We start from the raw sequence: 56578 nt of genomic DNA, 5'->3' as shown, positions 1-56578 counted from the left end.
GACTACTCGGCCGAAGTGGGCGCGCTGGCCTCGGCCGGTGGCGACATTCTGGTTGTCGCGGGTTATCTCGACCAAGGTGGTCTGGGTATCATCCAGTCGGCACTGGACAGCGGTGCGTTTGACACGTTCGGTCTGCCCGGCGGCATGATCGGTGACTCGCTTCCCAACAATGTTGGCCCCGACCTGAACGGCTCGTTCGGTCAGATCGCCGGTTCGGGTGGCGAGGGCGCCGAGAAGTACTTTGCCATGGCTGAAGCCGCCGGTTTCGACGGTTCGTCGCCTTATTCGCCGGAAGCCTATGACGCAGCTGCGCTGTTCATGCTGGCCATGCAGGCCGCAGGCTCGACCAGCCCCGCCGATTACGGCAGCAAGATCATGGACGTCGCCAACGCACCGGGTGAAAAGATCTACCCAGGTGAGCTGGCCAAGGGTCTGGAACTGCTGGCCGCAGGTCAGGACATCGACTATGTCGGCGCGTCCGGCGTTGAGCTGATCGGCCCCGGCGAAAGCGCGGGTTCGTACCGCGAGATCGAAGTGACCGACGGCGAGAACAAGACCGTCAACTTCCGTTGATCCAAGGTTAACAATCATAAAAACAAGCAGCCCGGGCCTTGTGTCCGGGCTGTTTCAATGACAAAAGCCCGCACCATTCGTACAGGGATGTGGCAATAACGCCGGAAAACGGCGGCTAGGGGAAAAGATGATCGTCGTCGAAGACGTGCACAAGCATTTCGGCGGGTTTCATGCGGTGGACGGGGCATCGCTGGAAATCCAAAAGGGCTCGATCACCGGTCTGATCGGGCCGAACGGGGCCGGAAAAACCACTCTGTTCAATGTGATCGCGGGCGTTCTGCCGCCGACCAGCGGGAAGGTCCATATGGATGGTGAGGATATCACCGGCCTGCCCCCGCATGAGCTGTTTCACAAGGGCCTGCTGCGCACCTTCCAGATTGCGCATGAATTTTCTTCGATGTCCTGCCGCGAGAATCTGATGATGGTGCCGGGTGCGCAATCAGGTGAATCGCTTTGGAACACGTGGTTCGGGCGCAAACGCATTGCCGATGAAGAACGCGCATTGAAGGCCAAGGCCGATGAGGTGCTGGAGTTCCTGACCATCGAACATCTGGCCGATCACAAGGCCGGTCAGGTCTCGGGCGGGCAGAAAAAACTGCTGGAACTGGGTCGCACCATGATGGTCGACGCCAAGATCGTGTTTCTGGACGAAGTTGGTGCAGGGGTGAACCGTACCCTACTGATGACTATCGCCGACACAATCCTGCGCCTAAACAAGGAACGCGGCTATACCTTTGTGGTCATCGAACATGACATGGATTTCATCGGCAAAATCTGCGACCCGGTCATCTGTATGGCCGAAGGCAAGGTGCTGGCCGAAGGTACTCTGGACGAGATCAAGGCCAATGAGCACGTGATCGAGGCCTATCTGGGCACCGGCCTGAAAAACAAGGACAAGCTGGAGGCCCAAACATGACCGCTGGCGTGAGCGACAATCCTTATCACGACGACAAGGGCAACAAGGACGCCTCAATCACCAACACACATGGCGTCGGCACCATGACCCCCGCCCATCGCAAAAGCGGTGAGACGCATAAGGTCGAGGGCGGCCCTTTCCTGATCGGCGACACTATGAGCGGCGGTTACGGCAAAGGGCCCGACATTCTGCATGACTGCACCATCGCGGTCGATAAAGGCGAAATCGCCGTGATCGTCGGCCCCAACGGCGCAGGAAAATCGACCGCGATGAAGGCGGTCTTTGGAATGCTGGACGTCCGCGCCGGAGCTGTTCGACTGGACGGCGAAGACATCACCAAACTGTCGCCGCAAGATCGGGTGATTAAGGGCATGGGCTTTGTGCCACAGACGTCGAACATCTTCACCTCGATGACGGTGGAAGAAAACCTTGAGATGGGTGCCTTCATCCGCCGAGACGATATTTCGGGAACGATGGAGCAGGTCTATGACCTCTTCCCGATCCTGCGCGACAAACGCAACCAAGCCGCCGGAGAGCTGTCGGGCGGCCAACGCCAGCAGGTCGCCGTGGGCCGCGCGCTGATGACCCAACCCAAGGTGCTGATGCTGGACGAACCGACAGCCGGTGTCTCGCCCATCGTGATGGATGAGCTATTCGACCGGATCATCGAGGTTTCCCGCACCGGGCTGCCGATCCTGATGGTCGAACAGAACGCCCGTCAGGCACTGGAGATCGCGGACAAGGGATACGTGCTGGTTCAAGGGCGGAATGCCTATACCGGCACGGGCAAGGAATTACTGGCCGATCCAGAAGTGCGTAAGAGTTTCTTGGGGGGGTGAGGATGTTTCTGAAGTTCAACCAGGTTGCTCCGATAGCAATTCTGTTTACGGCAAACACAGTCGCTTTTGCCGATCAGGCTCAAAACCTATCTTCTCTGTTTTCCTGTAAGTTCGGACCTGAGTGTACCAGAAACAATCAGGACTGCAAAAAATACGATATCTGGATGATCGTCAGACACTACAAATCTGAGGATCAGTATAAATTGTTCGACGCTCTAAATTCTCACGAACAAGAAGCAGAATTTGGCGAAATAGGGGAGCTGCTCGTTTTCGATTCAATGTCTTCAGGAAACGGTGAAAAAGACTTTGGAGCTTTCTCGAAGATGGTTATTGCATCGACAATGGAAGCTTCTCTGCAAGGCGGTGCCATGTGGCGCATGGATGATCTTCCAACGCGTTACACTTCCTATAGCCATGATGGCGCCTGCACGGTGATAAACTAATGGACTTCCTCAACGCCCTTGTGGCGCTCTCCAACTTCGTTCTTGTTCCCGCAATCGCCTATGGCAGCCAGTTGGCGCTGGGGGCTTTGGGGGTGACGCTGATCTATGGCATCCTGCGGTTCTCGAACTTTGCCCATGGCGACACGATGGCCTTTGGCGCGATGATCGCTGTGCTGGTCACGTGGGGCCTACAAGCCGCAGGGGTCAGTTTCGGGCCGCTGCCAACCGCTCTGCTGGCCCTGCCCTTTGCAATTCTGGGCTGTATCGTGCTTGTACTGATCACGGACCGGCTGGTTTACAGGTTCTACCGCGAACAAAAGGCCAAGCCGGTCATTCTGGTGATCGTGTCTATGGGCGTGATGTTCATCATGAACGGGATCGTGCGGTTCATCATCGGCCCGGATGATCAGCGCTTTTCGGACGGAGAGCGGTTCATCGTCTCGGCGCGTGACTTCAAAGCGATGACCGGCCTGCGCGAGGGGCTGGCGATCAAGACCTCTCAGGGCATCACCGTGATCGTCGCTGTTGTCGCCGTTGCATTGCTGTTCTGGTTCCTGAACAAAACGCGCACCGGCAAGTCGATGCGGGCCTACTCTGATAACGAGGATCTGGCCCTACTGTCCGGCATCAACCCGGAACGCGTGGTGATGATCACATGGATCATCGTTGCCGCGCTGGCGACCACGGCGGGTGTTCTCTATGGCCTCGACAAAAGCTTCAAACCCTTCGTCTATTTCCAGCTTCTGCTGCCAATCTTTGCCTCGGCCATCGTGGGCGGACTTGGCAATCCGCTGGGGGCTATTGCGGGAGGCTTCATCATCGCCTTTTCCGAGGTGACCATCACCTACGCGTGGAAAAAGGTACTGACCTATCTGGCCCCTGAAAGCCTTGAGCCCTCGGGCCTGGTCCAATTCCTGTCCACTGATTACAAATTCGCCGTCAGCTTCGTGATCCTGCTGATTGTGCTGCTGTTTAAGCCCACGGGCCTGTTCAAGGGGAAAGCGGTATGACCGAGACTGTCAAGAACACGCTGCTTTTCGTTGCCGTCGGCAGCCTGATCCTGCTGACCGGGTTCACGCAAAGCTGGAACGCGGCGATCCTGATCCTGAACATGGGGCTGATCTCGGCCATCATGTCCATCGGGGTGAACCTGCAATGGGGCTTTGCGGGCCTTTTCAACGTCGGCGTCATGGGCTTTGTCGCGCTGGGCGGGCTGGCGGTTGTGCTGGTCTCGACGCCGCCGACGCCGGGCGCGTGGACCGGCGGGGGCTTTGGCGTCATCCTCGCGCTGCTTCTGGGCGCCGCGACGGTTGTAGCCGCTGTGATCACCGCGCAGAAGATGCCCAAAGGGCGGGTGCAAACCTTGGCGATCATCGGCATTCTGATCGTCGGATTCTTTGTCTACCGAGCCATTTTCGACCCCAACGTCGCCGCGATTGAGGCCATCGACCCCGCCGTCGCGGGTAATATCGGAGGTCTTAACCTGCCCGTTCTGCTGGCCTGGCCCGCCGGAGGTCTGCTGGCTGCAGGTGCCGCCTGGCTGATCGGGAAAACTGCGTTGGGTCTGCGTTCGGATTATCTGGCGATTGCGACGCTGGGTATTGCCGAAATCATCATCGCCATCATGAAAAACGAAGACTGGCTGGCCCGCGGCGTCAAGAATGTCTACGGCATCCCGCGCCCTGCGCCTGTGGTCGGCTATGAGGTCGAGTTGCAAGCAGATCCCGGATTCATCGCCCGCGCCGAATGGCTGGGTCTTGATCCCGTCACGGCCTCGACGCTTTCGGTCAAGCTGGGCTATTCGCTGCTGTTCACCATAGTGCTGCTGGTCCTGCTTTGGATGGCACAGATGGCATTGAAAAGCCCATGGGGACGGATGATGCGCGCCATTCGCGACAATGAAGTTGCGGCCGAGGCGATGGGCAAGGACGTCACCCGCCGCCATTTGCAGATCTTCGTTTTGGGCTCCGCGATCTGCGGTATTGCGGGCGCGATGATGACCACACTGGACGGGCAGCTGACGCCGGGCACCTACAATCCGCTGCGCTTTACCTTCCTCGTCTGGGTGATGGTGATCGTCGGTGGCTCGGGCAACAATTTCGGCGCGGTTCTGGGCGCGTTCCTGATCTGGTTCCTGTGGGTCCAGGTCGAGCCGATGGGCCTTTGGCTGATGAACCTGATTACTTCAACCATGCCCGAAGGCAGCGCATTGAAGGCGCATCTGATCGACAGCGCTGCCCATATGCGCCTGTTCACGATGGGTTTGATACTGTTGATCGTCCTCAGGTTCAGCCCACGCGGATTGATACCAGAAAAGTAACAGTTATCTCAAAAGCGACGAAACCGTGCCTCTTTTCAGGCGCGGTTTCTTGATCTAAGCGCGCTGTCCGTCTAGACGGGGTACAACCAGTTTGGCATTGGCCGAAATCCCACGCGTTTACGGGAATTTAGAAAATCCGTAGAATGATGCGACCACCCTGTTGAGTATAGAAGAGTTCACATGACTTCGACGCTGACCAAATCACTGCTGCTGCTTCCTCTGATCGCCGGATTGGCAGCTTGCGTTCCAAGCCCGGAAGATTTTGAAACCACACCGGTCAAAGTCCAAACTCCGAAGGGTGAAGTTACGTGCCAACTGTACCGCCCTGATCGCGTCATTTGGGACCGCGCGATTGATTTCCCGGCCACCAAAATGACAGTCCCCGAGGCGGACGCCTATTGCAAGCAAGAAGGCCAGCGCCGCCTTAAGGGATAAGCCCGTCGCCGGAGCGGTCCGCGACTGTCCCCGGCCCTACCTGCTTTTGAACAACCCGCCCAGAATGCCGCGCACGATGCGGCGGCCTGTTGTTCCTTTGAGTTCTTTGATGACCGCCTCGCTCATGGCGGAGGCAAAGCTGTCCTTCTTGCGCATCACGCGTGAGGATGACCGCCCAACCCGGCTGCCGGAGTATCTGCGTGCCGTTGCGAATTCCCGCTCGGCCACGGATTGGGTTTCGATTTCTTCCTCGGCCTTTTCTGCCGCCTGAGCGGCCGCATCTGCGCGGGTCTGAAGGATTTCAAAGGCCGATTTTCTGTCCTTCAGCTCTCGGTACTTCGCCTCCATCGACGAAGCGGCAACAATGGCTTGACGCTCAGCCTTCGTGATTGGCCCTAACTGAGACCCCGGCGGACGAATCAAGGTCCGCTCGACCACGCCAGGTACGCCCTTTTTCTCCAGCATCGAAGTGACCGCCTCGCCTACGCCGACCTCGCGGATCGCGGCTTCGGTATCGAAAGCGGGGTTCTCTCGGTAGGTCTCCGCCGCCAGACGCAAGTTCTTGCGGTCGCGCGCGGTGAAGGCCCGCAGCGCATGTTGAACCCGGTTGCCCAATTGGCCCAGAATATCTTCGGGTATGTCGGCGGGGTTCTGGGAAATGAAATACACCCCCACGCCCTTGGACCGGATCAGGCGTGCGACTTGTTCCACCTTGTCCACCAAAACCTTGGGTGCATCTTCGAACAGAAGATGCGCTTCGTCGAAAAAGAATACCAGTTTAGGCTTGTCGGGGTCGCCCACCTCGGGCAGTTCTTCGAACAATTCGCTGAGCAGCCACAGCAGGAACGTCGCATAAAGCCGGGGCGACCCCATCAGCTTGTCCGAGGCGAGGATGTTCACGACCCCCTGCCCTTGCGCGTCGGTGTGCATAAGATCAGCCAGTTCCAGTGCGGGTTCACCAAACAGGTTCGCGCCGCCCTGATTTTCTAGCACCAGCAGCCGCCGTTGGATCGCACCAATCGAAGATGTCGAGACATTGCCAAACCGTAATGAAAGCTGGCCTCGGTTCTCTCCCACCCAAACCAGCAGCGATTGCAGGTCCTTGAGGTCAAGCAGTGGCATCCCTTCGTCATCAGCCACACGGAAGGCAATGTTCAGGATACCTTCCTGCGCCTCGCTGAGGTCCATCAAGCGCGATAACAGCAGCGGACCCATCTCGGTTACAGTGGTGCGGACGGGATGACCCTGCTCTCCGAACAAATCCCAGAACGTGACCGGACAAGCGCCATAGCTATAGTCCGAAAACCCGATTGTCTGGGCGCGATCCTGAAACGCCTGATGAAGTTTGTGCGCTGCGCTGCCCGCCTTGGCCAACCCCGAAAGATCGCCCTTAACATCCGACAAAAATACGGGCACCCCGGCCTGCGAGAAACCCTCTGCCAGAATTTGCAGAGTCACTGTTTTTCCGGTCCCGGTCGCACCCGCGATCAGCCCGTGGCGGTTGGCGTATTTCAGCGTCAGGTTTTCCGGTTCGCTGTAGCCATCCCCGGCTCCGCCCAAAAAGATATTGTTTTGCATATGAAATTTGCCCCAATTTCCACCGGTCTGAGGGCAGCATACAAATTTAACAAATAACTGCGATAGTCTATTCGCCGCCTGTAACCAAACCGGAAGCAGGCGGCAGACTTCCTCCCTGTCGACTGGCCGCGCCTTTGGGCGCGGCTTTTTTCACGAAAACCGCCGAAGTGATCAATTTTTCAGGTTAGCAGTTGACCGTCGCGATTCCCTCTCGTAACGTCTGCGCATAACTAAGTCGGCCAGTCCGACGGGGAGAAAATTATAGAAAAGGGAGCCGCTCCACCGGCTCCCTTTTTTTGTTGCTCCAACGATAGTTTTCATCTGTGGACAGGCAAAAATCCGATCACATCAACGCATTTTCTTGGCATAGTGCCTGACACCCTGCCGGAACAGTGTTAGACCGTGCAAAAAGCGTATCCACAGAACCGAGGCGTTCATGATCAAGAAACTTCTCACTCTCAATGTTGTTGCCGCCATGCTTTGGGCCGGGGCGGTCGCGGCGCAGGAAAATCAAGCCGACACTACAACTGCTCCGCAGACTCAGGCTGGTGCGGATTTGGATCTTGGCGAGGAAGGACCACGCGTAGGTAGCCGCTACATCAAAGAAGAGCACGGTGATTGGATGATCTCGTGTGTGAAGACTGAAGCAGGTGAAGATCCCTGTTTCCTCCGCCAAATTCTGGCCGGTGACCAGGGGCAGCCCATTGCCGACATCACTATTCAGAATCTGCCCGAGGGCTCTCCCGCTGCCGCCCGAGCAACGGTCGTAGTTCCGCTTGAAATCCTGTTGCAGGCACAGCTTGCTCTGTCCATCGACGGCGCACCTGGCAAGCGGTACAACTATCACCATTGCAACCCGGTCGGATGCCTCGCACAGCTTGGGTTCACTCAAGGTGACATTGACGCAATGAAAGCAGGGACAACGGCAACGCTGTCGTTGGTGTCTTTGTTGGCACCGACTCAGTTGTTGGAAATGGAAGTCTCGCTGGCCGGATTCACCGCTGGTTTTGATACGCTTGAGCCTGCGCAAAACTAACCGAACCGCCGGAGCGCGCTGTCAGAAGACAGCGCGTTCCTTTTAGACTTGCCTTAGAGCAAGAACAGCATTCAGGCCACCAAAGGCGAACGCATTGCTCAGCGCAACTTCTACCTTGGCTTTGCGGGCTTCGTTCGGAACCACATCCAAAGCGCATTCCGGGTCAGGTTCCTCATAGCCGATCGTAGGCGCAATCACGCCGTCACGCAGTGCCATAATGCAGGCCAACAGTTCTACCGCGCCGGTACCGCCGATCAGGTGTCCATGCATGGATTTGGTGGACGATATCATCAGATCATCCGCATGCGGACCAAAGACATCCGCCACTGCCGCGCATTCGGTCTTGTCATTGGCCGCCGTGCCGGTTCCGTGCGCGTTGATATAGCCCACCTGATCGGCATTGATCCCACCATCCGCCAAAGCGCCCGAAATTGCCCGAGCCGCGCCTTGTTTGCTGGGCATCACGATATCTGCGGCGTCCGAAGTCATGGCAAACCCCACCACTTCACACAGGATCTCGGCCCCACGCGCGCGGGCGTGTTCGTACTCCTCAAAAACAAAGACACCTGCGCCTTCGCCCTGAACCATACCGTTGCGGTTTGCGCTGAACGGACGGCAGGCGTCTTTGGACATGACCCGCAGCCCTTCCCACGCCTTGACGCCGCCAAAGCACAGCATGGATTCCGCTCCACCCGTCAGCATCGCCGGGGCCGCGCCGCTGCGCACCATCTGGAACGCCAGAGCCATCGCGTGATTTGACGAGGCACAGGCGGTCGAGACCGTAAAGCTGGGCCCTTTGAGGTTATGTTCCATAGATACGTGGCTGGCCGCCGCGTTGTTCATCAGCTTGGGCACGACAAAGGGGTGAACCCGGTTCTTACCGTCCTCATAGACTGAGCGGTAATTGTCATCCCAGGTCGACACGCCGCCACCGGCTGTTCCCAAAACAACGCCTGAGCGCGCCGCTAGATCGCCATGAAATTCGATCCCAGACTGTTCGATTGCTTCTTTTGCCGCCGTCAGGGTGAACTGCGTAAACCGATCATACAGGGTCATCTGTTGGCGGTTGAACCGGCCCTCGGCCTCGAACCCGCGCACCTGACCGCCAATCTTGATGGCAAGGCGCTCGACATCGCGGAACTCAAGTTCGGAAATTCCGCAGCGCCCTTCGCGCATCGCCTCAAGCGTCGCCGGAACGGAGTGGCCCAACGAGTTGATCGTGCCCGCACCGGTAATAACAACGCGTTTCATGATCCTGCGTCAGACCTTTTCCGACACGAGCTTTTCGATACCGGCGACGATCGCAGCGACATTCGAGATGTCAAAATCGCTGGCTGTCGGCTCGTTGGCATTGAACGGGACTGAGATGTCGAACTCTTCCTCAATGGCGAAGATGCTTTCGACCAACCCAAGGCTGTCGATCCCCAGATCTTCGAGCGTACTTTCGGGCGTCACATCCGAAGGGTCCAGCACGGCCTGTTCGGCGATTATGGCGATGACGCGATCGGTGATGCTCATGTCGATCCTCTGATTATCCCGTTGAGGGTGATTTAATCACTCGGCGACTGTTTGAAAACAGCCTTTTTCAACGCCTCTACGTCACGGGCCATGCGCGGCAGGCGGCGTTGCGCTTTGTAAATGTCCGTATGAGATTCCATTTTTATTCCCGGATAACCCATGATGACACGGCCCGCTGGTACGTTGGACAGGATCTTTGTGCCACCGCCTGAGATCACGCCATCGCCAATAAAAATATTGTCGACCACACCGGTCTGACCGCCCAAAACGACGTTGTTTCCAATCTCGACCGAGCCTGACACACCGGTTTGCCCGCACAGCAAGCAATCGCGCCCCACGCGGGTATTGTGGCCCACATGGACCAGGTTATCCAGTTTCGAGCCGTCGCCGATCCGGGTATTGCGGATCGTACCATTGTCGACAGTGCAGTTGGCGCCAACTTCGACATCATCACCGATCTCGACCGCGCCAAGTGAGTGAATGCGCAACCAGCTTTGGGCCCGTGCGTCGCCCTTGTCGCCCATGGTCTTGCGCACGTTTTCAACGTCCGACACCTCGGGCGTGACAAAGCTGAACCCGTCGCCGCCGATACGCGCGCCGGGTTGCGCGGTAAAGCGGTCTCCGATCTGTGCGCGGGCACCGATGCTGACCATTTCGCGCAGCATGGCGTTCTGACCCAGAACTGCATCCATCCCGACCACACAATGCGCCCCGATAACCGACCTCGCGCCGATTTTCGCCCGAGCGCCGATCACCGCCAATGGGCCGATCGAGACGTCTTCGCCGATCTCTGCCGTTGGGTCGACAACGGCTGACGGGTGAATGCCGGGCGCAATCCCCTGCCCCCGGTCCAGCATCGCGGTGATCCCCGCCATTGCCATCCGTGGACGCGGAACAAAGATGGCGGCCTGCAACCCCATGGCCTGCCAATCCGCACCTTCCCACAACACGGCCGCGCGGGCCGCGCCGTTGCCCAAAGCCTCGGCATATTTGGGGGACATTGCCATCGCCAGATCATCAGGACCTGCATCCGCCGGTTCCGCTGCGCGCGCGATGATCAGGCTGACATCGCCCTGACATTCCGCTCCAAGGGCATCGGCAATCTGCTGAATGGTATAGTGCATGTCGGGTTCCCCGGATTAAGGCCTAATCCGGTGATTACCCCTGAACGTCCGGCAGGGCCACCCCCGCTTTCTGCAAAGCATCCCAGATTTTCTGATCTCGGCTGTAGACGTCACGGCGATACTGAACCTCGCCTTTGGGGCCGATATAGGCCGTGCGATAGATCAAATGCACCGGGACGTGCTGTTTCAGAGGCACCGTGGTTTCCTTGCCGGTTGCCAGAACCCGCTGGAAAAACGCCCTTGGGTTTTCCTCCTGCTTGGCCAGCAACGCGTAGGCAAACTCAAAGGGTTGCGCCAGCCGGATACAGCCATGCGAAAACGCCCGCGACTCGCGCGCGAACAGAGATTTCTGGGGCGTATCATGCAGATAGATATTGTACTGGTTGGGGAACATGAACTTCACCAACCCCAACGCATTGCTTTTGCTGGGCGGCTGACGCATCGCAAACGGGAAGTTGCGCGCGGTGAATTGGGTAAAGTCCACTGCGCCCCGGTCAATCTGCCTCCCACTGCGGTCAGTGATATGTATATGGTTCACCGCATTCGGGTTCGATTGCAGCTGCGGCAGGTATTCTTTTGTGATGATCGAGCGTGGTACATACCAACTAGGGTTGATGACCATATGCTCCATCTCATCCGAGAATTCCGGGCTGCGGCGATCGTGAACGTTCTTTCCAATGACCGCACGCGTTTCAAACGTCACCAAGCCATCATCAACGATCTTGGCCGAGAAATCCGCCTGATTGACCAGAATATGCCGCTCGCCCCGCTCGCGCGGCAACCAGCGTTCCCGCTCCAGCGCCACGTAGACCGCCCGCAGCCTGTCTGAGGCTGAGCGGTTCAGTTCAGTAATCGTCCCCTGCCCCGCGACCCCGTCCGAGGCTAATCCGTGCGCAGTTTGGAAGTCCTTCACAGCGGCAAGCATCACGTCATCAAAGCGCGGGCTGGCGGTGGGTTTCAGATAACCCATGGCAACCAACCGGTTGCGCAGCTTGATCACATTGGGACCGGTATCACCAAGTTCCAGCTTGTCCTGAGGCACAGTCGCACCCCATCCGCCCTGATCGATCAAAGCTTTCAAGGCCACTTTCTGCTTCATCAATGCCCGATACTGGGCGGTCTGCGGCGCAAGTTGATCAAAATAGGCCGCGTTCTCGGACACGACCCCTTGCATATGATCCACGGTCGAGCGGCGCTGTACCTTGCGCACCAACCCCTCATCGATATCCGCAGGCCGGAGCGCTCCGGAATAAAGGTCATTTGCATATGCGATAAAGGCCCGGCTCAGCGCCATTTCGACAGCGCCCAGATCCCGGACCGAACGGGCCTCTTGCATCTTGGTCAACAGCGCCTCGACGTTATAGGCATCGGGCAGGCCGTGCATATGGGCAGTGGCCAACGCCTGAATCAGGCTCGCACGACGCGTCGCATGTTCTGGCGTCTCACCCACCCAAATCGGTGTAAACCCGTTCGCGCGGTAAAAATCAGCAATCTCCGACCCGGACGGAGCAGATTCGGCCACGGCCATCTGAAAGGCAGTGGCCGGTTTGTCGGGAGTGTTGGCCACGCCGGTCGTGGCCGCCAAGCAAGCAGCAAGAGCGAGAACACTGGATGCACGAAAAAATGCTCGCATGGGATAACCTTTATTCTTCAACACTCTACGCGCGCCTGTATCCACGCCGAACAAATATGCTGGCCGGTCGACGGGCTTGTCCATTCACAAATACATCACATCGATGCTTCTTTACCCGCCTGATGCGCGTTTGCATCGACCACAGTCCCGCTCACCCTTGGCGCCTGAAAATTATACGCATTTGTGTCATCTGCGCAAAAAACTGCCGAAAATTCCCCCTTGAAAAGATGAATATGAAAGACTTCTTGGCTGGATTTTGCGTCTGTGCCATAAAACCCGTACTTGGGATGGGAAAAAATTAAGAACGCGCACGTAACATCGTGTGCAGGCAGGAACAGTACGGGACGAACATAAAATGACGACGAGCAGTTCCTCGGGCATGACCCGGCGGGCCCTATTGGGCGCATTTGCGGCAACGGCAGTGGTTGCAGCACCAACATATTCCAACGCAGCAGGTTTCCTCCGCGGCGGCGGCGACATTCGCCGTATCCGGATGTATTCCGGGCGCACCGGCGAGCGTATCGATATGATATATTGGGTCGATGGAAAATACATCAAGGACGCTGTCAAAGAAGTGAACCACTTCATGCGTGACTGGCGGACGGACCAAGTCAAGGACATGGACCTGCGCACCATCGACATCATGGCTGCCTCACATAATCTGCTGGACGTTGACGAACCCTACACGCTGCTGTCTGGCTACCGCTCACCTCAGACCAATGCGATGCTTCGGTCCCGGTCGCGCCGCGTGGCCAAGAACTCACTTCATATGAAGGGTCAGGCCGCTGACCTGCGCTTGTCGTCCCGGTCAGTCTCGCAGATGGCCAAGGCCGCCATATCCTGCCGTGCGGGCGGGGTGGGCAAATACTATCGCTCGAATTTCGTGCACATGGATTGCGGCGATATCCGTAGTTGGGGCGGGTAAGCACCAACATACAAAACCAACCCGTATTCTCGACCGCCGGCCCCCAAGACCCGGCGGTTTTTTTGTGCGCGCGTCCCCTGTCCAGATTCAATCGACCCAGAGCGCGAACAGGAAAATTCAAAGGAAAATGGCGCACCTGAGAGGATTCGAACCTCTGGCCTCTGCCTTCGGAGGGCAGCGCTCTATCCAGCTGAGCTACAGGTGCCTTGGCCGTTAGCTAACCTTGTTCCGATCCGGGTGCAACTGCAAATCCACCCGGATCAAACAGGTTTCAAGCAAAGAGATCATGCGCAAGTTCCAGCGCGTCGATCAGTGTGTCGATCTCATCCTTGGTGTTATAGAGCCCAAAGCTCGCCCGGCAGGTGGCAGTGACCCCGTAGAAATCCATCAACGGACCGGCGCAATGGTGGCCTGCGCGCACCGCAACGCCTTTCTTGTCCAGAATGGTCGATACATCATGCGCATGCCCTGCCCCGTCCAGCGTAAAGCTGAAAATGGCAGCCTTGTCAGCACGAGTGCCCTGAACCTGCAACCAGTTGAGGCCCGTCAACCGCTCCATCGCATAGTCGCGCAGACCAGCTTCGTGGGCGGCAATGTTCTCCATCCCCAAGTCCATCATGTAGTCCAGCGCCACGCCCAACCCGATGGTTTGCACGATACCCGGCGTTCCGGCTTCGAACTTCATCGGCGGATCATTGTAGACCACCTGATCCTTGCTGACCTCTTTGATCATGTCACCGCCCCCGATGAAGGGGCGCATTTCAGCCATGCGGTCGGATTTGATGTAGATCGCACCGGACCCGGAGGGACCGTAGAGCTTGTGGCCCGTAATCGCATAAAAGTCGCAACCGATGTCCAGAACATTGACCGGCATATGTACCGAACCCTGGCTGCCATCAATCAGAACCGGAACACCTTTGGCATGGGCCCCTTCTGTAATCGCCTTTACGTCCACAACGGTGCCTAAAACGTTGGAACATTGAGTGACGGCAACCAGTTTGGTCTTGGGGCCAATGGCGTCAATGACAGCCTGTGGGTCCAGCCCACCTTCGGCATCAACGTCAACCCATTTCAGGACAACACCCTGCCGTTCGCGCAGAAAATGCCAGGGGACGATGTTGGCGTGATGCTCCATCACGCTCAGCACGATCTCATCGCCTGCCTGCAGACGCGGCATGGCCCAGCCATAGGCGACGAGGTTGATCCCTTCGGTCGTACCAGAATTCAGAACAATCTCATCCTCATCTGAAGCTCCCAGAAACTTCGCAATCGTGCCGCGTACGGACTCGTATTTTTCGGTCGCCAAATTGGACAGATAGTGCAATCCACGGTGTACGTTTGAGTATTCTTCAGCGTAGGCGCGGGTCACCGCGTCGATCACCACCTGCGGCTTCTGGGCCGAAGCGCCATTATCCAGATAGGTCAGCGGTTTTCCGTTCACTTCACGCGAAAGGATCGGAAAGTCCGCGCGGATTTTCTGTACATCGTACATAGTATTCTTCCTAGACAGGCCCGCTGGGCGCCAGAGCAAGGACCAATGGCATCGCCACAAGAGCGGACAGCACAATGACCCCAAAGGATTTCAAGATCGAGCCGAATTTATGCGCCTCATTGATGAAATGCAGTGTGACGTAAAGGCTTACGATGACCGTTGCCAGAAGGAACAGCGCCATCAGGAACGGCACCACCAGTGACACCAACAAAGTAACGGTCAGGGCAGCCGTTTGCAGAAACTGCAGCCAGACAGACAGGATCATTATGTCTTCGAACTGCGCAACGCCGCCTAAAAACCGACCGATCAGAAAAAAGGCCACGATGCCCATCAGCATTGTCCCCGCAGACAGGAACAGATTCATGACTACCGGATCGGGCGGTGGAACCGGCACACCTTCGGGCACTGGGACCAGTTGATCAATCCCGACCTGAACAAGCCCGTTCAAAACCACGGCCAGAAAAAAAGCAAGCCAAAGGACTTCACGCCCCGGACGCAGGGCCAAAAGATGCCGTGCCGCCTGAGCCGGGTCTGTTAGCGTCATGATCGCAAGATCGGGTAAAGATATTCCGTTCATTGCGTAATCCTCTGCGCTTGTCGCAACCCTGCCAGCCAGAACCACAGGAAGACCACGAACCAGATCAGCCCGACCGCAGTCAGTGTCGGCCCTGGCCCGATGAACCCTGCCACCAGACCGTTCAACAGCACCAGCGGGGTAGAGGACAACAGCGCCCAGAACAAAGCAACCCGCGCGCCGTAAGCTGTCCCCTTCCCTCCAACCAACCGCGCGGCGCCGTGTGAGACGAACGCCAGCAGATAGAAGAACAGGGGCAGGATGATCACCGTGCCCAGCAACGCCCCGCCCATGAGCATATTCAGCTCCAGCCCTTCCAGATGGGCACGGCGAGACAGGCCGGGCAATTGCGCAACGAAAGCTACAATGCAAAACGCCATCACAAAGACCAGCGCGCGATCTTCGCGCTGGCCCAGATCGAGCAGCCGACGCACAACGCGCCCTGGCCCGCGATACGTGGCGGCGATATCCGACGTCACCGGCATCAGCTGTGCCGCGACAACCAGCCTTCAAGGCGATCGACAATGGCCTTCGACAGGGCGTCATCTTCGATCTCGTCCACGGCCTCGGCCAGAAACGCCAGCGTCAGCATGTTGGTCGCCTCTTTGGTCGGAACCCCGCGCGAGCGCAGATAGAACAGGGCCGTTTCATCAATCGCGCCCGAGGTCGAACCGTGCGAACACGCCACGTCATCAGCATAGATCTCAAGCTCGGGCTTGGCGAGGAACTGGCTGTCGTCGTCCAGCAACAGCGATTGGCTGATCTGATAGCCATCCGTCTTCTGCGCGCCCTCCTTGACAAGGATCTTGCCCTGAAACACGCCGGTGGCACCGTTGCGCAGCACCTTCTTGAACACCTGACGGCTTTCGCAATTCACGGCGTCATGCGTGATGAAGACGGTATCGTCGTGATGGAAATCGCCGTCACCAACGCAGGCACCGGCAACATGGGCCACCGCATCGTCTCCGGTCAGCTCGACCACTTGTTCGTTGCGCGTCAGCACGCCATTCACAGTCAGGGTGAAGGATTTGTAGACCGATTCCTGCCCCAGACGCGTGAACATGTGGGTCGCGGCACGACGTTCGTGATCGCGGCCTTGCGCCCGCACGTGATGCAACACCCCACCATCGGCAATGTCGATCTCCATGCATTTGTTGAAACGCGAGGCGGCAGGGCCATTTTCAAGGATCGTCACCTCGGCACCGCTTTCGACGCGGATGATATGGTGCAGCATCGCGTCAGAGGTTTCCGAGGCATGGCGATAAATAAAGCTGATCGGCTTGGACGGCTTGCCTGAGACATGAATCGCAATCCCATCCGCCGCAAAAGCCGTGTTCAGCGCCGCCAGAGGACGTTGCACAGGCGATTGACCCCGCGCTTCCAGCACGCCGTACAGCTCTTTCGCCCAGTGAATATCTTTAAAGCAAATGTCCTCGATCCGGTCGATGGTGACACCTTCCAGAGTCAGATCATCGGATTCCTCAGGGCTGAAAACGCCATCAACGAAAACGATCTTCAAACGGTCCAGATCGGCGAACAACATGGCCTCGTCCGGATCGAACAGTGCGGCCCGAGGGGCCTCGGGCGCGACCAGCGTATCCGGGCGGGTGTATTTCCAATACTCATCCCGGCGACCGGGCAGACCCATTTCCAACACACGGGCCAGCGCGTCTTCGCGCGCGGCACGGGTGCAACCGGCGTCGGGCAAGACCAGATTGGCCAACCGCGCCTCGGTAGCGGTTTGTTTCACTTCGGGCAGAGCCATCAGTTCACCTCGGCCAGAATGTCGGCGTAACCGTTGTTTTCAACTTCCAGTGCCAGATCGGGGCCACCGGTTTTGACGATCTTGCCGTCCGCCATGATGTGCACAACGTCCGGTTTGATGTGATCCAACAAACGCTGATAGTGCGTGATCACCAGGAACCCACGTCCTTCGTCGCGCAGCGCGTTCACACCCTCTGCCACCAGCTTCATCGCGTCCACATCCAGACCCGAGTCGGTTTCGTCCAAGATGCACATCTTCGGTTCGAGCATCGCCATTTGCAGGATCTCGTTGCGCTTTTTCTCACCGCCCGAGAAGCCAACATTGACAGGGCGTTTCAGCATGTCTGCGTCGATCTTCAGCGACTTGGCCTTGGCGCGGACTTCTTTCAGGAAGTCAGCCGCCGACAGCTCATCCTCGCCGCGCGCCTTGCGCTGGGCATTCACGGCGGTGCGCAGGAAGGTCATGTTGCCCACGCCCGGAATTTCGACCGGGTATTGGAACGCCAGAAAGACACCAGCGGCGGCGCGCTCTTCCGGTTCCATCTCCAGCAGATCTTCACCGCCCAGAGTCGCCGACCCATCGGTTACTTCATACCCGTCGCGCCCCGAAAGCACATAGCTGAGCGTCGACTTACCCGAGCCATTCGGCCCCATGATCGCGTGCACCTTACCGGCCTCGACCGTCAGATCGACACCTTTAAGGATTTGCTTTTCTTCTTCCTCAAGTTTCACGTGCAGGTTCTTGATTTCAAGCATGATGGAGTTCCGTTTCCTGACTGTTCGTTGAAAAGCTCTCCAACAGGTTCGACTGACTTCGTTCGATACCATCCTGGTATGTCAGCGTTGCCGGAGGCTCTTGTTTCGCTTTTTGCGCAATGTCGTCCACCCCAAGAGGCATGGGCAAAGCACGTTCTATTCCGGTTGCATAATCGTAGAATTTCAAACCGGGCTTCGTATGTATTTCCTTGTGGGCAAACCAATGGTTGGCCACGCCGTAGCTGTCGGCCACGATCAGCCCGTGTAGGCTGGACGAAAACACCACGCAGCACGCCGCGATCTCATCGCACACGACCTTGGCCGGGCGCCGCGTGTCGATAAGGCGAAAACGCGGGTCTGAGCCGACCAGATTTTGAATTGCAGGATCGTCAACCTCAGTGTGATGCGGAACGATGCCGATGATATCCTGCTGTGGTTCGCTCCGGGCATGCACCTTGGCCGCGAGTATACCGGGATCACCGTAGGTTACGCCCCGCAGGTTCAGCAGGGACGCCGTGATCGGCCCGCGCACGGTTTTCGGCGGCTGCAACGTCTCGACAAAATCGGCCGCAAGCGGTTCAAGACATCCACTTCCCCAGATCATCGGCTTATGTGACGATCCACGCCCCAGCGCCCCTTTGCGGGCCAATGACATGATGGACCCGATCGCAAACAAATCCGCCCGCACAGGTTTGGTCCAGACCACATCACGACCGGCCACGAAAGACACGACATCGCGTGACAGGTCATCGCCAAAATTGGGACGACTGGCCCACCAATACAGCTTGACCGGCTGCTTGTCGGGATGCGCTACAGACTGTTCCATCGCCTATCTCCGCCCCACGCCAGCGCCACGCATAACCCCAGCGGTCCGCCGGGCGCAATACCCGGCAGGCGCAGCGGTTTTCAGCACATATTTCGAGTGCGCAGCCAATGTGAGACGTCCTTTTTGAAACAGGCAGGTGGTTAACCCACCGACCCCTCCAACGAGATGGCGACCAGTTGCTGCGCTTCCATGGCAAACTCCATCGGCAGCGCCTGCAACACGTCCTTGCAGAACCCGTTGACGACAAGCGCCACGGCCTCTTCCTCGTCCATGCCGCGCTGTCGGCAGTAAAACAGCTGATCGTCGTCCACTTTGGATGTGGTCGCCTCATGCTCAACGCGCGATGAGTTATTCTTGACCTCAATGTAAGGCACTGTGTGCGCCCCGCATTTGTCGCCGATCAGCAAGCTGTCACACTGGGTGTAGTTGCGGCTGTTCTTAGCCTTGGGATGCATCGAGACCAGACCACGATAGGTGTTCTGCGCCTTACCCGCGCTGATGCCCTTGGACACGATGCGTGACTTGGTGTTTTTGCCCAGATGGACCATCTTGGTGCCGGTGTCAGCCTGCTGATAGTTGTTGGCGATGGCAATCGAATAGAACTCGCCTTGGCTTTCCTCGCCCCGCAGGATGCAGGACGGGTATTTCCATGTTACAGCGGAACCGGTCTCGACCTGCGTCCACATCACCTTGGACCGATCGCCCCGGCAATCGGCGCGTTTGGTCACAAAGTTATAGATGCCGCCCTTGCCATTCTCATCACCGGGGAACCAGTTCTGGACGGTCGAGTATTTCACCTCGGCATCTTCTTCGATGATGATCTCGACCACAGCCGCGTGCAGCTGTGCGGTATCGCGTTGGGGTGCGGTGCAGCCTTCCAGATAGGACACATACGAGCCCTTATCGGCAATGATCAGCGTGCGTTCAAATTGACCTGTGTTCTCCGCGTTGATACGGAAATACGTGCTCAGTTCCATCGGGCAGCGCACGCCCGGCGGGATGTAGACGAACGAGCCATCCGAGAACACGGCCGAATTCAGCGTGGCGTAAAAGTTGTCCGAGACCGGAACCACCGAACCCAGATACTTCTTGACCAGTTCGGGATGTTCTTTGATCGCCTCAGAGATCGAACAGAAGATCACACCCGCTTTCTTAAGCTCTTCCTGAAACGTGGTTCCAACAGAAACCGAGTCGAACACCGCATCCACGGCAACCTTGCGACCCTCAGCCGGGGCATCCTCGGCACCTTCAACGCCCGCCAGAATCATCTGTTCTTTCAGCGGGATACCGAGCTTTTCGTAAGTCGCCAGCAGCTTGGGATCAACCTCATCCAAGGACTTGGGCTTTTCCTCCATCGACTTGGGACGGGCATAGTAATACTGGTCCTGAAAGTCGATCTTGGGATAGCTGACCATCGCCCAGTTCGGTTCATCCATCTGAGTCCAGCGCTCGAACGCGGCCAAACGCCATTCGGTCATCCACTCGGGCTCTTCGTTCTTTTCCGAGATCAGGCGGACGATATCAGGGTTCACGCCCTTGGGCGCGTATTCCATCTCGATATCGGTTTCCCAGCCGTATTTATAGGTTCCGACCTCGCGTACCGCATCCACGGTTTCCTGATCGACACCCTCTTTTACCTGGGTCTGGTCCAAAGCGGCCATAAGACACCCTCCGTCTGATCACGCGGCCCGCGCGCGATGCTTTTTCTCTTTTTCCAGCCACGTTTCCGCGAAACGCAGTACATCTTCTTCCGTTGTCGTAGGCCCCAGCGAGACGCGAATTGCGCTGGCAGCTGATACCTCGTCAAATCCCATCGCGGTCAGTACCGCACTTGCACGTACCTTGCCGCTGGAGCAGGCCGAACCTGCGCTAATCGCAAATCCAGCCAGATCCATCTGCATGACCTGCGTCTCACCCTTCCAACCGGGGGTGGCGAAGCACAGGGTGTTCGGCAGGCGTTCCTGATCTTTCCCGACAAAAATAGTAGATTTAGAACCGGCCTCAAGGGCCTTTTCTAGAATATTTCTAAATTCTTTGACCCGCTCCCAAACTCCATCGGCCAGATCAAGCGCCGCAGCTTCAGCAGCAGCCCCGAACCCCGCGATTCCAATGACATTTTCGGTACCCGAGCGCCGTCCCATCTCTTGCCCGCCGCCCTTGATCCGGGCGGGCAGATCGGTGCCGCGCTTCATCACAACCGCGCCAACGCCTTTTGGACCGCCAAGCTTATGGGCCGAGATCAACGCCATCTGCGCATCCAGCCAGTTGAACGCCACCGGCAATTTCCCGAACGCCTGAGTCGCGTCCGTCACCGCAAGACCTGCTGGCAACGCCTGAACGATCCCTGTCTCGGAATTGGCAAGTTGCAGCGTGGATTGCGCCGGATCGGCCACTGTAACGGCCCCCTCTGGTGAAACTGGCAAGTCTTCCATAGCCCACGCGCGAACCGCATCATGTTCAATGGCAGCCCCGTGCAGACCTCGACCTTCCAAAGCCAGCGCTGCCCCTTCGGTCGATCCTGATGTGAATACGATATCCGCACCATCCGCCCCGAATGCAGTCGCAATTTGTGCCCGCGCACGCTCAATCACTGCCTTGGCCGCGCGACCTTCGGCATGGACCGAGGACGGGTTGCCGCACATCTCCATCGCGGCAATCATCGCCTCGCGTGCCTCGGGGCGCAGTGGGGTTGTTGCGTTATGGTCCAGGTAAACACGTGTCACGGATTCACCTTTTCGCCGACCAGAACATTTTGTTTGTTCCCTGTCATCTTATTCGTCCACAACGGCAAACAGGCTGGGCACCGCCGGACAAGGCGCAAGATCGTTCTGAATCACATCCGATAGGCGCGTCTGATGCAGGAAAACGTAGACATGGGCGCTCAGCCCTTCCCACAGTCGATTGGTTAGAGATTGCGCCCGGCTGCCAGACAGCGCCCCGGTCGCACCCGCGCCTTTTTGCAACGCGTCGACGGTTTCATCGACTGCGGCCAGAATCTCAACCACGCGGATCTCGGATGCGGGGCGGGCCAGACGATAGCCGCCACCTGGTCCACGCACCGACGATACCAAATCGGCCCGGCGCAGTTTGACGAAGAGCTGCTCAAGATACGGAAGTGAAATATCCTGACGCGCCGAAATTTCGCCAAGCGTCACCAGCCCGTCCGAGGGCTGAAGGGCGATATCGGCCAGCGCCACCATCGCATAACGACCCTTGGTCGACAGCTTCATTTGCATTCCCTCATGGCAGTTTACGCGCGAAATCATTGACGTCGCCGCTGCCAGTGCGTATCTCCGACAGGCGGCGCTTCGGCGCCCAGTATCACAATTAGAACCGTTCTAAGGTGCCCGACGATAACCGTCAAGTATTTCTGGGCACCCAGAAGAAAAAGACAGGACCGACGCACACATGCCCGAGGTGATTTTTCCCGGACCAGAAGGCCGCTTGGAAGGCCGCTACCACCCGCAAAAGGAAAAAGACGCACCGATCGCCATCGTGCTGCACCCGCATCCTCAATTCGGCGGGACCATGAACAACAAGGTGGTCTATAACCTGCACTACGCGTTCTATAACATGGGGTTCACCGTTCTGCGGTTCAACTTCCGTGGCGTGGGCCGCAGCCAGGGCGAATACGATCAGGGCGTGGGCGAGCTGAGCGACGCGGCCTCGGCGCTGGACTATTTGCAGTCGATGAACAACAACTCGAAACATTGCTGGGTCGCAGGGTTTTCCTTTGGCGCATGGATCGGGATGCAGTTGCTGATGCGCCGCCCCGAAATCACCGGCTTTATCAGCGTCTCGCCGCCTGCCAATATGTACGACTTTTCGTTCCTGGCCCCTTGCCCGTCCTCGGGGCTGATCATCAACGGATCGGCAGACCGCGTGGCCCCGCCGGCGGATACCACATCGCTGGTCAATAAGCTGCACGAGCAAAAGGGCATCACCATCACTCATAACGAGGTGGAAGGCGCCGATCACTTCTTCCAGGACCGCCATATGGACACGCTGATCACCGATGTCAGCGACTATGTGAAACGCCGCCTGACCGAGAATACGCGCTGATGTCCGACACGATCACTTCACTGGCGTCCAAGCTGGCCGAAGACACAATGAAAGTGATGGACGAAACTGGCGACGACCGGTTCTTTGTCGAAGTTGGCGAGATGCTGGGCGCCTCGTCCCAGACATTGGAAGAGGCGTTTCTGACGGAAATTCGCGTTCGGTTGGCCGAACGCAAAGCGCGCAAATTTGTGGTGCAAAGACTGGCGGAACATCGCAATCAGGTGAAAGCAATCGAAAAGCAATGACAGAACGGCTGTCCGCTCAGATCTCGTTTCTGAAACAGGCGGACAAGCTGAAATCCGTCAATCGCGCCAACACGCTGCTGGACCAGTCGAGGGCCGAAAACGCCGCCGAACATAGCTGGCATCTGGCCTTGTGGGCGCTAGTCATGTCCCCACTGGCCGAGGCAGAGGTGCAGATCGACCGCGTGATCCAGATGTTGTTGCTGCATGATCTGGTCGAGATCGTGGTCGGCGATCATCCCATCCACCTGCAAACAGACTGGGACGCGGTGGAGAAAGCCGAACACGCAGCGGCGCTTGAGCTTTTTGGCCTGTTGCCGTCGGATCAGGCGCAAGCATTTCTGTCCCTCTGGCAAGAGTTCGAAGCAGACGCGACGCCTGACGCGCAATTCGCCAAGCGACTGGACCGGTGCCAGCCTTTGTTCCAGGTCCTGTGCGCGCCCAACCCCAACCCCGACCACATCGAGATTGCCAGAGATAACCTGAACGCAGGGCGCGCAGCCTACCTTGAGTCGGCGCTGCCAGCAGCATTCGCCCACGCCCATGCGATCTTGCGCAATGAAGCCCCAGTCGAAACCGCGTTTTCAACCCGCCTCCCCTTTTTGGTGGAAGCCGATCAGTTAAAAGCGGTTCTGCGGGCCTCGCGATTATTGTCGAACGACCGCTTTGAAAACTCGGCTGAACATTCCTGGCATATCATGCTGTTTGCGTGGGTTTTGGCGGAATATGGCGGTTCTGAGGTTTCGATCTCACGCGTGCTTCGGATGTTGTTGCTGCATGACATTGTGGAAATTGACGCGGGCGACCACCCTATCCACGGCCAAGTAGACAAAGCCGCTCAGGATGCCGAAGAGCGTGCTGCCGCGGACCGCCTGTTTGGGCTTCTGCCCACCGACCAGCGCGACGCGTTTCATGCAATCTGGTTGGAATTCGAAACGGCCGAAACCCCCGACGCCCAATTCGCCAAGGCAATTGACAGGTTCCAAACCCCAATAGGCAACCTCGTCACCGGTGGCGGTTCATGGGTGGCGTATGATGTGACCCTTGCACAGATCGACAGCCGCGTCGGCGTTCCGATCAACCGAGGCGCACCGCAGCTTTGGTCATGGTTGCGGCCGCAGCTTGAGGCCCATTTCGCCAGTCGCAACCCCGCGTGACCTCTTGCCCCAGTATGAAATCAGACCTGAACGCCCACTTCACGTATGGCTTCCTGATCTGCTTTGTCACGGGTTTACCCCGCGCTGACCAACCAGCCGAAAAGAACAATCAGGGCGGAAAGAGCGACCACGGATTTCGCAAAAATCGTCATTTTTAAAAACTCTAGACTCGAAAAAACTATCGCTTTGATACCATTTTTCTTTTTCAAAAACAGTCCGGTAATCCTGACCAATTGAAGTAAATCCGCACGATCTTCACACGCTCTACTGCGCGCAAGAAAGGCCTTGCCTGCGCCGATAGTTTCGTGGTCAATCCAAGCCGCCACACTCAGATCGAGCCCCCGATGCCCAAAGCCTATTTCATCCTGTTGTTCGCCGTGATCGCCGAGACCATCGGCACCACCGCTTTGCAAGCCAGCCAGCAGTTCACACGGTTCTGGCCCTCGGTTCTCGTGGTGGTCGGATACGGCATTGCGTTTTATCTGATGGCGCTGACTCTTCGCTACATGCCCGTCGGGATCGTCTATGCAATCTGGTCCGGTATGGGCATTGCTCTGATCGCGATCATCGGCTTCGTAGTATTTGGCCAGCGCCTGGATTGGCCCGCCGTGCTTGGACTGGGCATGATCCTGACCGGAATCCTCATCATTCACCTGTTTTCCAAGACTGCAGGGCACTGACCGCCGGTTAGGGCTGGCCTATTTGCTCAAACCGCGCTATGCGCGCGGCAACTTCCCGTTTTAAGGCTGACCTCATGGACCTGCGCAATATCGCAATCATCGCTCACGTGGACCACGGCAAGACGACCCTGGTAGATGAGCTGCTCAAACAATCCGGCGCGTTCCGGGAAAATCAGGCCGTGGCGGAACGCGCCATGGACAGCAACGATCTGGAACGCGAGCGCGGTATCACCATCCTTGCCAAAGCGACTTCGGTCGAGTGGAAAGGCACCCGCATCAACATCGTCGACACCCCTGGCCACGCCGACTTCGGCGGCGAGGTAGAGCGCATCCTCTCGATGGTCGACGGCGTAGTACTGCTGGTCGATGCCGCTGAAGGTCCGATGCCCCAAACCAAATTCGTGACCTCCAAAGCGCTGGCACTGGGCCTGCGTCCGATCGTTGTGCTGAATAAGGTCGACAAGCCCGACGCTGAACCCGACCGCGCGTTGGATGAATGTTTCGACCTGTTCGCCAATCTGGGCGCCGATGATGATCAACTGGACTTCCCGGCCATGTACGCCTCGGGCCGCTCGGGCTGGGCGGATATGGAGCTGGATGGCCCCCGTAAGGACCTGACCGCTCTGTTTGATCTGATCGTGGATCACGTGCCTGCGCCGAAACAGGCCGACAAAAAAAACGAACCCTTCCGCATGCTGGCCACCACGCTGGGCAGCGATCCGTTCATCGGCCGCATTCTGACCGGCCGTGTGGAAAGCGGGACTCTGAAAGCGGGTGACAGCCTCAAGGCCCTGTCGCGCGACGGGACCCTGATCGAAAACTTCCGCGCCTCGAAAATTCTTGCCTTCCGTGGCTTGGCGCAACAGCCCATCGACGTGGCCGAAGCCGGTGACATCGTCACCATCGCAGGCATGAGCAAGGCAACCGTGGCAGATTCGCTGGTTTCCCCGCAGGTGGACGAGGCCCTGCCCGCTCAGCCCATCGACCCGCCGACCATCACAGTGACCTTTGGCATCAACGACTCGCCTCTGGCCGGTCGTGACGGCAAAAAGGTCCAGTCCCGAGTGATCCGTGACCGCCTGATGAAAGAGGCCGAATCGAATGTCGCCATCCGCATCAGCGACACCCCCGGTGGCGAGGCGTTCGAGGTCGCAGGCCGTGGCGAATTGCAGATGGGCGTTCTGATCGAAAACATGCGCCGCGAAGGGTTTGAACTCAGTATCTCACGCCCGCAGGTCCTGTTCCGCGAAGAAGACGGCCAGCGGCTAGAGCCCATCGAAGAAGTCACCATCGACGTGGATGACGAATTCTCGGGCGCTGTGATCGAAAAAATCACAGGTGCGCGCAAGGGCGAGCTGGTCGAGATGCGCCCAGCCGGTGCCGGCAAGACCCGCATCATCGCGCATGTCCCCTCGCGCGGTCTGATCGGCTATCACGGTGAATTCCTGACCGACACCCGCGGAACCGGTGTTCTGAACCGCGTGTTCCACGGCTGGACCGCGCATAAGGGACCGATCCCCGGACGTCGCGCGGGCGTTTTGATCTCGATGGAGAAAGGTCAGGCGGTCGCCTACGCCCTGTGGAACCTTGAAGAGCGTGGCCGCATGTTCGTGGCGCCACAAACAGATGTCTATCAGGGTATGGTAATCGGCGAGCATTCGCGCGACAACGATCTGGAAGTGAACCCGCTGAAGGGCAAAAAGCTGACCAACGTTCGTGCCAGCGGCTCGGACGATGCGGTGCGCCTGACGCCTCATGTCCAGTTCTCGTTGGAGGAAGCTATCGCTTATATCGACGATGACGAATTGGTCGAGGTCACGCCCAACGCGGTCCGCTTGCGCAAACGATTCCTGGATCCGCACGAGCGCAAACGCATGGCAAAGTCAGCGTAAGGAAAAGACTGTAAAACAGTTCACAGTGTGGAAACAATTCCACAATCGTGACATATTTGCGTCCACCACGGAAAAACACACAACATATAGGCCCGCCTTACCGGCGGGCTTTATTGTTGTTTTTAATGCATTTTCCATTTTTGCCCCGAAATTGAGGGCTTTTCTTTTTCCCGCACTTCTTGAAAATGTGACGAGGGATGGCTGTAATTATGTTTAAAGTATGGCACGAGTGTTCGTGCAAATACGGCTTAATGAGTACTAAGGAGTAACGCCATGCGCGTAAAATCTCGTTTACTGTCAATTGTTTTTGTTTCGGCCGCAATTCCGTTTGTAGCACCCGCTCCGGCATTAGCCGCCGACAAATGCACGGTCAAAACCGCACGTCAGTCGGTTTCAACTGAAACTCTGTGCGGTTGCTCTGTGGTTGACGCACGGATGCTGCGTTATATTCAGAGACGCGCAGATTTCGAGGACATCTTGGCGCGTACATCAGAGTTCTGCCCGGCTTTTGCGGCGGTTCTGACGGATATCCCTACGGCGACGATCGCTTCAAATACACAGCGCACCGGTGACGGTGACGCGAATGATGATGGCGACAACGGCAACGGCGGCGGCGGTGACAACGGCGGCGGCGGTGACAACAACGGTGGTGGTGACAACGACGACGGCGGCGACAACGGCGGCGGCGGCGACAACGGCGGCGGTGACAACGGCGGCGGTGACAACGACGACGGCGGCGACAACGACGGTGGCGGTGACAACGACGGTGGCGGTGACAACGACGACGGCGGCGACAACGGTGATAATGGCGGCGACGGCGACGGAAATGGCGGCGACAACGGTGACAATGGCGGCGACGGGGACGGAAACGGCGGCGACAACGGTGACGATGGCGGCGACGGAGACGGAAACGGCGGCGACAACGGTGACGATGGCGGCGACGGCGACGGAAACGGCGGCGACAACGGTGACGATGGCGGCGACGGAGACGGAAACGGCGGCGACAACGGTGACGATGGCGATGACGGAAACGGGAACGGAAACGGGAACGGGAACGGCGGCAGCAACGGAAACGGGAACGGAAACGGAAACGGAAACGGGAACGGTGGCAGCAACGGAAACCAGGGCAACAACGGTGGCGGCAACGGCTCTGAAGGTGCGAGCCCCGGTCAAGGCGACAATGCCAACGACGACGAAAGCTGATCGCAGCCCATTCTAACAAAGACAGAGAGGCGACCAACCGGTCGCCTCTTTTTTTCCTGAGCTCTAATGTAGGGTCACGCTAAGAACGTCCGTAAACGCCCACCCAACTGCTGGGTTTCCGGGGGTCTTGCATCCGCAAGAAGAAATAGCGGGTATCCGACCAGCGTTTGATCCGGTTGGTTAGATTGTCCAAAACCAAATCTCCTGATGCGGACCGATAGACCAGAACGGCATGCGCGTTTCTCTGTCTATCGAGCACTGTGGCGATCAAAAGCTTGCTGGGATCAATACCTGCTCGGATCAGATCACGTTTCTTCAGCAGGGCAAAATCCTCACAATCACCGCCAAGCGAAGTCGGCAACGCCCAGCGTTCGCGCGTACGGTATTGCGACTGATCGGTCACTTCACGCGTCGTCGCATTTACGCGGCGGTTCACACGGCTCACAATCTGCATCTCTTGCTGGCTGGTCAGCACAACCGAGCGCTTGCTGGAACAGGCCCAAGTATATTGTCGACACAATTGTCGCGCACCTGAAGGTGGGGGAGACGAAACAGCTGTCTGGATAAAGCTGTTTTCTCGGGCTTCGGCCGGGGCGGGTGCAAAAAGTGCCCCGGATGCCAATGCAGCTAGGCCAACAGCCCGAGCCGTCGTAGGTACAAGGCGCCCAACAACGGTTCCGAGTTCACTGCCAAACGATTTCATGCCTGTCCCTCGATCCTGGTTCATCCAAGCGATTGCCGACAAACCGGACCGTATCCCCATTTCGGAAACTATCGGTAAACGGGCACGTCGACGCAATCTAAGGGAAAATTGACGGGGAAAAGAGGCGGAAATTCGTCACTCAATATGACCATTTCAGGCAAGAATTGCGGTGCTGCTGTCACAATTGTGGGGCGCGCGCTTTGTTCCGCCTCAACGGATAACAAATCAACTATTTGAAAATAAAAGATTCTCTGAAATCAAATTAATGACCCAATCGATACATAGCAAAACTTGTCCGACTGGGCCAAAATCCGCGCATCAAAGTGCTGTCACCCTTCACAGGTACACGACAGCAGGTGCGATTCTATTCGGTTATCTCAACAACCACCAATTCTCGCTCGCTTGCATCACGTGCGAAATCCAGCGCAGCCTGATATTCATCCGAGTTGTAACACTCGACCGCGGCCTCAAGCGATGGAAAGCGCGCGACCACATTGCGCGGGCGTTCTTTGCCTTCAAGTTGTACAAAGCGTGCCGCGCGCGCGATGAATGTTCCACCATGCTTGGCAATCGCCGGTCCGGCCAATTCTGCATATTTCCCATATGCTTCTGTGTCCGTCACCGTCACATGCGCAATCCAGAGAGCTGCCATATTATCCTCCCAAAACGTCCTCGGCCGCTTTGATCGCAGCCTCGGAATTTGTAGCGTCCTTACCACCACCTTGTGCCATGTCGGGGCGACCACCGCCGCCTTTGCCACCCAGTTCGGCCACCGCCGCGCGCACCAGATCCACGGCCGAGACCTTATCGGTAAGATCCGGGGTCACGCCGGCGGCCACCGCCGCCTTGCCGCCCGCATCCGCGATCAGCAGAACAGCGCCCGTGCCAAGACGGCTTTTGTGTTCGTCGATCAAAGCAGGAAGGTCTTTGCCAGACACGCCTGTAAGGGCCTGTGCCAGGAACGGCACACCGTTCACGTCCTTGGCCTCGGCACTGCCTTGCCCTGAACCGCCTGCCATCGCCAGATCACGCCTCAGTTGCGCCACTTCGTTCTGCAATGCCTTGCGCTCGTCCAGCAGGGATTTCACCCGGCCAACAACATCATCGGGCTGCGCTTTCAGCTCGAGTGCAACTTGCGCCAGACGGTGATCCTGCGCCGACAGATAGCGGAAGGCGGCATCCCCAGTCAGGGCCTCGATCCGACGCACACCGGCACTGCTGGCACTGTCGCCCAGCACAACGAAAGTGCCAATATCTCCGGTCTGACGCACATGCGTACCGCCGCACAGCTCGATGGACCAGGTTTCACCGTCCTGACCTTTGCCAGTTGCCGCTTTGCCCATCGACACGACGCGCACTTCGTCACCATATTTCTCGCCAAACAGCGCCTGAGCGCCCAATGCGCGCGCATCCTCCGGTGTCATGATCCGTGTTTCAACGGCCGAGTTCTGTCGGATGAAATCATTCACCTCCCGCTCGACTTTCTGGATTTCGTCAAGAGCAAGCGCCTTAGAATGACTGAAATCGAACCGCAAACGATCCACTGCGTTCAGAGACCCCCGCTGGGCCACATGATCGCCCAGCGTTTCGCGCAATGCCTCGTGCAGCAGGTGCGTGGCCGAGTGGTTCGCCCGGATTGCGCTGCGGCGGGTATGATCGACTTCAAGCTCGACCGCGTCGCCCTTGGACAGTTTACCCTGGCTGACCGTTACCTTATGCGCATAGACCTTGCCTTCAGCAAATTTGCGCGTGTCTTCGACTTTGGCAACGTCCTGCATGTTCTCTAGACGACGGATTTCACCGGTATCGCCGACCTGACCACCGGCCTCACCATAGAATGGGGTCTGGTTTACGATGACCCAGCCTGTGCCACCCTGTTCAATAGCTTCGACCAGCGCGCCATCCACGACCAGACCCGCAACCTGTCCTTCGGCCTTTTCGGTATCATAGCCCAGGAAATCCGTGGCCCCGGCACTGTCCAGCACATCAAACCAAACAGCCTGATCCGCAGCCTCACCCGAACCTGCCCAAGCAGCGCGTGCTTTGGCCTTTTGTTCGGCCATGGCCGCATCGAACCCGTCGGTATCCACGGTCCGGCCCTTTTCACGCAGCGCATCCTGCGTCAAATCCAGCGGGAAGCCATAGGTGTCATAGAGCTTGAACGCCGCATCACCGGGCAGAGCCTCACCTTCGGGCAGTCCCGCGACCTCATCATCCAGCAGTTTCAGACCGCGATCGAGGGTCTGCTTGAACCGGGTTTCCTCCAGCAGCAGCGTTTCTTCGATCAGCGCCTGCGCCTGCCCCAGTTCTGTATATTGCGCGCCCATCAACTGCACCAGCGAGGGCACAAGGCGATGCATCACCGGGTCTTTTGCACCCAGCAAATGCGCATGGCGCATTGCACGGCGCATGATCCGGCGTAGAACGTAACCGCGGCCGTCATTGCTGGGCATCACGCCATCGGCAATCAGGAACGAGGTCGACCGCAGGTGATCCGCAATCACGCGGTGATGCACGTTCTGATCGCCATAAGGATCCACACCGGTGGCATCGGCAGACGCTTCGATCAGCGTTTTGAACAGGTCCGTGTCATAGTTGTCATGACTGCCCTGTAGCAGAGCGCCGATCCGCTCCAGCCCCATGCCAGTGTCGATGGACTGCATGTCCAGTTCCACCATCGAGCCGTCCTCAAACTGCTCATTCTGCATGAACACGATGTTCCAGATTTCGATGAAGCGGTCGCCGTCTTCCTCGGCCGAACCCGGAGGGCCGCCCCAGATGTGGTCGCCATGGTCATAGAAAATCTCGGTGCATGGACCACAGGGACCTGTCGGGCCCATCTGCCAGAAATTGTCATTGGTGGCGATGCGGATGATCCGGTCTTCGGGCACGCCGACCTTTTTCCAGATCTCGAATGCCTCATCGTCGGTGTGATAGACCGTGGTCAGCAGGCGGTTCTTGTCGATGCCGAATTCCTTGGTGATCAGCTCCCACGCGAAGGGGATCGCCTCATGCTTGAAATAGTCCCCGAACGAGAAATTCCCCAGCATCTCAAAGAATGTGTGGTGGCGCGCGGTGTAGCCCACATTGTCCAGATCGTTGTGTTTGCCACCTGCGCGCACACATTTCTGCGCAGTGGTCGCCCGGCTGTAGTCGCGCGTCTCAAGCCCGGTGAACAGGTTCTTGAACTGCACCATGCCCGAGTTCACGAACATCAGGGTCGGGTCATTGCGCGGCACGAGCGGGCTTGAAGCCACAACCTCATGCCCCTGTTTGGCGAAATAGTTCAGAAAGGTCGATCGGATATCGTTCAGCGTGGGCATAAGGCTCTCTCAGCGCGCAATCATCTTGTTCGAAAACGGGTTTATCGCTGTCCCTGCGGATAGTCCACAGGGGAGGCCACGCAAACGAAACAAGGCGGCCCCAATGGACCGCCCCGCGTTCACAATTCCGGGATGCCGTCAGGCTTCGAGAATATCGTCATCCTCAGTGGCACCGGGCGGCATGTCGAAGTCCAACCCATGCGCGGCGCGGATCTTGTCCTCAATCTCCAACGCCGAGCGACTGTTATCGCGCAGATATTGTTTGGCATTCTCACGCCCCTGCCCGATCCGCTCGTCCCCGTAGCTGAACCAAGAGCCCGACTTCTCAACCACACCGGCCTTAACGCCCAGATCCAGCAGCTCGCCCATCTTGCTGATGCCTTCGCCATACATGATGTCGAATTCCACCTGCTTGAACGGCGGGGCCACCTTGTTTTTTACAACTTTGACGCGGGTCTGGTTGCCGACAACCTCATCGCGGTCCTTAATCGCGCCGATACGCCGAATGTCCAAACGCACCGAGCTGTAGAATTTCAGCGCGTTGCCCCCAGTGGTCGTCTCCGGGCTGCCAAACATGACGCCGATTTTCATCCGAATCTGGTTAATGAAGATCACCATACAATTCGAACGGCTGATCGAGCCGGTCAGCTTGCGCATCGCCTGGCTCATCAGACGGGCCTGCACGCCGACATTGCTGTCGCCCATGTCGCCCTCCAGCTCAGATTTCGGCGTCAGCGCCGCGACCGAGTCGACCACAACCATATTCACCGCACCCGAGCGCACCAGAGTATCAGTGATCTCAAGCGCCTGCTCGCCCGTGTCGGGCTGCGAGATCAGCAACTCATCCAGATCGACACCCAGCTTACGAGCATATTGCGGGTCCAACGCGTGTTCCGCGTCAACGAACGCACAGACACCGCCGCGCTTTTGCTGTTCTGCAATACAATGCAGCGTCAGCGTGGTCTTGCCCGAACTTTCTGGCCCGTAAATCTCAACAATTCGGCCCATCGGCAGACCGCCAATCCCCAGCGCGATATCCAGACCCAGCGATCCGGTCGAGCTGGCCTCGATATCCTGTTTGGAATCCTCGCCCAGCTTCATGATCGAGCCCTTGCCGAACTGCCGTTCAATCTGGGCCAGCGCGCTGTCGAGCGCCTTTTGCTTGTCTGCGTTTTTCTTGTCGCTCATCGTCAGAAGATCCGCCATTGTCCTGTCGCCTTCTCTTGTGTCACACCCTTGAACGGGCGGCAATCACTGCTTTGTTCGCCTCTTGTTCCTTATGAGACCAAAAAGAGAACATTTCAACTAAAACTTACAGAACTTACCTTTCGGCAATTGTGTTAAAGAGTCGTTTACGCCAATTTGCAAAAAAGAATGAACTCTGACAGGGACGATTAAATGCTTGTTTTCTATGAGGAACGTCTTGCATTTCTGTCCGTCCCCAAAACCGGCAGCACCGCTTACCACAGCGCTTTGCGGGACCGGGCGGATATCGTTGTCACAGGACCGCCCGACCTGAAACATGCTCCGGTCCGGCGCTATGACCGTTTCTTTCAGAACATTTTCAGAAAAATGCACGACGCAGAGATGGAGATCATGGCCGTGGTCCGCGAACCGATCGACTGGCTGGGCAGTTGGTATCGATTCCGCAGCCGTCCCGAGCGGCTGAATCACCCTCATTCAACCCATGATCTCAGCTTTGACGACTATGTTCAGGCCTATATGCAATCCCCGCGTCCGGAATATGCGGATGTCGGCAGCCAGAGCCAGTTCTTCCGCACCCGCAGCAACGGATTCGGGGCGACGCACGTCTTCAAATATGAACATCAGGACAAAATCCTGAGCTTCCTACAATCCCGTCTGAATATGGAGATCACACTACCGCGCGAGAATGTATCTCCCCTCCGTGACTTGACGCTAAGCGCCGAAACCGAGCGCAAATTCCGGCGCAAACATGCGGCCGAGTTCGCGTGTCACGACGCGGCCCTCTGACTGTTTCAGTTCAATTGCTGGAACACCGCTTCGGTCAGTTCGTTCAAGGAAAACGGCTTCGGCAGGAAAGCCGAATGCGCAAGCTCGGGACCCGAGTCGCCAAATGCCCCTTCGGTATATCCCGACATGAAAATGACGCGGACATCTGGACGGTCTTTCATCGCCTGACGCACCCAGGTTGGGCCATCCATGCCCGGCATCACCACGTCGGTGACGAAGAGATCGACATTCAGGGCCCCGTCTTCCAGCAGATGCAGCGCCTCTTCCGCCGAATCTGCTTCCAAAACGGTATAGCCCTTCAGGCGCAGCGCGCGGGTTGCAAAGGCGCGCACCGGTGCTTCATCCTCGACCAACAGAACTACGCCTTCACCCTGACGCGCAGCTTGTGTTTGCGGTGCCTGCACGGCGGGTTCTTCGACACGTTCGGATGCAGCTGAGACCGGCAGATAAACCGTAAACTCGGTTCCCCGGCCCAAAACGCTGTCAACAAAGATAAAACCGCCGGTCTGTTTCACAATACCGTAGACCGTTGACAGGCCTAGCCCCGTCCCCTCGCCCGTACGTTTAGTTGTGTAGAAAGGCTCGAACACTTTTTGCAACTTGTCCGCCGGAATACCCGTACCACTATCGATCACCTTGACGGTGACATACTCCCCCGGTTGCACTGTAGCGCGATCGCGGCGCAGAGGCTCAGTCAGCGACACCACTTCAGTCTCGATCCGCACCTCGCCACCTTCGGACATGGCGTCGCGGGCATTCACGACTAGGTTCATGAACACTTGTTCCAACTGCCGCTTGTCGGCGCGCACCGGTTTCAGCACTGGATCATGGCTGAGGATCAGGCGGATTTTCTCACCCACCAGCCGGTTCAACAGATGGATCAGGTCCGAGATCGTGTCCCGCAAGTCCAACACCTCGGGCTGCAAGGTCTGCTTGCGCGAAAAGGCCAGCAACTGACTGACCAGAGCTGCCGCCCTGTTGGCATTCTGGTTAATCTGCACCAGATCACCATAGTTAGGATCATTCTGATCATGCCTCAGCAGCAACAGGTCACAATGCCCCGAAATCGCCGTCAGCAGGTTGTTGAAATCATGCGCCACGCCCCCGGCCAACTGACCGACGGCCTGCATCTTTTGGCCCTGTACGAATTGTGCCTCAAGCGTCTTGAGTTCGGTGGCATCGTTCAGAACCGCGATCAGGCAGACCTCGCCGTTATTTACCACGCGGCTCAGCGTCACCTGCACGAACATCTCTTTGTCCTGCCGTGGCAACCGCAGAAACTCCGAACTTGGCGGGCTGTCTTCGGCCGCTGCGCGGGCCAGCCAATCTAAGATGGGATAGCCGAGCCCCTGCATAATCTGGACAACATTTGTCTGGCCTGGAACGATCTCGCCAACAAGTTTCACGGCCAGCCGGTTGGCGTCCAGAATTTCTCCGTTCGGCGACAGACACATGATGGCAACCGGAAGGTCAGCAAACGGAGCCTCAGTTCGAGGAGTGTTTGAAGTGTCCACTGGAACCAGAGCCAAGTCGACTACCGATCCCGATTTGGACAGTTCCTTAGTGACCACGGAAACCGAACCATCCTTGGTGTCAATCGAGACGATTTTACCATCCTCAGGCGGCTCACTGGAAAAGAGCTGTTTAGCTGTTTCCGGTGTCTGACCCAGAAGATGTTTCGCCATCCTGTTGGAACGTATCACTGCTCCGTTGCGTCCAAGCGTCACTACCGGGACCGAAACGTCTTCCCACTGACCCGGCGCTTCCAGATGAAACCGCCAGCAAAACAAGTCATTGTTCACCCCAAACACCGATATCGGAACGGTTGAACCGACGGAAACAACCTCTTCTCGCGCTTTGCCGTGGATTTCGGCCATTGCCTGAAGGCGCAGTAAAATCGCCGCCGGATTAGCAAAAATGGCCGTAAGGCACTTATCAATTCGCGTGCCTGGCGTTGCATGAAACCGTTCACGTGCGGCGGTGTTTGCGGTCAGAATGACGCCATCTGCGTTGGCGGTGATGCAGGGAAACAGGTCTTGTTCCGCAAATGCTGCCATCACCCCCGCGGATTTCCTCGTGGCCCAATCCATGATGCCACCGCGTGCCGCAACCAGCGCACCTGCCGCTAAAAGCGAGATTCCCGCAACGATAAACCCCCCACCCCAGCCGCCCGGCAACACGCCTGCCAAGGGGGCTATGGCGACCAGAATTCCAACAACAGCCAACAGCGTCAGCCGCGCCACTGCCGGAGTTTTGCGAAGGGCGAGGTCGGAAAAAACATCTGTGGTTTCTGACATAAACAACTCTGGTCTTGGGGCGTTCGCGCAAGTGAGCCCAAAATAGGTTAATGTCCGTTTAATGAAATTCAGACACTCTCCTCAAGGTTGTTATTTCGCGACCACCTATCGCGTCAAGTGTGCTGCAAAGAACCCATCCGTTCCGTGGGACGCCAGCCACAGTTTGCGAAAACTCTCTGACCAGTCAGGATGGGCGGACGTAAATTTATCTACTACGGCACCGTTTTCCTCGTTCAGCATCGAGCATGTTGCATAAGCCAGCACACCGCCCGCATCGACCAAGACAGACGTGTCTGACAGAATTCGGGATTGAAGCGCTGTCAATTCAGTCAGCCGTTGCGCATCCAACGCCCATTTCCCCGCCGGCGCCCGCCGCCATGATCCACTGCCGGAACAGGGCGCATCGACCAGTACAATGTCGAAAGGCGCTTGGGACGCCACCTCATCGGTTGCCAGCATCTTGATCCGCGCAGCGGCCCGTTCGGCGCGCGCGGGCAGATCGCGCATCCGTTCGGGGTTTACGTCATGGGCAAAAACCTCGACCCCGGAATAGGCCGCAAAAGCCAGAGATTTCCCCCCGCCGCCAGCGCAATAGTCCAGAACGCGCAAACCTGGTCGCAAATCCAGTGCTGCCACAACGGCCTGACTTGCCGCATCCTGCAATTCGACCACACCCTCGGAATAAGCGCGGCTTTGCGCAATCTTGCGCGCGCCCTCCCCAATCTCCAGCGCGGTGTTACATGCCGGGTGTTCTTGCGCCGCAATCCCGTCGGTCGCCAAAGCGGCAATGGCACCTGCCCGATCCGACTTGGACAGGTTGACCCGCACGTGAACCGGTGCCCGGTTTTGTAGTGCCTGAGCGACCGCCACTGCCTCATCGCCCAGAGACGTTTGAAACATGGGCCACAACCAGTCGGGGATGTCATAGCGCTCGGCATCCGACGCGAAATCGCGACCCGCTTCGTCATCGGTCAGCGCATCTGGCGCATGACCCTGACCCGTGAACGTTTCAGCCAAATCCGCCCCAACAGCACGCAAAGCGCCGATCATCAGGCCACGCCCGGTTTCAGCCCCGCCCAACGCGGCATAAGATCGCTTGCACCGCAACGCCTGAAATACGTGATCCCGTATCGCTGCCCGATCCTTGGAGCCCGCAAACCGGCTGCGCCGCGCCCAGCCCGTCAACGCTTTTTCAACCGGAACGCCCGAGAGTATCTGATCAAGGATCTCGATCGAGGCCTGTACGCGGGCTGCTGGGATCATGGGTCTGTCCGATAATGTGGCTAGAATGCAAAACGGCGCCCAAACCGAGCGCCGTGCTGCAATGGTTTAGGTTTTACATCACCCGGTAGTTCGGGCTTTCGCGCGTGATCTGCACGTCATGCACGTGGCTTTCTTTCAGCCCTGCACCCGTGATCTTTACGAAATTGCAGTTCCTGCGCATCTCTTCCACGGTGGCACAGCCGGTATATCCCATGGCCGCGCGCAGACCCCCAACCAGTTGATGCACCACCGCGCTGGCAGATCCTTTATAGGGCACCTGCCCCTCGATCCCTTCGGGCACCAGCTTGTCGTTGGCGGCGTCCTTCTGGAAATAGCGATCCGCCGAGCCGCGCGCCATTGCGCCCAGGCTGCCCATGCCACGATAGGATTTGAACGAACGGCCCTGATACAGAATGACCTCACCGGGGCTTTCATCGGTGCCCGCGATCATTGAACCTACCATGGCGCAGGACGCCCCCGCTGCAATCGCTTTGGCGAAATCGCCCGAGAACTTGATGCCGCCATCGGCGATCACCGGCACGTCCCCGGCAGCCCCTGCGCAATCCATGATCGCCGTCAGCTGAGGCACACCCACACCGGCCACCATCCGCGTGGTACAGATCGAGCCCGGCCCGATCCCAACCTTGATCGCATCCGCACCCGCATCAATCAGCGCCTTGGTCGCGTCGCCGGTCGCGACGTTGCCCGCGATGATCTGAACTTCGTTCGACAGGGTCTTCACCCGCTTCACCGCGTCCAACACACCTTGCGAATGGCCATGCGCGGTGTCCACAACGATGATGTCGACGCCGGAATCCACCAACTGCTCGGACCGCTCAAAACCTGCGTCCCCGACCGAAGTAGCCGCTGCAACACGCAGGCGGCCCAGACGGTCCTTGCAGGCTGTGGGGTTAAGCACTGCTTGTTCGGTGTCTTTCAGGGTTAGCAGGCCGGTCAGCTTGCCTGCGCCATCTACGACCAGCAACTTTTCGATCCGGCGCGCCTTCATCAGACTTTTGGCTTCTTCCAGATCAGCCGGCTCCTGAAGCATTGCCAGATTGTCGGTGGTCATCATCGCGTGGATCGGCGTGTCGTCCGAGGTCGCAAAGCGCATGTCACGGTTGGTCACAATACCCACGACGCGACCATCAGGATCGACCACAGGGAAGCCGGTGAAGTTGTACCGCTCGACTAGCGCCTGCGCGTCGGCCAGCGTCTGATCAGCGCGCAATGTCACGGGGTTATAAACGATACCGGATTCGAACCGCTTGACCCGGCGCACTTCGCGGGCCTGTTCCTCGGTCGTCAGGTTCTTGTGGATCACACCGATCCCACCGGCCTGCGCCATAGCAATCGCCATTCGCGCCTCGGTCACCGTGTCCATCGCTGAGCTGAGCAGCGGAATGTTCATGGTAATCTCGCGCGTCACACGCGTGGTCGTATCCGCCGTCGCGGGCAGCACAGAAGATGCGCCCGGAACCAGAAGTACGTCGTCAAAGGTGAGTGCCTCACGAATCTGCATCTGCCAACCCCATGCAAAACCCCGTTTGACGGCGACCCTATGACATGGATTGAACCCAAGGGAAAGCCCCTGATCTGAACTAGTTTTCTCCTGCGGGACATTGCCGCGGCAAAAAACGACGCAACCGGCGACAAACGTGCCGCTGATTGGCCTTTCCCTTTGCGCACAAACCCATATCTTCCCCGGCATACGCGCGAATACAAAAGGCAGGCCAAATATGACCACCGACCCCCTTGTCGTCTTTACCCCCTCGGGCAAACGCGGGCATTTCCCCGTTGGCACCCCGGTTCTGACCGCCGCCCGGCAGTTGGGTGTCGATCTGGATTCGGTCTGCGGCGGACGCGGGATTTGTTCGAAGTGCCAGATCACGCCCAGCTATGGTGAGTTTCCCAAGCACGGTGTCACCGTATCTGAGGACGCGCTGAGCGAATGGAACGCGGTCGAACAACGCTATGACGACAAGCGCGGGCTCAAGCCTGGCCGCCGTCTGGGCTGTCAGGCGACGGTTCAGGGCGATATCGTGATCGACGTGCCGCCTGAGTCTCAGGTCCATCGTCAGGTCGTCCGCAAAGCGGCTGCCGCACGCGCCATCACCATGGACCCGGCGACGCGGCTGTATTTCGTGGTGGTCGAGGAACCCGACATGCACTCGCCCACCGGCGATCTGGAGCGGTTGGAACGCGCCCTGCGCCAGCAGTGGAACATTGAGGCCGTCACCGCCGATCTGTCGCTGATGGCCAAGCTGCAACCGGTGCTGCGCAAAGGCAAGTGGGAGGTCACGGTGGCCGTCCACAAAGGCCACAAGGATGAGGTCGCCAAGGTGGTCGAAATTTGGCCCGGCCTGCATGAACAAGGGCTGTACGGTCTGGCCATCGACCTTGGCTCAACCACCATCGCTGCCCACCTGACCGATCTGGAGACCGGTGAGGTCAAGGCCTCGTCTGGCCTGATGAACCCGCAGATCCGCTTTGGTGAAGACCTGATGAGCCGCGTGTCCTACGCCATGATGAACCCCGGTGGTGATCAGGAAATGACCCGCGCGGTGCGCGAGGCGATCAACGATCTGACTATCTCCATCGCCGAGGAGGCCGGGATCGACACCGCGCTGATCGTGGAGACGGTTTTCGTCTGCAACCCGGTCATGCACCACCTGCTGCTGGGTCTGGATCCGGTCGAGCTGGGGCAGGCCCCCTTCGCGTTGGCCACTTCCGAGAGCATGTCCTTGCCCGCACGTGAGATGGACCTGACCAAGATGAACCCGCGCGCGCAGGTTTATATCCTACCTTGTATTGCGGGACATGTGGGCGCCGACTGTGCCGCCGTTGCGCTCTCCGAGGAACCCGGCAAGTCCGAAGACCTCGTGTTGATCGTCGATGTGGGCACCAATGCCGAAATCCTGCTGGGCAACACCACACGCGTGCTGGCCTGTTCCTCACCCACCGGCCCCGCGTTCGAGGGCGCGCAGATCAGTTCCGGCCAGCGCGCCGCTCCGGGAGCGATTGAGCGCATCGAAATTGACCCTGCAACCAAGGAACCCCGCTTCCGCATCATCGGATCGGACAAGTGGTCCGATGAGGACGGGTTCGATCTTGATATCGCCACCACCGGGATCACCGGCATCTGTGGCTCGGGCATTATCGAGGCTGTGGCCGAGATGCGCATCGCCGGGCTGCTGGATGAAAGCGGCTTGATCGGGTCCGCCGAGCAAACCGGCACCGCCCGCTGCGTACCCGAAGGCCGCACCCACGCCTATCTGATCCACGATGCCAGCGCCGAGGGCGGCCCGCGTATCACCGTGACCCAAGGTGACATCCGCGCCATCCAGCTGGCGAAATCGGCACTCTATGCCGGTGCGCGCCTGCTGATGGATGAGATGGAGGTCGACACCGTTGACCGCGTGGTTCTGGCCGGGGCGTTCGGTGCCCATATCTCGACCAAACACGCGATGGTTCTGGGCATGATCCCAGACGCGCCGCTGGACAAGGTTTCCAGCGCGGGCAACGCGGCTGGCACCGGTGCCCGGATCGCCTTGTGCAACATCGGATCGCGCAAGGAAATCGAGCGCGTTGTGCGCGAGATCACCAAGGTCGAAACCGCCATCGAGCCAAAGTTTCAGGAACATTTCGTCGCCGCCAACGCGATCCCGCACAAAACCGACCCGTTCCCAGAACTGGCGCAGGTGGTCACCCTGCCCGCGCCGTCCTTCAACACCGGCGGCGGGGATGACGAAAAATCTGGCCGTCGTCGCCGCCGCAGGTCATAGTCGGATCAAACGACGGAGGCCCCAATGCACACACCGAACGAAGAACAGGCTGAGTATTGGGGCAAGTCGCCGTCGGGCGTGAAATGGCTGACATACGAGGATCAGTTGGATCACGTATTCACCCCAGTGCTGGACCTTGTTCTAAGCCGCGCCAATATTGTCGAAGGTATGCGGGTATTGGACATCGGATGTGGCACCGGCGTCAGTTCGCTTGCAGCGGCGAAGCGTGTCGGCGGTTCGGGTCATGTCCAAAGCGCAGACATCTCGCAAGCCTTTCTGGACCGCGCCCAGGAGCGCGCACGCGCTGAAAACCTGACAAATATGAGTTTTCTTTACGCTGACGCCCAGACACAGGCTTTTTTGGAAGGCGAGTTCGATGCTGCGATTTCGAGGTTCGGGGTCATGTTCTTTCAGGATTCGGTTGCAGCATTCCGCAATATCGCAAGCGCGCTGAAACCCGGTGGACAGATGACTTTTGCCGCATGGGGGCCACTTGCAGGCAATCCTTGGTTCAAGATTCCTCACGTCTCTGCCACGGCGCGGCTGGGCAATCCGCCCAAATATGGCCGATTTGCCCCCGGACCGCTTGCCTTTCACGATCTGGACTATGTCGCCGGAATGATGAACGACGCTGGACTGACCGACATCAAGGCAGACCCCGTGCCATTGTCCTTGCCTGGTTTCAACGGTGTGCCGGGCACCGCTGCGCTGTGTACGCGAGTTGGACCGGCGGCCCGTGTGATCGGCCATTTCAATGGAACCGACGAGGATGTAGCGGCCATTGAAGCCGACGTTGCCAAAAACCTTGAGCAATTCGACACCGAAAACGGCATCGAAATCCCGGCAATCATCAACCTGTTTCAGGCGCGCCGGGCCGCGTGATCTGATCTGGGAAAACTGGAGCGGGTAGCGGGAATCGAACCCGCGCGTTCAGCTTGGGAAGCTGACAGGCTACCATTACATCATACCCGCCGCGGGGTTGGGGATAGCATTGCCGCTTTCCCAAACACAAGTCGCAACCTTCACCAAAGGACAAGAAAATCCAGAACAAAAAAGGCCGGGCAGTTGGCCCGGCCTTCGGTTCTTTCTTGCCGACGGATCAGGCGCGACGACGACGGCCACCGCCGCGACGACCGCCTGCAGCACCGGCTGCTGCGGCTTCTTCAGGTGATTTGTTGAACTTGATCCATGCCCCGCCATGGGGGTCATTGTTGGTCAGCAGGTTAGCGGCGCGGATGGCCTCCATTTCCTTGCCGGCACGCGGCTGGGTCGAGCCCAGACCGAACAGTTGGCAGAAAGTCTCATCATCCATATCCGCAGGCAGAATGATACCTTTGGCTTCTACTTCGGCCTTCTTTTCAGCCAGCTTCTTGGGACCAACGGGCAGCGCGACCGGGTTCATGATCGCAGAGGTCATGCCTGCGCCCATCGCCATCGGCAGGAAGGCGTTGTTGATGCCGTGGCGGTTCGGCAGGCCGAACGAGATATTGGACGCGCCGCAAGTGGTATTCACGCCCAGCTCTTCACGCAAACGACGGACCAGCGCAAAAACCTGCTGGCCAGCGGTTGCCATCGCGCCGATGGGCATGACCAGCGGGTCAACCACGATGTCATGCGCCGGAATGCCGAAATCGGCTGCACGTTCCACGATCTTCTTGGCCACGTCGAACCGTACATCGGGGTCTTCGGAAATCCCGGTATCGTCATTCGAGATCGCCACAACCGGCACGTTGTATTTCTTGACCAGCGGCAGAACCAGCTCCAGGCGCTCTTCTTCACCGGTGACCGAGTTCAGCAGTGGGCGACCTTCAGCCGCCTCAAGACCGGCTTCCAGAGCACCAGGAACCGAGCTGTCGATGCACAGCGGTACGTCGACCAGACCCTGCACCAACTCGACGATCTTGGTCATCAGCGGCGGCTCGGTCTCGTTCGGGTTGGGGTTCGAGTTGTAGACAACACCCGCGTTGATATCCAGAACGGTCGCGCCTGCCGCAACCTGTGCCAGCGCGTCTTTCTCAACAGTCGAGAAATCGCCCGCTTCCAGTTCCGCAGCCAGTTTCTTGCGGCCCGTGGGGTTGATCCGTTCACCGATCACGCAGAACGGTTCGTCAAAGCCCAGAACGGCGGTTTTTGTTTTTGATTCGACGACAGTACGGGTCATGTCCGTTCCTTAGGAGTTTGCAGGCTTTGCCGAAGCGCCGCCGTTGTTGATGGCCCAGGTGGCGTTGGTTTTGATACCGCCAAGTGGGAAGAAATGCACGTTGGTGATGTTGAAGTCCGGGTTGGCGGCCTTGTGGTTGGCCAACTCGGTCAGAACATCGTTGGGCTCGTAGGGCAGCAGCAGCTTGGACACGTCCATGGCGCGCTTTTGCAGAACCTTCAGCGATGGGCCAACACCGCAGGCGATGGCGAATTTGATCAGGGTCTGCAGCTTGGCCGGACCCGCGATACCGATATGGATCGGCAAATCGATCCCTGCCTCTTTCAGGCTGTCGGCCCAAGCGATGATCGGTTTGGCGTCAAAGGCGAACTGAGTGGCCAACGCCATTTCGGCGTCGGTGGTTTCGCTGAATTTCTGTTTCCAGCGCAGCGCGTCTTCCACGTTCTTGGTCGAACCGTCCGGGTCAATATCCTTATTGCCCTCGGGGTGGCCTGCCACGTGCAGACGCTTGAAGCCTGCCTTGTCGAACAGACCGGTCTCCATCAGCTGCATCGAGCTGTGGAAATCGCCATGGGGTTTCTCGACACCACCGGCCAGCAGAAGCGCCTGCTCAACGCCCGCTTCGCCCTGATACATCGAAATCCAGTTTTCCAGCGTCCCGGCGTCCTTGATGATCCGCGCGGGGAAGTGCGGCATCACCGGATAGCCCTCGGCAGCGATGCGCTTGGCGGTCTTGACCATGTCCTCGATGGGCGTGCCCTCGATATGGGCGATGTAGACGCGAGTGCCTTCAGGCAGCAGCGCGCGGAAATCTTCGACCTTTTCGGCGGTGCGCGGCATCACCTCGATCGAATAGCCCAGCAAAAAGGCTTCGACGGTCGGGTTCACAGGGCCGTTTTCGGCGGCATCACGTTTTTTGAAGTTCAGCAAAGCCATAGCGGCCTCCCATATAGATTTCGGGCTCATGCCCAACCGTCATTTGCGATCAGAGCTTTGATACGGTCCTGATCATATTCCGCTTCCAGACGCGCTGCTTCGGCTTCGGCGATCTCCGAGGGCTCGCCCTCGACCGCGAAAGGATCTGCTTTGCGCCATTCGGCCAGATAGGCATCGCTGTCCTTGGCATTCACCTTCATCGCCGCTCGGTCGATGGCTTGTTCGAACCGCTCCTCCAACTGCCGCTTGGCACCTCGACGGCCTTTGCCGACGATGACTTGAGCAGGGATGTCGCGCCAGTAAACGATGGTGACGTCAGGCATCGCGTATGATTCCTCCTAACCAGATGGACCGGTTCTAAACATCTATATGGTCGCAGGTCGGTCGGTTTTCGACACAAGGCGCATTTCAAACGACGTTTTGCCTACGACGGGATACCGGGGTTGTAACGAATTCGGCATCAAACGCGCATATCAAAATCCTCATCACAATAATGAGCGTCTTGCGCGACAAGAACGCGCGACCTATGGTCGGGGTAACTCGATAATCGGAGGGCGTTGAAGATGGCGCCCAAGCGTCCCAAAGGTGCGGGCGCGTTCCCGAAGGCGGTTGAAAGCCCCGCGCCGGCAAGGCCCGATCCCGATGCGCTGTATGCGGCACTGGATCTGGGTACAAATAGTTGTCGCATGTTGATTGCCCAGCCCAAGGGCAGCGGCTTTCATGTGGTCGACAGTTTCTCGAAATCCGTGCAGTTGGGTGCGGGGCTCGAAAGGACCGGACGGCTGTCTCGGTCCTCGATGGCGCGCACCATTCAGGCTTTGCGCATCTGTCAGCAGAAGCTGAAACGCAATAAAGTCAAACGGATGCGCCTTGTCGCGACCGAGGCCTGCCGCCGCGCCAAGAACGCGCGTGATTTCATCCGTCAGGTAAAGCGCGAAACCGGCCTGACGCTTGAGATCATCCAGCCCGAGGAAGAGGCACGCCTGGCCGTGATCTCATGCGCGCCGCTCGTGTCGACCAAGACTGAACAGTTGCTGGTGGTCGATATCGGCGGCGGCTCGACCGAATTGGTGTGGATCGATATCTCATCCATTGCGCGCCGTGACCGGCCTGCCGCGATCATGCGGTTGCACCATGGGTTTCACCCGGCCGAAAGCCCGTTCCCTGCGGCCAAGGTGGTGGATTGGATCAGCGTTCCGCTGGGTGTGGCAACGCTGCGTGATCAGTTCAACGATGTTGAGGACGATTCAGCCCGCTTTGCTCTGATGAGCTGGTTTTTTGAAGAGAACCTCGCCGATTTTGCGCCTTACAAGGACGAACAGGCCCGCGAAGGGTTCCAGATCGTTGGCACCAGCGGGACGGTTACGACCGTGGCTGCCTCACATCTGGGGTTGAAGCGCTATGACCGGACCAAGGTAGACGGTTTGCGCATGACCAGCGATCAGATTGACAAAGTGATACGAGGGTATCTAGAACTCGGCCCTCAGGGTCGACGCCGGGACCCGCGCATTGGCGACGACCGGCAGGCCCTGATCATGTCCGGCTCGGCCATTTTGCAGGCCCTCTTGCGCTGCTGGCCCACCGACCGCCTTTCCGTGGCGGACCGGGGGCTGCGTGAAGGACTGCTTTATGCGCAGATGAGCGCGGACGGCGTATTGGAAGACGGACCGTTCTGATGGCGAAGACACCAACTGGAAAAAGCAACTCGGGTCGCGGGCAACGCGACCTGAAGGTTAAGGTCAAGACGGCGCGTGGGCGTAAACTCAGCTCGACCCGCTGGCTGGAACGGCAATTGAACGACCCCTATGTTAAACGCGCACAGGCCGAGGGGTACCGAGGGCGTGCAGCATTCAAAATATTGGAACTGGACGATAAATTCCGCTTTCTGGTTCCCGGTGCACGCGTCGTTGATCTGGGCTGCGCGCCCGGAGGTTGGTTGCAGGTGGCTGTCAAAAGAGTGAACGCGCTTGGCGAGAAAAGCGGCAAGCGGATCGGCACCGTACTGGGCGTTGATCTGCAGGAGGTCGAACCCGTCGCGGGCGCAACCGCGCATGTGCTGGACTTCATGGAAGACGATGCCGACGAGAAGGTCAAAGAGTGGTTGGGCGGCAAGGCTGATGTGGTGATGTCGGACATGGCCGCTGCCTCATCCGGGCACAAGCAAACCGACCATTTGCGCATCATGGCACTGTGTGAAACTGCCGCTTACTTCGCCTTTGATGTGCTGGAAGAAGGCGGCACATTTGTCGCGAAGGTTCTGGCCGGAGGGGCCGAGGGCGATTTGCAAAAGCTGCTTAAGCAGAAATTCACCAAGGTCGCCAACGTGAAACCGCCTGCCTCGCGGTCCGACAGTTCGGAAAAATTCGTTGTGGCGACAGGGTTTCGCAGCGAGACTTAATCTTCCATCGACAGGAAGTCTCCTGCCAGAACCTGCTGGCGCAACGATGCGGTAGCAATCCCTTGCATCAAAAGCGCGTCCCCATGGTTGAGGTATTCCGGCTTGCGGGTCCGCAAATCTTCGATCCGCTGTGCCAGCGACAGCGGGCGTTGCAGTTGCGACGTGTGAACCGGTTTATCTGACATTGGGCACCTTTTAACACAGACGGGTTTGACCTTGTCTGTACCGGTACACGCAGAGTTTGCCGGGAAAATGACCCAAACAAGGCAGCACAGCGCCGGGATGTGGTGAAGCTAGTCCGCCGCCTCGCCCAGATCCATCAACGCCCCGTTGAACTCGGCCCCCAAAATCAGCATGGCCGCGCAGAGGTACAGGAAAATCAGTGCCGCCATCACTCCGGCCAGCCCCGCATAGGTCGCGTTGTACGAGGCGAACTGCCCGATATAGATCGAGAAGCCCCACCCGCCCGCCGCCCAGAGCGCAAGCGTCAACGCCACGCCGGGCAGGATTTGCGTCAGCTTGTGGCGCCGCGTCGGCAGCAGAAGATGGGCCAGCATCACAAGCCCCGCTGGGACCGCCACTGTAAAGGTCCAGCGCAGCCGATCCACGGACAGCCAATTGGACACGTTCACATCCGTTCTTTCGGACACAAGCCTTGTATATACTGGCAAGACAACCTCGACTGCAGCAATCGCAAGAACGGTCGCTCCTCCGGCAATCACCAGTCCAAGACAGTAAAGGCGGGTTTTCCAAAACGGCCAACTGTCTTGATCATGATAAGCCTGATTCATCGCCGCCCGCACTGCCATCACCCCGTTCGAGGCGAAAAACACTGCCAACAGCCCCCCCAGCGTGATTACGCTGGAGTTCGAAGCCTGCAAAACTGCTCTCAGCTCGGCCACGATCGGATCGGCGACATCTTTGGGCCAAGCGCCGAAAATCAGCTCGATCAACTCATTGGTGACATAGTCTTGCGACAGTGTCCCCGCCAAGGCGACTGTGAACAGGACGAAGGGAAACAGGGCCAGCATCAGGGACATGGCAACATGGCTGCTCATGACCATTCCGTTTTTGGCACTGAACCGGCCAAAGGCCAGCCATAGCGCCTGAAGGGGTCGGTTTGCGGAAGGAATCATATTGGCGCTCATGTCCAAATCTTAACGCGGCGCGCAGGATCACAGAACCGTCAAAACCCGGTTCAACGCAAATTAATACTCCCAAACGCTTGCGCGCATTGCATAATCCTGCTCGGCTGTGCAGGATCAGAGCAGAAAATCGGCTTCTCAAGACAGCTAGAATTGCAACAGACAAAACGATGCCTTTGGATCAGGAACCACATGTGACACGACCGCGACTGCGCCTGTCGGTCGTGCGTGACACCGCGATAGTCGCCACGCTGGTGGTGCTGGGCCTTTATGCTGGGTCCGCCTTTCTGATCCCGCTGACCATGGCCTTGCTGATCAACGTTCTAATCATCGCGGTCAGCGATCGTGTCATCTCCATCACGCGCGTGCCGGTCTGGGTTGCCAACATCGCCGGTGTTATCGTTGTTTTGGCCGGTTTGTTCATGATCATGTATATTCTGGGCAGTCAGGCGACACAGTTTGCCCGCTCGATCAACACCTACGAAGATCAATTCGACAGCGCCGTGAACCGGATCGCGGGGCTGGTGGGCAATGACGTTACAAGTTTTATCCGTGACAATCTGATCAGCATCGACATGTCCTATGTCGCGCGCGTAATGCTGGGCAGCGCTACCTCGTTGCTGAATCAGTTCTTTCTGATCAGCCTTTATGTTGCGTTCCTGATGGCCGAGCGGTTGGCGTTTCGCAAGAAAATACAACTGGTTGCGGGGAACCCTCAAACCGGAGCAGACTTCGCGGCGGTGCTGGATGCCATTTCGTTTAGTCTGCAACGGTATGTGGGGGTAAAGACCTTTATCAGCCTGGTCACGGCCGGGATCAGCTATTCGATCTTCCGTGTTCTCGGGCTGGAATATGCCGAGACCTGGGCCGTCCTGACCTTCGCGCTGAATTTCATCCCCTCGATCGGCTCGATCATTGCGGTCATTTTCCCGGCCATGATCGCGCTGGTTCAATTTGAAAGCATCGGTCCGTTCCTGATCATCGTGCTGGGGTGCGGCACCATCCAATTCCTCATCGGCAATTTTGTGGACCCTGCCATGCTGGGGCGATCGCTGAACATGTCGACCTTCCTTGTCATTCTGGCGCTGACCTTCTGGACCACGGTCTGGGGCATGATTGGCGCGTTCCTCAGCGTGCCGCTGACCGTCTGCATTCTCATCGTGTTCAGCCATATCCCAGCACTCAGGCCGATTGCGATCATGATGTCGCTGGATGGAAGCTTGGGCGAAGACCCGCGCGCAGGGTGAACCATGCAGCCTGTGTTCATCGGGTCCGAGATCTATCGGCACTCTACCTACGGCACACAGCATCCGCTGGCGATTCCGCGTGTGTCGACGGTCATCGACCTGTGTCGCGCGCAAGGCTGGCTGAACCAGCAGAACTTCCGTGTCAGTCCTTGCGCAAAACCCTCTGCCCTGCACGCATTTCATACGCCGGACTACATCACCGCGCTGCAACAGGCCGAGGCCGAGCAGGCCGTCTCGAATGACACCCGCAGCCGATACGGGCTGGGAACTTTGTCCAACCCTGTTTTTGCCGAGATGTACCGCCGTCCCGCCACCGCCGCCGGAGGGTCGATGCTGGGTGCCGAACTTCTGCGCGAGGGCGGCATCGTTTTCAGCCCCGCAGGCGGCACGCATCATGGGCTTGCGGACCGCGCCAACGGGTTTTGCTATCTGAACGATCCTGTTCTGGCGATACTGACCTTGTTGAAATCCGGGCTGGATCGAGTCGTCTACGTGGATATTGACGCCCATCACTGCGACGGGGTTGAAAGCGCATTTGCAGGGTCGGCCAAAATCCGCATGATCTCGGTCCACGAAACGCGCCGTTGGCCCTTTACCGGCGCTTTGACGGACACGGCGGGCGGTGCAGCGTTCAATCTGCCCGTCGAACGCGGGCTGAATGATGATGAGTTCTATACGATCCTCGACCAGTTGATCCTGCCCGCCACAATGTCGTTCCGACCTCAGGCCATTGTGCTGCAATGCGGGGCCGATGCAGTGGCCGAGGACCCTCTGTCGCGCCTGACCCTGTCCAACAACGCCCATTGCCGCACCGTGGCAGCCCTGCGCGACTTGGCGCCACGCCTGCTGGTGTTGGGTGGCGGCGGATACAACCCGTGGTCAGTCGCCCGACTTTGGACAGGTGTTTGGGCGGTGCTGAACGGGACCGAGATCCCGGACCGGCTGAACAACACCTCGCAAAGCACTTTGCGCGGCCTGCGCTGGAACAGGGCTGCGGGCAAGCGGCCACCTCTGCATTGGTTTGAAACGCTGCGCGACCGCCCAAATTCAGGCGAGGTTCGGGACACCTTGCGGGCCGACCTCGCGCAATTGGCGGCTCGGTTGCTTTAATCTCAGCACGCGTATAGCCCCGGATCGCAAACGGGTCTACACTGGGGCAAATAACTGGAACGAGGGCCGATAACCCCGTGTGGACATTGCTTGTTTCTGCGCTTGTCTTTGCGCTTTATGTGCTGGCGGCAGTCTTTGCGATCCGCGCCGCGCAGACCGCGCGCACGCCGCAAGGGGCCGTAGGCTGGGTGGTATTCCTGATCTCGGCCCCGGTGTTTGGCGTCCCGCTCTATCTGTTTCTGGGCCACCACAGGTTTCGCGGTTATCGCATCGCGCGCAAGCACAGCGAAAGTGTGGTCGAAGGGATCAAGACATTCGCCGATTTCTCACGACCCGATCCGGCCACGATGCGGATCAACCCGCGCCCGTTCGAGGCACTTGCCCACCTGCCCGTCTCGCGCGGGAACGGGGCCGCGTTGCTGGTCGACGGGCAAGCCACGTTCGACGCCATATTCGAGGCGATTGATGCGGCGCAGAACTACATCCTGATACAGTTCTACATCGTGCGCGATGACGCGCTGGGCCAAAGGTTGCAGTCCAAACTGATCGACGCGGCCCAGCGTGGCGTGAGCGTGCGCTTCATGACTGACGCTGTCGGCAGCTATGGCCTGCCCACGGCCTATCTGGACACGCTGCGCGAAGCCGGGGTCGAGATTGCCAACCCGCGTGATCGGCGCGGACCACAACACCGCTTTCAGCTCAACTACCGCAACCACCGCAAGACGGTGATCATCGATGGTGAAACCGGGTTTATCGGCGGGCACAATGTAGGCGTCGAATATCTGGGGCAAGACAGCTATTTCGGGCACTGGCGCGATACGCATATCAAGATGAGCGGTCATATCGTCCGACAGTTGCAATTGATCTTTACCGAAGATTGGCACTGGGCCCATGAAGAAGACCTGATCGACGATCTGGACTGGGCAGGCTCGGAGTCTGATCAGGACATGAACGCGCTTTTGGTTGCAACTGGTCCCGGTGACGAAACAGAAACCGGTTCAATGATGTTCTTTGCCGCCATTACCGAGGCGAAAGAGCGTTTGTGGATCGCATCGCCCTATTTCGTGCCCGATATCGACATAATGACCGCCCTTCAGCACGCTGCCCTGCGCGGGGTAGACGTGCGCATTCTGGTACCCGAAGTGATGGATCACCGCCTGCCCTGGCTGGCAGCCTTTGCCTATTTCGACGAGGTGCGCGACTGTGGCGCGCGGGTCTTCCGCTATACCAACGGGTTCATGCACCAAAAAGCTTTTGTCGTGGATGACACGTTGGCCGCCGTCGGTACCACGAATCTAGACAACCGATCCTTCCGCCTGAATTTCGAGGCCATGGCGCTCTTTTTTGACAGCCGCGCCGCCAATGCGGTGGCCCAAATGCTGGAGGCGGATTTCGAACAAAGCTACGAGCTGGACCGCGACCTGTCCGAACAACGCCTTTATATCCGCTTCGGCTCCCCTCTGGCGCGGCTCTTTGCGCCGATCCTTTAAGAGATCAACTCTTCCTGAAAAACACGGGTCATCAAGGCGACCATGAAGGCTGTGGACAACCCGAACGCCAACAGGCCCGTCACCGAGGCGAAGGCGCCGAAAATCCTCAGCCCCTCACCCAAGACAATATCGCCATAGCCAAGTGTCGTGAATGTCACCAATGAGAAATAGAGCGCCTCATTCCATTCCGGCAGTGTTTCCCCCAGCACCCACACAACGGCCCATAGCCAGACCTGAAACGTATGAATCAGAACGATAAACGCCAGCGCGGTACATAAAGGTGCTGCGATGGTAAAGAACCGTTTGCTCTGCTCCAACCGCAGAGAAAGCACTCGGATCACCTGCGTACACCAAGTCAGCAGCACGATCTCGATCAGGAAGCAAATCCCCAGATAAAGACTGCCCCAGACAATTTGCTCTGGTAATGTCATGCTCGCCCGTCTCATTGTGACCACTTGACCTCACCATGACGTGTTCAACAGGGCTGAACAACCCCACCTGCCCGGCTGCGACGAAAGGGTGCGAAATCAACTCTGGTCTGGACACCAATGCCGAAGGGTCCACATTGTGACGGACATCGTTAGAGGCTTGGAAATGCTGCTGAAGATCGACGACGTTCGGAAATCCTATCCGGGTGGTCGCCCCGTTTTGCAAGGGGTGACGCTGAACCTTGATCGCGGGCAAACTCTGGCGCTGACGGGCGAAAGCGGCAGCGGCAAGAGCACGCTTTTGAACCTTGTGGGTGCGCTTGATGGGTTCGACGGGGGCGAGATCACGCTGGACGGGACCGCTCTGTCTGGTTTGGACGATCCCGGTCGGGCGACCTTGCGCCGTGAAAGCGTGGCATTGGTGTTTCAGCAGTTCAACCTGATCCCTTCACTGACCGTCGCGCAGAACCTAGCTTTTCACGCGCGGCTTGCGAACCGGCTGGATGCAGAATGGGTCGGTCATCTGGCCACGCGACTGGGACTGTCCGATTTACTGGACCGCTACCCCGAGACCCTGTCGGGAGGCCAGCAGCAACGCGTCGCCATCGGACGCGCCATGGCAACACGACCCAAGCTGCTGCTTGCGGATGAGCCGACGGGAAATCTGGACGAAACCGCCAGCGCCACGGTGCTGGACCTGATGCTGTCCCTGATCGCGGAAACCAAGGCGGCGCTACTACTCGTCACGCATTCACAGGACATTGCCGGGCGACTGGATCATCACGCGCATCTGTCTGGTGGGCGGGTGGCATGACGCGTGTCGTCCTGCTGGCTCTGCTGTCCCATTGGCGGGCGCATCGGTTGCAACTGGCCACATTGCTGATCGGCATCGCGCTGGCCACGGGCCTGTGGTCTGCGGTTCAGGCCATCAATGCCGAAGCGCGGGCCAGCTATCAGCGCGCCAACGAGCAACTGCTGCTGGGCCGCTTCGACACGCTGCGCAACCCCTCGGGGACGATCCCGATTGAGCAATATGCAACGCTCAGACGCGCAGGTTGGCAGGTGGCCGCTGTGCTTGAAGGCTCGGTTCGTATCGGAGAAAACAGATTCCGGTTGCTTGGTGTTGATATGGTCGCTTACCCGGCCCTGCCCGCTGTTACTCAGGTCGAAGAAGGGGCTGCCCCGCCTTACCCTGGCGATATGCTAACCGCACCGGGTCGCTTGCTGACAACGCCCCCAGTGGCCGACCGGTTGCAAAACCAGCAGTCTCTGCCGCCGGTCCTGATCAGCGACGCCCTGCCACCCGGTTTGATCCTGACCGATATCGGCGTGGCTGAAACCCTGCTGGACCGTCGTGGCCAGATCAGCCACCTGGTCGTATTGCCACAACAACCGAAGGGCCTGCCCGCTCTGCCAGAGATCACCCCCGATCTCGACCGTATCCCCGCCGCGGACCAAATGGACACCGCGCAATTGACCGACAGCTTTCATCTGAACCTGTCCGCCTTCGGGCTTTTGTCCTTTGCAGTGGGTCTTTTCATCGTTCATGGCACGGTTGGGCTGGCCTTCGCCCAACGGCGCGCGATGATCCGCACGTTGCGCGCCCTTGGCGTGTCGATGCGGCGGCTGGTCTGGACCATTCTGGCCGAGTTGACCCTACTGGCCCTGATCGGCGGCGTGTTGGGTCTGCTGCTCGGGTTCTTTATCGCTGGTGCCCTGTTGCCCGATGTGGCCGCCACGCTGCGCGGTCTATACGGCGCGCCAGTCAGCGGGCAGATCAGCCTGCAACCACAATGGGCTTTGGCCGGACTTGCCATGGCGCTGGGTGGTACCTTGCTGGCCAGCGGTCACGCCCTGTATCGACTAGCCCACCTGCCGCTGCTGTCCGGGGCAGGCGTTCAAGCCTGGCGCAGCGCTGCCTCGGGCCGACGGGTGATCGCGATGGCCGGAGTAGCCGCGATTGCTCTGGGTATCGGCGCGCAATTGGCGATCGGAGGCTTGATCGCTGGGTTCATCCTGGTCGCGGGCCTTCTGACCGGCTCGGCCCTACTGCTTCCGTTCCTTCTGTCCATCCTGTTACGCGGCTTCGGGGCTCGGGCGAACGGCCCCGTCGCGCAATGGGTCTGGTCGGATATGCGCGCGCAACTACCGGGCCTTTCGCTGGCATTGATGGCCCTACTGCTGGCACTGGCCGCCAATATCGGCGTCAGCACGATGGTGTCGAGCTTCCGCCTGACCTTTACCGGCTGGCTCGATCAGCGTTTGGCTTCGGAACTCTACCTGACCGCCGGCGACGATGCGCAGGGCCAAGAGATCGCGCAGTGGCTTGCCCCTCAGGCTGATATGATCCTGCCCATTCGCAACACCGAAATAGCGCATGAAAGCGGTCCATTGTTCCTATACGGCGTTCTGGACCATCCGACTTATCGCGAGAACTGGCCGCTGATCGCCACGTCCGACGGCGCGTGGGACCAAGTGATGCAGGGGCGCGCAGTATTGATCAACGAGCAACTCGCCCGCCGTCAGAACCTCTGGCCCGGCGATGAGTTGGCGCTGACATCGGCGACCACCTTGCCCATCGCCGCCGTCTATTCCGACTATGGCAACCCAACCGGGCAGGCCATTATCGCAATGCCGCTTTTGGACATGATCGCACCGGGGGTCGAGACACGGCAATTCGGCATTCGCATACCGCCCGAGCGTGCCTCGGCTCTGGCGCAGGAGTTGCGCGACCGGTTCGATCTGCCGTCGGGCGCCGTGGTTCAGCAAGCGGCGATCAAGGCGCAATCGCTGGCAGTGTTCGACAAGACATTTGTCGTAACCTCGGCTCTGAATGTCCTGACGCTGGGTGTGGCCGGGTTTGCAATATTGACCAGCCTGCTGACCTTGTGGACCCAGCGCCTGCCCCAGATCGCGCCGGTCTGGGCGCTGGGGCTAACCCGGAATCGGCTGGCGTGGCTCGAGGTGCTGCGCAGTATCCTGTTGGCCGCACTGACAGCAGTGCTGGCGCTGCCACTTGGGCTTGCACTTGCATGGGCCCTGCTGGCCGTCATCAATGTCGAGGCTTTTGGCTGGCGCTTGCCGATGTATCTTTTCCCTGTGGATTGGGTCTATCTTCTGGCGCTGACCATTCTGGCGGCTTTTGTTGCGGCCGCCCTGCCTGCCTTGCGCCTGCTGCGCCTGCCACCTGCGGACTTACTGAGGGTATTTGCCAATGAACGTTAGGGCTTGGTTTCTGATCGCCGTTCTGCTTCTACCCAATTGGGCTCACGCGCAAGGCTATGCGGGCCTAGGCGGATCCGCCGAAGGCTTTGCGATCCCCCAACGCGGATATCAATTTCAATTCCCGGCTGACCATGGTCCTCACCCCAACTACCGGATCGAGTGGTGGTACCTGACGGCCAATCTGCAAGGCGAGGACGGGCGCGATTATGGTATCCAGTGGACATTGTTCCGTTCAGCGCTGAAGCCCTTTGAAACGGATGGCTGGCAAAACCCTCAGCTTTGGCTGGGCCACGCTGCCGTCACCACGCCTGACAACCATTATCTGGCCGAGCGTCTCTCTCGCGGCGGCATAGGTCAGGCCGGAGTGACGGCCTCGCCGTTCGAGGCATGGGTCGATGATTGGTATATGCGAGGGGATGATCTGAACAGCTTGCAGCTGCGTGCCAGCGGCGCAGAGTTCACGTATGACCTGAGCCTGACAGCCCAAGGCCCGTTGGTGTTTCACGGGGCGGACGGATATTCCGTAAAATCCGCTGAAGGACAGGCAAGCCACTACTATTCGCAGCCCTTCTACCGTGTTGAGGGGACTTTGCACCTGCCGGAAGGCAATGTCGCCGTGCAGGGTCAGGGCTGGCTGGATCGAGAATGGTCCTCGCAACCTCTGGCCGCGGATCAGATCGGATGGGACTGGTTCTCGCTCAGTTTTGACGACGGAGACAAGCTGATGGCATTCCGTCTTCGCGGGACGCAACAAGATTTCACGGCGGCCACATGGATTGGCGCAGATGGCACCACAACCCCGTTGCCGGACGGGTCAACCCGTTTCACCCCGCTGGACAAAGCGCGGATCGCAGAGCGAGACATCCCCGTTCGCTGGCGCGTTGAATTGCCTGAACGCGGAGTGGATGTCGAAGTCACGGCCCTGACGCCCAAAGCATGGATGGCAACGCGATTTGAGTATTGGGAAGGCCCGATCATGGTATCAGGCAGTCACACAGGGCGCGGCTACCTTGAAATGACCGGCTATTGATCAGCGCACGACGTAGACGGAGACTTCTGAGTGTCTGACGACGCGTGCTGCGTTTGG

At 58.6% G+C, this 56578-nt stretch carries 54 protein-coding genes and 2 tRNA genes (1 of these 56 cut by a window edge); 26 read left to right on the top strand and 30 right to left on the bottom strand.

Translation table 11 applies throughout. The features are described from left to right. The 7 genes from GOV79_RS17605 to GOV79_RS17575 form a co-directional block, all read left to right on the top strand. Positions 1-573, top strand: partial view of an ABC transporter substrate-binding protein gene (locus GOV79_RS17605; protein ID WP_170769768.1) — the 3' portion only. The gene continues 609 nt to the left of window position 1, outside the view; the window shows 573 of its 1182 coding nt (coding positions 610-1182); the start codon falls outside the window, past its left edge; its stop codon occupies positions 571-573. A 127-nt stretch (positions 574-700) separates the two neighbouring features. Further along, positions 701-1489, top strand: coding sequence for an ABC transporter ATP-binding protein (locus tag GOV79_RS17600; protein WP_170769769.1), 789 nt, complete (start codon positions 701-703; stop codon positions 1487-1489). Between the two features lie 8 nt (positions 1490-1497). After that, positions 1498-2328 carry an ABC transporter ATP-binding protein gene (locus GOV79_RS17595; RefSeq protein ID WP_170791093.1) on the top strand — a complete coding sequence of 277 codons (831 nt, stop codon included), beginning with the start codon at positions 1498-1500 and terminating at the stop codon, positions 2326-2328. Positions 2329-2330: 2 nt separating this feature from the next. Then, on the top strand, positions 2331-2771 hold the full coding sequence (locus GOV79_RS17590) for a hypothetical protein (RefSeq protein ID WP_170790894.1): 441 nt from the start codon (positions 2331-2333) through the stop codon (positions 2769-2771). Next, the gene (locus tag GOV79_RS17585) at positions 2771-3781 is read left to right on the top strand and encodes a branched-chain amino acid ABC transporter permease (RefSeq protein WP_170790892.1); all 1011 of its coding nucleotides are present in this window, start codon (positions 2771-2773) and stop codon (positions 3779-3781) included. Before GOV79_RS17590 ends, GOV79_RS17585 begins: the two co-directional genes overlap by 1 nt. Continuing rightward, a complete protein-coding gene (locus GOV79_RS17580) occupies positions 3778-5091 on the top strand; it encodes a branched-chain amino acid ABC transporter permease (protein ID WP_170786798.1) in 1314 nt (437 codons plus the stop codon). Before GOV79_RS17585 ends, GOV79_RS17580 begins: the two co-directional genes overlap by 4 nt. Positions 5092-5271: 180 nt before the next feature. Then, positions 5272-5526, top strand: a complete 255-nt coding sequence (locus GOV79_RS17575; RefSeq protein ID WP_170769773.1) for a hypothetical protein — start codon at positions 5272-5274, stop codon at positions 5524-5526. Positions 5527-5562: 36 nt separating this feature from the next. Here the strand turns inward: GOV79_RS17575 and GOV79_RS17570 are convergent, their stop codons facing one another. Further along, entirely contained in the window at positions 5563-7104 is a 1542-nt protein-coding gene (locus GOV79_RS17570; RefSeq protein ID WP_170769774.1) for a helicase HerA-like domain-containing protein, read from the bottom strand. A gap of 436 nt (positions 7105-7540) precedes the next feature. Here GOV79_RS17570 and GOV79_RS17565 point away from each other — a divergent pair, with 436 nt between their 5' ends. After that, a complete protein-coding gene (locus GOV79_RS17565; RefSeq protein WP_170769775.1) occupies positions 7541-8140 on the top strand; it encodes an invasion associated locus B family protein in 600 nt (199 codons plus the stop codon). Positions 8141-8182: 42 nt separating this feature from the next. Here the strand turns inward: GOV79_RS17565 and GOV79_RS17560 are convergent, their stop codons facing one another. The 4 genes from GOV79_RS17560 to GOV79_RS17545 are packed head-to-tail and all read right to left on the bottom strand — an operon-like array spanning position 8183 to position 12415. Beyond that, the gene (locus tag GOV79_RS17560) at positions 8183-9391 is read right to left on the bottom strand and encodes a beta-ketoacyl-[acyl-carrier-protein] synthase family protein (protein WP_170769776.1); all 1209 of its coding nucleotides are present in this window, start codon (positions 9389-9391) and stop codon (positions 8183-8185) included. 9 nt (positions 9392-9400) lie between these two features. Then, entirely contained in the window at positions 9401-9658 is a 258-nt protein-coding gene (locus tag GOV79_RS17555) for an acyl carrier protein (RefSeq protein WP_170790890.1), read from the bottom strand. Positions 9659-9690: 32 nt separating this feature from the next. Further along, a complete protein-coding gene (lpxD, locus tag GOV79_RS17550; protein ID WP_170769778.1) occupies positions 9691-10782 on the bottom strand; it encodes a UDP-3-O-(3-hydroxymyristoyl)glucosamine N-acyltransferase in 1092 nt (363 codons plus the stop codon). A 34-nt stretch (positions 10783-10816) separates the two neighbouring features. Then, complete coding sequence (locus tag GOV79_RS17545; protein ID WP_170790888.1) at positions 10817-12415, bottom strand: L,D-transpeptidase family protein; 1599 nt, start codon at positions 12413-12415, stop codon at positions 10817-10819. 355 nt (positions 12416-12770) lie between these two features. Here GOV79_RS17545 and GOV79_RS17540 point away from each other — a divergent pair, with 355 nt between their 5' ends. Beyond that, positions 12771-13340, top strand: a complete 570-nt coding sequence (locus tag GOV79_RS17540; RefSeq protein WP_170786808.1) for a peptidoglycan L,D-endopeptidase MepK — start codon at positions 12771-12773, stop codon at positions 13338-13340. Positions 13341-13468: 128 nt separating this feature from the next. Here GOV79_RS17540 and GOV79_RS17535 read toward each other — a convergent pair. From GOV79_RS17535 to iscR, 10 genes are all read right to left on the bottom strand, one after another. Then, positions 13469-13545, bottom strand: a tRNA-Arg gene (locus GOV79_RS17535). A gap of 66 nt (positions 13546-13611) precedes the next feature. Then, on the bottom strand, positions 13612-14832 hold the full coding sequence (locus GOV79_RS17530) for a cysteine desulfurase (protein ID WP_170790887.1): 1221 nt from the start codon (positions 14830-14832) through the stop codon (positions 13612-13614). A gap of 10 nt (positions 14833-14842) precedes the next feature. Beyond that, on the bottom strand, positions 14843-15409 hold the full coding sequence (locus GOV79_RS17525) for a YIP1 family protein (protein WP_170769782.1): 567 nt from the start codon (positions 15407-15409) through the stop codon (positions 14843-14845). After that, complete coding sequence (locus tag GOV79_RS17520) at positions 15406-15891, bottom strand: YIP1 family protein (RefSeq protein ID WP_170769783.1); 486 nt, start codon at positions 15889-15891, stop codon at positions 15406-15408. The genes GOV79_RS17525 and GOV79_RS17520 overlap by 4 nt, the downstream gene beginning before the upstream one ends. Beyond that, the gene (locus GOV79_RS17515; protein WP_170790885.1) at positions 15891-17171 is read right to left on the bottom strand and encodes a SufB/SufD family protein; all 1281 of its coding nucleotides are present in this window, start codon (positions 17169-17171) and stop codon (positions 15891-15893) included. Before GOV79_RS17515 ends, GOV79_RS17520 begins: the two co-directional genes overlap by 1 nt. Next, the gene (gene sufC, locus GOV79_RS17510; RefSeq protein ID WP_170782409.1) at positions 17171-17926 is read right to left on the bottom strand and encodes a Fe-S cluster assembly ATPase SufC; all 756 of its coding nucleotides are present in this window, start codon (positions 17924-17926) and stop codon (positions 17171-17173) included. The genes GOV79_RS17515 and sufC overlap by 1 nt, the downstream gene beginning before the upstream one ends. Further along, positions 17919-18752: a glycosyltransferase family protein gene (locus GOV79_RS17505; protein WP_170790883.1), complete on the bottom strand. Its 834-nt coding sequence runs from the start codon at positions 18750-18752 to the stop codon at positions 17919-17921. The genes sufC and GOV79_RS17505 overlap by 8 nt, the downstream gene beginning before the upstream one ends. 140 nt (positions 18753-18892) lie before the next feature. Continuing rightward, positions 18893-20413: a Fe-S cluster assembly protein SufB gene (sufB, locus tag GOV79_RS17500; protein ID WP_170782412.1), complete on the bottom strand. Its 1521-nt coding sequence runs from the start codon at positions 20411-20413 to the stop codon at positions 18893-18895. A gap of 18 nt (positions 20414-20431) precedes the next feature. Beyond that, the gene (locus GOV79_RS17495; protein WP_170790881.1) at positions 20432-21475 is read right to left on the bottom strand and encodes a cysteine desulfurase family protein; all 1044 of its coding nucleotides are present in this window, start codon (positions 21473-21475) and stop codon (positions 20432-20434) included. 48 nt (positions 21476-21523) lie between these two features. Beyond that, positions 21524-21982, bottom strand: a complete 459-nt coding sequence (gene iscR / locus GOV79_RS17490; protein WP_170769789.1) for a Fe-S cluster assembly transcriptional regulator IscR — start codon at positions 21980-21982, stop codon at positions 21524-21526. 178 nt (positions 21983-22160) lie between these two features. Between iscR and GOV79_RS17485 the strand changes: the two genes are divergently transcribed. From GOV79_RS17485 to GOV79_RS17475, 3 genes are read left to right on the top strand one after another with little or no spacing between them, the layout of a single operon-like run. Then, positions 22161-22814: an alpha/beta hydrolase gene (locus GOV79_RS17485; protein WP_170324952.1), complete on the top strand. Its 654-nt coding sequence runs from the start codon at positions 22161-22163 to the stop codon at positions 22812-22814. Further along, on the top strand, positions 22814-23059 hold the full coding sequence (locus tag GOV79_RS17480; RefSeq protein ID WP_170790879.1) for a hypothetical protein: 246 nt from the start codon (positions 22814-22816) through the stop codon (positions 23057-23059). Before GOV79_RS17485 ends, GOV79_RS17480 begins: the two co-directional genes overlap by 1 nt. After that, positions 23056-24213, top strand: coding sequence for an HD domain-containing protein (locus GOV79_RS17475; protein WP_170790877.1), 1158 nt, complete (start codon positions 23056-23058; stop codon positions 24211-24213). Before GOV79_RS17480 ends, GOV79_RS17475 begins: the two co-directional genes overlap by 4 nt. 74 nt (positions 24214-24287) lie before the next feature. Here GOV79_RS17475 and GOV79_RS17470 read toward each other — a convergent pair whose 3' ends face one another. Further along, positions 24288-24539: a hypothetical protein gene (locus tag GOV79_RS17470; protein WP_170790875.1), complete on the bottom strand. Its 252-nt coding sequence runs from the start codon at positions 24537-24539 to the stop codon at positions 24288-24290. An 18-nt stretch (positions 24540-24557) separates the two neighbouring features. Between GOV79_RS17470 and GOV79_RS17465 the strand changes: the two genes are divergently transcribed. From GOV79_RS17465 to GOV79_RS17455, 3 genes are all read left to right on the top strand, one after another. After that, the gene (locus tag GOV79_RS17465) at positions 24558-24893 is read left to right on the top strand and encodes a DMT family transporter (protein WP_170790873.1); all 336 of its coding nucleotides are present in this window, start codon (positions 24558-24560) and stop codon (positions 24891-24893) included. A gap of 74 nt (positions 24894-24967) precedes the next feature. Beyond that, a complete protein-coding gene (typA, locus tag GOV79_RS17460; protein ID WP_170790871.1) occupies positions 24968-26785 on the top strand; it encodes a translational GTPase TypA in 1818 nt (605 codons plus the stop codon). A 435-nt stretch (positions 26786-27220) separates the two neighbouring features. Beyond that, the gene (locus tag GOV79_RS17455) at positions 27221-27988 is read left to right on the top strand and encodes a hypothetical protein (RefSeq protein ID WP_170790869.1); all 768 of its coding nucleotides are present in this window, start codon (positions 27221-27223) and stop codon (positions 27986-27988) included. Between the two features lie 79 nt (positions 27989-28067). Here the strand turns inward: GOV79_RS17455 and GOV79_RS17450 are convergent, their stop codons facing one another. The 4 genes from GOV79_RS17450 to recA form a co-directional block, all read right to left on the bottom strand. Continuing rightward, positions 28068-28691 carry a transglutaminase-like cysteine peptidase gene (locus GOV79_RS17450; RefSeq protein ID WP_170790867.1) on the bottom strand — a complete coding sequence of 208 codons (624 nt, stop codon included), beginning with the start codon at positions 28689-28691 and terminating at the stop codon, positions 28068-28070. A gap of 364 nt (positions 28692-29055) precedes the next feature. After that, positions 29056-29343: a DUF1330 domain-containing protein gene (locus GOV79_RS17445; protein ID WP_170769795.1), complete on the bottom strand. Its 288-nt coding sequence runs from the start codon at positions 29341-29343 to the stop codon at positions 29056-29058. Position 29344: 1 nt separating this feature from the next. Continuing rightward, positions 29345-32014 carry an alanine--tRNA ligase gene (alaS, locus tag GOV79_RS17440; RefSeq protein WP_170790865.1) on the bottom strand — a complete coding sequence of 890 codons (2670 nt, stop codon included), beginning with the start codon at positions 32012-32014 and terminating at the stop codon, positions 29345-29347. A gap of 138 nt (positions 32015-32152) precedes the next feature. Next, positions 32153-33220, bottom strand: coding sequence for a recombinase RecA (recA, locus tag GOV79_RS17435; protein WP_170354230.1), 1068 nt, complete (start codon positions 33218-33220; stop codon positions 32153-32155). A 192-nt stretch (positions 33221-33412) separates the two neighbouring features. On the opposite strand from recA, the gene GOV79_RS17430 reads away from it, so the two are divergent. Then, positions 33413-34006 carry a sulfotransferase family 2 domain-containing protein gene (locus GOV79_RS17430; RefSeq protein WP_170790863.1) on the top strand — a complete coding sequence of 198 codons (594 nt, stop codon included), beginning with the start codon at positions 33413-33415 and terminating at the stop codon, positions 34004-34006. A gap of 5 nt (positions 34007-34011) precedes the next feature. On the opposite strand, the gene GOV79_RS17425 is transcribed toward GOV79_RS17430, so the two are convergent. The 3 genes from GOV79_RS17425 to guaB form a co-directional block, all read right to left on the bottom strand. Beyond that, entirely contained in the window at positions 34012-36303 is a 2292-nt protein-coding gene (locus tag GOV79_RS17425) for an ATP-binding protein (RefSeq protein ID WP_170790862.1), read from the bottom strand. Positions 36304-36408: 105 nt separating this feature from the next. Further along, on the bottom strand, positions 36409-37566 hold the full coding sequence (locus GOV79_RS17420) for an RsmB/NOP family class I SAM-dependent RNA methyltransferase (protein ID WP_170790860.1): 1158 nt from the start codon (positions 37564-37566) through the stop codon (positions 36409-36411). Between the two features lie 73 nt (positions 37567-37639). Further along, on the bottom strand, positions 37640-39088 hold the full coding sequence (gene guaB, locus GOV79_RS17415) for an IMP dehydrogenase (protein WP_170790858.1): 1449 nt from the start codon (positions 39086-39088) through the stop codon (positions 37640-37642). A gap of 217 nt (positions 39089-39305) precedes the next feature. Between guaB and GOV79_RS17410 the strand changes: the two genes are divergently transcribed. Both GOV79_RS17410 and GOV79_RS17405 read left to right on the top strand, forming a co-directional pair. Then, positions 39306-41351 (top strand): ASKHA domain-containing protein, encoded by a 2046-nt coding sequence (locus GOV79_RS17410; protein ID WP_170790857.1) that lies wholly within the window; start codon positions 39306-39308, stop codon positions 41349-41351. Between the two features lie 24 nt (positions 41352-41375). Beyond that, entirely contained in the window at positions 41376-42233 is an 858-nt protein-coding gene (locus GOV79_RS17405) for a class I SAM-dependent methyltransferase (protein WP_170790855.1), read from the top strand. Between the two features lie 16 nt (positions 42234-42249). Here the strand turns inward: GOV79_RS17405 and GOV79_RS17400 are convergent. From GOV79_RS17400 to GOV79_RS17385, 4 genes are all read right to left on the bottom strand, one after another. Continuing rightward, positions 42250-42323 (bottom strand) — tRNA-Gly (locus tag GOV79_RS17400). Positions 42324-42450: 127 nt separating this feature from the next. After that, positions 42451-43512, bottom strand: a complete 1062-nt coding sequence (locus GOV79_RS17395) for a methyltetrahydrofolate cobalamin methyltransferase (protein WP_170769803.1) — start codon at positions 43510-43512, stop codon at positions 42451-42453. A 9-nt stretch (positions 43513-43521) separates the two neighbouring features. Next, the gene (locus tag GOV79_RS17390; protein WP_170790853.1) at positions 43522-44448 is read right to left on the bottom strand and encodes a methylenetetrahydrofolate reductase; all 927 of its coding nucleotides are present in this window, start codon (positions 44446-44448) and stop codon (positions 43522-43524) included. Positions 44449-44474: 26 nt separating this feature from the next. Next, complete coding sequence (locus tag GOV79_RS17385; protein WP_170769805.1) at positions 44475-44771, bottom strand: virulence factor; 297 nt, start codon at positions 44769-44771, stop codon at positions 44475-44477. A 240-nt stretch (positions 44772-45011) separates the two neighbouring features. Between GOV79_RS17385 and GOV79_RS17380 the strand changes: the two genes are divergently transcribed. After that, positions 45012-46124: a Ppx/GppA phosphatase family protein gene (locus tag GOV79_RS17380; protein ID WP_170790851.1), complete on the top strand. Its 1113-nt coding sequence runs from the start codon at positions 45012-45014 to the stop codon at positions 46122-46124. Continuing rightward, the gene (locus GOV79_RS17375; protein WP_170790849.1) at positions 46124-46846 is read left to right on the top strand and encodes an RlmE family RNA methyltransferase; all 723 of its coding nucleotides are present in this window, start codon (positions 46124-46126) and stop codon (positions 46844-46846) included. The genes GOV79_RS17380 and GOV79_RS17375 overlap by 1 nt, the downstream gene beginning before the upstream one ends. Here GOV79_RS17375 and GOV79_RS17370 read toward each other — a convergent pair. Then, positions 46843-47031: a hypothetical protein gene (locus tag GOV79_RS17370; protein ID WP_170769808.1), complete on the bottom strand. Its 189-nt coding sequence runs from the start codon at positions 47029-47031 to the stop codon at positions 46843-46845. The genes GOV79_RS17375 and GOV79_RS17370 overlap by 4 nt on opposite strands. A 108-nt stretch (positions 47032-47139) precedes the next feature. Continuing rightward, positions 47140-47982: a YihY/virulence factor BrkB family protein gene (locus GOV79_RS17365; protein ID WP_408015523.1), complete on the bottom strand. Its 843-nt coding sequence runs from the start codon at positions 47980-47982 to the stop codon at positions 47140-47142. A gap of 203 nt (positions 47983-48185) precedes the next feature. Between GOV79_RS17365 and GOV79_RS17360 the strand changes: the two genes are divergently transcribed. The 3 genes from GOV79_RS17360 (at position 48186) to cls (ending at position 51838) form a co-directional block, all read left to right on the top strand. Then, a complete protein-coding gene (locus GOV79_RS17360) occupies positions 48186-49238 on the top strand; it encodes an AI-2E family transporter (RefSeq protein ID WP_331252720.1) in 1053 nt (350 codons plus the stop codon). 3 nt (positions 49239-49241) lie between these two features. Beyond that, complete coding sequence (locus GOV79_RS17355; RefSeq protein WP_170790842.1) at positions 49242-50348, top strand: acetoin utilization protein AcuC; 1107 nt, start codon at positions 49242-49244, stop codon at positions 50346-50348. Between the two features lie 77 nt (positions 50349-50425). Next, the gene (gene cls, locus GOV79_RS17350) at positions 50426-51838 is read left to right on the top strand and encodes a cardiolipin synthase (protein WP_170790840.1); all 1413 of its coding nucleotides are present in this window, start codon (positions 50426-50428) and stop codon (positions 51836-51838) included. Here the strand turns inward: cls and GOV79_RS17345 are convergent. Then, entirely contained in the window at positions 51835-52269 is a 435-nt protein-coding gene (locus tag GOV79_RS17345) for an ion channel (RefSeq protein WP_170769812.1), read from the bottom strand. The genes cls and GOV79_RS17345 overlap by 4 nt on opposite strands. Positions 52270-52432: 163 nt before the next feature. Here GOV79_RS17345 and GOV79_RS17340 point away from each other — a divergent pair, with 163 nt between their 5' ends. The 3 genes from GOV79_RS17340 to GOV79_RS17330 are packed head-to-tail and all read left to right on the top strand — an operon-like array spanning position 52433 to position 56521. Continuing rightward, complete coding sequence (locus GOV79_RS17340; RefSeq protein ID WP_170791091.1) at positions 52433-53080, top strand: ABC transporter ATP-binding protein; 648 nt, start codon at positions 52433-52435, stop codon at positions 53078-53080. Beyond that, positions 53077-55491, top strand: a complete 2415-nt coding sequence (locus tag GOV79_RS17335; protein WP_170790838.1) for an FtsX-like permease family protein — start codon at positions 53077-53079, stop codon at positions 55489-55491. The genes GOV79_RS17340 and GOV79_RS17335 overlap by 4 nt, the downstream gene beginning before the upstream one ends. Further along, on the top strand, positions 55481-56521 hold the full coding sequence (locus GOV79_RS17330; RefSeq protein WP_170790835.1) for a lipocalin-like domain-containing protein: 1041 nt from the start codon (positions 55481-55483) through the stop codon (positions 56519-56521). Before GOV79_RS17335 ends, GOV79_RS17330 begins: the two co-directional genes overlap by 11 nt. The last annotated feature ends 57 nt before the right edge of the window (positions 56522-56578 follow it).

The organism is Ruegeria lacuscaerulensis (assembly GCF_013034745.1).
Lineage (GTDB): Bacteria > Pseudomonadota > Alphaproteobacteria > Rhodobacterales > Rhodobacteraceae > Ruegeria > Ruegeria lacuscaerulensis_B.
The sequence above is the reverse complement of the archived record's forward strand: the minus strand, read 5'-3'. Positions and strand labels throughout refer to the sequence as shown.

Bases quoted from the DNA above. Each gene is read 5' to 3' on its own strand.
- GOV79_RS17600 (WP_170769769.1), top strand. From the start codon at position 701: ATGATCGTCGTCGAAGACGTGCACAAGCATTTCGGCGGGTTTCATGCG.
- GOV79_RS17590 (WP_170790894.1), top strand. From the start codon at position 2,331: ATGTTTCTGAAGTTCAACCAGGTTGCTCCGATAGCAATTCTGTTTACG.
- GOV79_RS17585 (WP_170790892.1), top strand. From the start codon at position 2,771: ATGGACTTCCTCAACGCCCTTGTGGCGCTCTCCAACTTCGTTCTTGTT.
- GOV79_RS17580 (WP_170786798.1), top strand. From the start codon at position 3,778: ATGACCGAGACTGTCAAGAACACGCTGCTTTTCGTTGCCGTCGGCAGC.
- GOV79_RS17575 (WP_170769773.1), top strand. From the start codon at position 5,272: ATGACTTCGACGCTGACCAAATCACTGCTGCTGCTTCCTCTGATCGCC.
- GOV79_RS17570 (WP_170769774.1), bottom strand. From the start codon at position 7,104: ATGCAAAACAATATCTTTTTGGGCGGAGCCGGGGATGGCTACAGCGAA.
- GOV79_RS17565 (WP_170769775.1), top strand. From the start codon at position 7,541: ATGATCAAGAAACTTCTCACTCTCAATGTTGTTGCCGCCATGCTTTGG.
- GOV79_RS17560 (WP_170769776.1), bottom strand. From the start codon at position 9,391: ATGAAACGCGTTGTTATTACCGGTGCGGGCACGATCAACTCGTTGGGC.
- GOV79_RS17555 (WP_170790890.1), bottom strand. From the start codon at position 9,658: ATGAGCATCACCGATCGCGTCATCGCCATAATCGCCGAACAGGCCGTG.
- lpxD (WP_170769778.1), bottom strand. From the start codon at position 10,782: ATGCACTATACCATTCAGCAGATTGCCGATGCCCTTGGAGCGGAATGT.
- GOV79_RS17545 (WP_170790888.1), bottom strand. From the start codon at position 12,415: ATGCGAGCATTTTTTCGTGCATCCAGTGTTCTCGCTCTTGCTGCTTGC.
- GOV79_RS17540 (WP_170786808.1), top strand. From the start codon at position 12,771: ATGACGACGAGCAGTTCCTCGGGCATGACCCGGCGGGCCCTATTGGGC.
- GOV79_RS17530 (WP_170790887.1), bottom strand. From the start codon at position 14,832: ATGTACGATGTACAGAAAATCCGCGCGGACTTTCCGATCCTTTCGCGT.
- GOV79_RS17525 (WP_170769782.1), bottom strand. From the start codon at position 15,409: ATGAACGGAATATCTTTACCCGATCTTGCGATCATGACGCTAACAGAC.
- GOV79_RS17520 (WP_170769783.1), bottom strand. From the start codon at position 15,891: ATGCCGGTGACGTCGGATATCGCCGCCACGTATCGCGGGCCAGGGCGC.
- GOV79_RS17515 (WP_170790885.1), bottom strand. From the start codon at position 17,171: ATGGCTCTGCCCGAAGTGAAACAAACCGCTACCGAGGCGCGGTTGGCC.
- sufC (WP_170782409.1), bottom strand. From the start codon at position 17,926: ATGCTTGAAATCAAGAACCTGCACGTGAAACTTGAGGAAGAAGAAAAG.
- GOV79_RS17505 (WP_170790883.1), bottom strand. From the start codon at position 18,752: ATGGAACAGTCTGTAGCGCATCCCGACAAGCAGCCGGTCAAGCTGTAT.
- sufB (WP_170782412.1), bottom strand. From the start codon at position 20,413: ATGGCCGCTTTGGACCAGACCCAGGTAAAAGAGGGTGTCGATCAGGAA.
- iscR (WP_170769789.1), bottom strand. From the start codon at position 21,982: ATGAAGCTGTCGACCAAGGGTCGTTATGCGATGGTGGCGCTGGCCGAT.
- GOV79_RS17485 (WP_170324952.1), top strand. From the start codon at position 22,161: ATGCCCGAGGTGATTTTTCCCGGACCAGAAGGCCGCTTGGAAGGCCGC.
- GOV79_RS17480 (WP_170790879.1), top strand. From the start codon at position 22,814: ATGTCCGACACGATCACTTCACTGGCGTCCAAGCTGGCCGAAGACACA.
- GOV79_RS17475 (WP_170790877.1), top strand. From the start codon at position 23,056: ATGACAGAACGGCTGTCCGCTCAGATCTCGTTTCTGAAACAGGCGGAC.
- GOV79_RS17465 (WP_170790873.1), top strand. From the start codon at position 24,558: ATGCCCAAAGCCTATTTCATCCTGTTGTTCGCCGTGATCGCCGAGACC.
- typA (WP_170790871.1), top strand. From the start codon at position 24,968: ATGGACCTGCGCAATATCGCAATCATCGCTCACGTGGACCACGGCAAG.
- GOV79_RS17455 (WP_170790869.1), top strand. From the start codon at position 27,221: ATGCTGCGTTATATTCAGAGACGCGCAGATTTCGAGGACATCTTGGCG.
- GOV79_RS17450 (WP_170790867.1), bottom strand. From the start codon at position 28,691: ATGAAATCGTTTGGCAGTGAACTCGGAACCGTTGTTGGGCGCCTTGTA.
- GOV79_RS17445 (WP_170769795.1), bottom strand. From the start codon at position 29,343: ATGGCAGCTCTCTGGATTGCGCATGTGACGGTGACGGACACAGAAGCA.
- alaS (WP_170790865.1), bottom strand. From the start codon at position 32,014: ATGCCCACGCTGAACGATATCCGATCGACCTTTCTGAACTATTTCGCC.
- recA (WP_170354230.1), bottom strand. From the start codon at position 33,220: ATGGCGGATCTTCTGACGATGAGCGACAAGAAAAACGCAGACAAGCAA.
- GOV79_RS17430 (WP_170790863.1), top strand. From the start codon at position 33,413: ATGCTTGTTTTCTATGAGGAACGTCTTGCATTTCTGTCCGTCCCCAAA.
- GOV79_RS17425 (WP_170790862.1), bottom strand. From the start codon at position 36,303: ATGTCAGAAACCACAGATGTTTTTTCCGACCTCGCCCTTCGCAAAACT.
- GOV79_RS17420 (WP_170790860.1), bottom strand. From the start codon at position 37,566: ATGATCCCAGCAGCCCGCGTACAGGCCTCGATCGAGATCCTTGATCAG.
- guaB (WP_170790858.1), bottom strand. From the start codon at position 39,088: ATGCAGATTCGTGAGGCACTCACCTTTGACGACGTACTTCTGGTTCCG.
- GOV79_RS17410 (WP_170790857.1), top strand. From the start codon at position 39,306: ATGACCACCGACCCCCTTGTCGTCTTTACCCCCTCGGGCAAACGCGGG.
- GOV79_RS17405 (WP_170790855.1), top strand. From the start codon at position 41,376: ATGCACACACCGAACGAAGAACAGGCTGAGTATTGGGGCAAGTCGCCG.
- GOV79_RS17395 (WP_170769803.1), bottom strand. From the start codon at position 43,512: ATGACCCGTACTGTCGTCGAATCAAAAACAAAAACCGCCGTTCTGGGC.
- GOV79_RS17390 (WP_170790853.1), bottom strand. From the start codon at position 44,448: ATGGCTTTGCTGAACTTCAAAAAACGTGATGCCGCCGAAAACGGCCCT.
- GOV79_RS17385 (WP_170769805.1), bottom strand. From the start codon at position 44,771: ATGCCTGACGTCACCATCGTTTACTGGCGCGACATCCCTGCTCAAGTC.
- GOV79_RS17380 (WP_170790851.1), top strand. From the start codon at position 45,012: ATGGCGCCCAAGCGTCCCAAAGGTGCGGGCGCGTTCCCGAAGGCGGTT.
- GOV79_RS17375 (WP_170790849.1), top strand. From the start codon at position 46,124: ATGGCGAAGACACCAACTGGAAAAAGCAACTCGGGTCGCGGGCAACGC.
- GOV79_RS17370 (WP_170769808.1), bottom strand. From the start codon at position 47,031: ATGTCAGATAAACCGGTTCACACGTCGCAACTGCAACGCCCGCTGTCG.
- GOV79_RS17365 (WP_408015523.1), bottom strand. From the start codon at position 47,982: ATGATTCCTTCCGCAAACCGACCCCTTCAGGCGCTATGGCTGGCCTTT.
- GOV79_RS17355 (WP_170790842.1), top strand. From the start codon at position 49,242: ATGCAGCCTGTGTTCATCGGGTCCGAGATCTATCGGCACTCTACCTAC.
- GOV79_RS17345 (WP_170769812.1), bottom strand. From the start codon at position 52,269: ATGACATTACCAGAGCAAATTGTCTGGGGCAGTCTTTATCTGGGGATT.
- GOV79_RS17340 (WP_170791091.1), top strand. From the start codon at position 52,433: ATGCTGCTGAAGATCGACGACGTTCGGAAATCCTATCCGGGTGGTCGC.
- GOV79_RS17335 (WP_170790838.1), top strand. From the start codon at position 53,077: ATGACGCGTGTCGTCCTGCTGGCTCTGCTGTCCCATTGGCGGGCGCAT.
- GOV79_RS17330 (WP_170790835.1), top strand. From the start codon at position 55,481: ATGAACGTTAGGGCTTGGTTTCTGATCGCCGTTCTGCTTCTACCCAAT.